52 protein-coding genes, 1 tRNA gene and 1 other annotated feature (2 of these 54 cut by a window edge) are annotated in these 57,671 nt (G+C 58.8%); of the genes, 37 read left to right on the top strand and 16 right to left on the bottom strand.

The genetic code is table 11. From position 1 onward, the window contains the following. Together ACQZ45_RS03690 and ppx are read left to right on the top strand one after the other, a co-directional pair. A protein-coding gene (locus tag ACQZ45_RS03690) for an RNA degradosome polyphosphate kinase (protein ID WP_075807550.1) crosses the window boundary here: on the top strand, positions 1-1,848 show its 3' portion. It extends 351 nt beyond the left edge of the window; 1,848 of the gene's 2,199 nt are visible here — the last part of the coding sequence; its start codon lies beyond the left edge, outside the window; it ends in the stop codon at positions 1,846-1,848. Further along, positions 1,845-3,368 carry an exopolyphosphatase gene (gene ppx / locus ACQZ45_RS03685; protein ID WP_003512464.1) on the top strand — a complete coding sequence of 508 codons (1,524 nt, stop codon included), beginning with the start codon at positions 1,845-1,847 and terminating at the stop codon, positions 3,366-3,368. The genes ACQZ45_RS03690 and ppx overlap by 4 nt, the downstream gene beginning before the upstream one ends. Positions 3,369-3,415: 47 nt before the next feature. Here the strand turns inward: ppx and ACQZ45_RS03680 are convergent, their stop codons facing one another. The 8 genes from ACQZ45_RS03680 to ACQZ45_RS03645 form a co-directional block, all read right to left on the bottom strand. Beyond that, on the bottom strand, positions 3,416-4,048 hold the full coding sequence (locus ACQZ45_RS03680) for a DapH/DapD/GlmU-related protein (protein ID WP_013635872.1): 633 nt from the start codon (positions 4,046-4,048) through the stop codon (positions 3,416-3,418). Positions 4,049-4,237: 189 nt separating this feature from the next. Then, positions 4,238-4,552 carry a hypothetical protein gene (locus ACQZ45_RS03675; protein ID WP_113291457.1) on the bottom strand — a complete coding sequence of 105 codons (315 nt, stop codon included), beginning with the start codon at positions 4,550-4,552 and terminating at the stop codon, positions 4,238-4,240. 176 nt (positions 4,553-4,728) lie between these two features. Beyond that, entirely contained in the window at positions 4,729-5,076 is a 348-nt protein-coding gene (locus ACQZ45_RS03670) for a YunG family protein (protein WP_003512467.1), read from the bottom strand. 159 nt (positions 5,077-5,235) lie between these two features. Next, positions 5,236-6,591 (bottom strand): esterase-like activity of phytase family protein, encoded by a 1,356-nt coding sequence (locus ACQZ45_RS03665; RefSeq protein ID WP_113291458.1) that lies wholly within the window; start codon positions 6,589-6,591, stop codon positions 5,236-5,238. 149 nt (positions 6,592-6,740) lie between these two features. Then, entirely contained in the window at positions 6,741-7,769 is a 1,029-nt protein-coding gene (locus tag ACQZ45_RS03660) for an adenylate/guanylate cyclase domain-containing protein (protein WP_003512469.1), read from the bottom strand. A gap of 185 nt (positions 7,770-7,954) precedes the next feature. Continuing rightward, a complete protein-coding gene (locus ACQZ45_RS03655; protein WP_174049328.1) occupies positions 7,955-8,569 on the bottom strand; it encodes a hypothetical protein in 615 nt (204 codons plus the stop codon). A 137-nt stretch (positions 8,570-8,706) separates the two neighbouring features. After that, positions 8,707-9,867 (bottom strand): ribonuclease D, encoded by a 1,161-nt coding sequence (gene rnd, locus ACQZ45_RS03650; protein WP_003512471.1) that lies wholly within the window; start codon positions 9,865-9,867, stop codon positions 8,707-8,709. 82 nt (positions 9,868-9,949) lie between these two features. Further along, complete coding sequence (locus ACQZ45_RS03645; RefSeq protein WP_448742182.1) at positions 9,950-11,221, bottom strand: MFS transporter; 1,272 nt, start codon at positions 11,219-11,221, stop codon at positions 9,950-9,952. A gap of 180 nt (positions 11,222-11,401) precedes the next feature. Here ACQZ45_RS03645 and aspS point away from each other — a divergent pair, with 180 nt between their 5' ends. From aspS to ACQZ45_RS03630, 3 genes are all read left to right on the top strand, one after another. Continuing rightward, positions 11,402-13,189 (top strand): aspartate--tRNA ligase, encoded by a 1,788-nt coding sequence (gene aspS / locus ACQZ45_RS03640; protein WP_003512477.1) that lies wholly within the window; start codon positions 11,402-11,404, stop codon positions 13,187-13,189. A gap of 256 nt (positions 13,190-13,445) precedes the next feature. After that, a complete protein-coding gene (creD, locus tag ACQZ45_RS03635; protein WP_065658287.1) occupies positions 13,446-14,900 on the top strand; it encodes a cell envelope integrity protein CreD in 1,455 nt (484 codons plus the stop codon). Between the two features lie 76 nt (positions 14,901-14,976). Then, positions 14,977-15,032: a sequence feature (sul1 is cis-regulatory element that is thought to sense ions involved in sulfur or methionine metabolism; They are found in Alphaproteobacteria), on the top strand. Between the two features lie 74 nt (positions 15,033-15,106). After that, complete coding sequence (locus ACQZ45_RS03630) at positions 15,107-16,588, top strand: SulP family inorganic anion transporter (RefSeq protein ID WP_025593031.1); 1,482 nt, start codon at positions 15,107-15,109, stop codon at positions 16,586-16,588. 43 nt (positions 16,589-16,631) lie between these two features. Here ACQZ45_RS03630 and ACQZ45_RS03625 read toward each other — a convergent pair whose 3' ends face one another. After that, a complete protein-coding gene (locus ACQZ45_RS03625) occupies positions 16,632-17,822 on the bottom strand; it encodes a hypothetical protein (protein WP_003512485.1) in 1,191 nt (396 codons plus the stop codon). A 230-nt stretch (positions 17,823-18,052) separates the two neighbouring features. Here ACQZ45_RS03625 and parC point away from each other — a divergent pair, with 230 nt between their 5' ends. After that, positions 18,053-20,305 (top strand): DNA topoisomerase IV subunit A, encoded by a 2,253-nt coding sequence (parC, locus tag ACQZ45_RS03620; protein ID WP_013635880.1) that lies wholly within the window; start codon positions 18,053-18,055, stop codon positions 20,303-20,305. Between the two features lie 53 nt (positions 20,306-20,358). On the opposite strand, the gene ACQZ45_RS03615 is transcribed toward parC, so the two are convergent. From ACQZ45_RS03615 to hemB, 4 genes are all read right to left on the bottom strand, one after another. Further along, positions 20,359-20,604, bottom strand: coding sequence for an AbrB/MazE/SpoVT family DNA-binding domain-containing protein (locus tag ACQZ45_RS03615; protein WP_003512489.1), 246 nt, complete (start codon positions 20,602-20,604; stop codon positions 20,359-20,361). Positions 20,605-20,661: 57 nt separating this feature from the next. After that, positions 20,662-21,423 carry an arginyltransferase gene (locus ACQZ45_RS03610; protein WP_025593035.1) on the bottom strand — a complete coding sequence of 254 codons (762 nt, stop codon included), beginning with the start codon at positions 21,421-21,423 and terminating at the stop codon, positions 20,662-20,664. A 176-nt stretch (positions 21,424-21,599) separates the two neighbouring features. Then, on the bottom strand, positions 21,600-22,058 hold the full coding sequence (locus ACQZ45_RS03605) for an RDD family protein (protein WP_113291460.1): 459 nt from the start codon (positions 22,056-22,058) through the stop codon (positions 21,600-21,602). 115 nt (positions 22,059-22,173) lie between these two features. Next, entirely contained in the window at positions 22,174-23,187 is a 1,014-nt protein-coding gene (gene hemB, locus ACQZ45_RS03600) for a porphobilinogen synthase (RefSeq protein ID WP_003512495.1), read from the bottom strand. Positions 23,188-23,368: 181 nt separating this feature from the next. Here hemB and ACQZ45_RS03595 point away from each other — a divergent pair, with 181 nt between their 5' ends. The 12 genes from ACQZ45_RS03595 (at position 23,369) to ACQZ45_RS03540 (ending at position 35,609) form a co-directional block, all read left to right on the top strand. Next, positions 23,369-23,806: a DUF6163 family protein gene (locus ACQZ45_RS03595; protein ID WP_003512497.1), complete on the top strand. Its 438-nt coding sequence runs from the start codon at positions 23,369-23,371 to the stop codon at positions 23,804-23,806. Between the two features lie 234 nt (positions 23,807-24,040). Beyond that, positions 24,041-24,550: a transcriptional regulator LdtR gene (gene ldtR / locus ACQZ45_RS03590; protein WP_025593036.1), complete on the top strand. Its 510-nt coding sequence runs from the start codon at positions 24,041-24,043 to the stop codon at positions 24,548-24,550. A gap of 375 nt (positions 24,551-24,925) precedes the next feature. Then, complete coding sequence (locus ACQZ45_RS03585) at positions 24,926-26,257, top strand: L,D-transpeptidase family protein (RefSeq protein ID WP_113291461.1); 1,332 nt, start codon at positions 24,926-24,928, stop codon at positions 26,255-26,257. 212 nt (positions 26,258-26,469) lie between these two features. Beyond that, positions 26,470-27,759, top strand: a complete 1,290-nt coding sequence (gene glyA, locus ACQZ45_RS03580; protein WP_448742181.1) for a serine hydroxymethyltransferase — start codon at positions 26,470-26,472, stop codon at positions 27,757-27,759. Positions 27,760-27,771: 12 nt separating this feature from the next. Beyond that, entirely contained in the window at positions 27,772-28,251 is a 480-nt protein-coding gene (gene nrdR / locus ACQZ45_RS03575) for a transcriptional regulator NrdR (protein ID WP_003512508.1), read from the top strand. 2 nt (positions 28,252-28,253) lie between these two features. Continuing rightward, positions 28,254-29,387, top strand: coding sequence for a bifunctional diaminohydroxyphosphoribosylaminopyrimidine deaminase/5-amino-6-(5-phosphoribosylamino)uracil reductase RibD (gene ribD / locus ACQZ45_RS03570; RefSeq protein WP_065688207.1), 1,134 nt, complete (start codon positions 28,254-28,256; stop codon positions 29,385-29,387). Beyond that, positions 29,387-29,998 (top strand): riboflavin synthase, encoded by a 612-nt coding sequence (locus tag ACQZ45_RS03565; RefSeq protein ID WP_003512512.1) that lies wholly within the window; start codon positions 29,387-29,389, stop codon positions 29,996-29,998. The genes ribD and ACQZ45_RS03565 overlap by 1 nt, the downstream gene beginning before the upstream one ends. A gap of 262 nt (positions 29,999-30,260) precedes the next feature. Beyond that, positions 30,261-30,893, top strand: a complete 633-nt coding sequence (locus ACQZ45_RS03560) for a LysE family translocator (RefSeq protein WP_003512513.1) — start codon at positions 30,261-30,263, stop codon at positions 30,891-30,893. Positions 30,894-31,057: 164 nt separating this feature from the next. Then, positions 31,058-31,504, top strand: a complete 447-nt coding sequence (gene ribH, locus ACQZ45_RS03555) for a 6,7-dimethyl-8-ribityllumazine synthase (RefSeq protein ID WP_025593086.1) — start codon at positions 31,058-31,060, stop codon at positions 31,502-31,504. Positions 31,505-31,508: 4 nt separating this feature from the next. Continuing rightward, entirely contained in the window at positions 31,509-32,006 is a 498-nt protein-coding gene (nusB, locus tag ACQZ45_RS03550; protein WP_013635887.1) for a transcription antitermination factor NusB, read from the top strand. Positions 32,007-32,027: 21 nt separating this feature from the next. Next, positions 32,028-33,251, top strand: a complete 1,224-nt coding sequence (locus tag ACQZ45_RS03545) for an MFS transporter (RefSeq protein WP_003512519.1) — start codon at positions 32,028-32,030, stop codon at positions 33,249-33,251. Between the two features lie 219 nt (positions 33,252-33,470). Next, the gene (locus ACQZ45_RS03540) at positions 33,471-35,609 is read left to right on the top strand and encodes a sodium-translocating pyrophosphatase (RefSeq protein ID WP_013635889.1); all 2,139 of its coding nucleotides are present in this window, start codon (positions 33,471-33,473) and stop codon (positions 35,607-35,609) included. A 74-nt stretch (positions 35,610-35,683) separates the two neighbouring features. On the opposite strand, the gene ACQZ45_RS03535 is transcribed toward ACQZ45_RS03540, so the two are convergent. Further along, a complete protein-coding gene (locus ACQZ45_RS03535) occupies positions 35,684-36,214 on the bottom strand; it encodes an outer membrane protein assembly factor BamE (RefSeq protein WP_003512524.1) in 531 nt (176 codons plus the stop codon). A 270-nt stretch (positions 36,215-36,484) separates the two neighbouring features. Here ACQZ45_RS03535 and ACQZ45_RS03530 point away from each other — a divergent pair, with 270 nt between their 5' ends. The 16 genes from ACQZ45_RS03530 to ACQZ45_RS03455 all read left to right on the top strand — a co-directional run bounded on the left by ACQZ45_RS03530 (position 36,485) and on the right by ACQZ45_RS03455 (position 52,357). Further along, a complete protein-coding gene (locus ACQZ45_RS03530) occupies positions 36,485-37,024 on the top strand; it encodes a ubiquinol-cytochrome C chaperone family protein (protein WP_112154955.1) in 540 nt (179 codons plus the stop codon). A gap of 8 nt (positions 37,025-37,032) precedes the next feature. Continuing rightward, positions 37,033-37,596, top strand: coding sequence for a DUF177 domain-containing protein (locus ACQZ45_RS03525; RefSeq protein ID WP_113291463.1), 564 nt, complete (start codon positions 37,033-37,035; stop codon positions 37,594-37,596). A 99-nt stretch (positions 37,597-37,695) separates the two neighbouring features. Continuing rightward, on the top strand, positions 37,696-38,757 hold the full coding sequence (gene plsX, locus ACQZ45_RS03520; RefSeq protein WP_003512528.1) for a phosphate acyltransferase PlsX: 1,062 nt from the start codon (positions 37,696-37,698) through the stop codon (positions 38,755-38,757). A 4-nt stretch (positions 38,758-38,761) separates the two neighbouring features. Beyond that, positions 38,762-39,733 (top strand): beta-ketoacyl-ACP synthase III, encoded by a 972-nt coding sequence (locus ACQZ45_RS03515; RefSeq protein WP_003512529.1) that lies wholly within the window; start codon positions 38,762-38,764, stop codon positions 39,731-39,733. Positions 39,734-39,976: 243 nt separating this feature from the next. Beyond that, positions 39,977-40,315: an integration host factor subunit alpha gene (locus ACQZ45_RS03510; protein WP_448742180.1), complete on the top strand. Its 339-nt coding sequence runs from the start codon at positions 39,977-39,979 to the stop codon at positions 40,313-40,315. A 275-nt stretch (positions 40,316-40,590) separates the two neighbouring features. Continuing rightward, complete coding sequence (locus ACQZ45_RS03505; protein WP_003512531.1) at positions 40,591-41,124, top strand: MerR family transcriptional regulator; 534 nt, start codon at positions 40,591-40,593, stop codon at positions 41,122-41,124. A gap of 116 nt (positions 41,125-41,240) precedes the next feature. Beyond that, complete coding sequence (locus ACQZ45_RS03500; protein WP_113291464.1) at positions 41,241-41,969, top strand: nuclease; 729 nt, start codon at positions 41,241-41,243, stop codon at positions 41,967-41,969. 141 nt (positions 41,970-42,110) lie between these two features. After that, positions 42,111-42,196 (top strand) — tRNA-Leu (locus ACQZ45_RS03495). 247 nt (positions 42,197-42,443) lie between these two features. Then, positions 42,444-44,948 (top strand): heavy metal translocating P-type ATPase, encoded by a 2,505-nt coding sequence (locus tag ACQZ45_RS03490; RefSeq protein WP_162736173.1) that lies wholly within the window; start codon positions 42,444-42,446, stop codon positions 44,946-44,948. Between the two features lie 12 nt (positions 44,949-44,960). Further along, the gene (locus ACQZ45_RS03485) at positions 44,961-45,983 is read left to right on the top strand and encodes a 2Fe-2S iron-sulfur cluster-binding protein (protein WP_113291466.1); all 1,023 of its coding nucleotides are present in this window, start codon (positions 44,961-44,963) and stop codon (positions 45,981-45,983) included. An 11-nt stretch (positions 45,984-45,994) separates the two neighbouring features. Then, positions 45,995-46,483, top strand: coding sequence for a Cu(I)-responsive transcriptional regulator (gene cueR / locus ACQZ45_RS03480; protein ID WP_013635893.1), 489 nt, complete (start codon positions 45,995-45,997; stop codon positions 46,481-46,483). 72 nt (positions 46,484-46,555) lie between these two features. After that, complete coding sequence (locus tag ACQZ45_RS03475) at positions 46,556-47,500, top strand: ABC transporter permease (protein WP_113291467.1); 945 nt, start codon at positions 46,556-46,558, stop codon at positions 47,498-47,500. Then, positions 47,490-48,395, top strand: a complete 906-nt coding sequence (locus ACQZ45_RS03470; RefSeq protein WP_065658047.1) for an ABC transporter permease — start codon at positions 47,490-47,492, stop codon at positions 48,393-48,395. The genes ACQZ45_RS03475 and ACQZ45_RS03470 overlap by 11 nt, the downstream gene beginning before the upstream one ends. 141 nt (positions 48,396-48,536) lie before the next feature. After that, positions 48,537-49,601, top strand: coding sequence for an ABC transporter ATP-binding protein (locus ACQZ45_RS03465; RefSeq protein ID WP_113291468.1), 1,065 nt, complete (start codon positions 48,537-48,539; stop codon positions 49,599-49,601). 12 nt (positions 49,602-49,613) lie between these two features. Further along, positions 49,614-50,624, top strand: coding sequence for an ABC transporter ATP-binding protein (locus ACQZ45_RS03460; RefSeq protein WP_113291469.1), 1,011 nt, complete (start codon positions 49,614-49,616; stop codon positions 50,622-50,624). 239 nt (positions 50,625-50,863) lie between these two features. Next, positions 50,864-52,357: an ABC transporter substrate-binding protein gene (locus tag ACQZ45_RS03455; RefSeq protein WP_003512540.1), complete on the top strand. Its 1,494-nt coding sequence runs from the start codon at positions 50,864-50,866 to the stop codon at positions 52,355-52,357. Between the two features lie 391 nt (positions 52,358-52,748). On the opposite strand, the gene ACQZ45_RS03450 is transcribed toward ACQZ45_RS03455, so the two are convergent. Then, positions 52,749-53,003, bottom strand: a complete 255-nt coding sequence (locus tag ACQZ45_RS03450; protein ID WP_003496638.1) for a heavy-metal-associated domain-containing protein — start codon at positions 53,001-53,003, stop codon at positions 52,749-52,751. Between the two features lie 107 nt (positions 53,004-53,110). After that, positions 53,111-54,568 (bottom strand): TrkH family potassium uptake protein, encoded by a 1,458-nt coding sequence (locus ACQZ45_RS03445; RefSeq protein WP_003512541.1) that lies wholly within the window; start codon positions 54,566-54,568, stop codon positions 53,111-53,113. Between the two features lie 79 nt (positions 54,569-54,647). Here ACQZ45_RS03445 and ilvA point away from each other — a divergent pair, with 79 nt between their 5' ends. The 3 genes from ilvA to ACQZ45_RS03430 form a co-directional block, all read left to right on the top strand. Beyond that, positions 54,648-55,922, top strand: a complete 1,275-nt coding sequence (ilvA, locus tag ACQZ45_RS03440; protein ID WP_029658759.1) for a threonine ammonia-lyase — start codon at positions 54,648-54,650, stop codon at positions 55,920-55,922. 75 nt (positions 55,923-55,997) lie between these two features. Next, the gene (locus ACQZ45_RS03435; RefSeq protein ID WP_003512543.1) at positions 55,998-56,306 is read left to right on the top strand and encodes an HlyU family transcriptional regulator; all 309 of its coding nucleotides are present in this window, start codon (positions 55,998-56,000) and stop codon (positions 56,304-56,306) included. A 117-nt stretch (positions 56,307-56,423) separates the two neighbouring features. Continuing rightward, positions 56,424-57,671 carry the 5' portion of a GGDEF domain-containing protein gene (locus ACQZ45_RS03430; protein ID WP_035251754.1) on the top strand. The gene runs 18 nt beyond the window's last position, so the window shows 1,248 of its 1,266 coding nt (coding positions 1-1,248); it begins with the start codon at positions 56,424-56,426; the stop codon falls past the right edge of the window.

Raw genomic sequence — 57,671 nt, 5'->3', positions numbered from 1 at the left:
CTTGCCGTTCTGCAGCAATATCTCGCCAAGGAAGAAATCTTCATCGTGCGGCCTGCCGCACTTTCCGAAGCGGATCGTACCTGGCTGGGCACCGAGTTCGAGGAACGTATTTTCCCGGTGCTGACGCCGCTGTCCATCGACCCTGCGCACCCGTTCCCCTTCATTCCGAACCTCGGTTTCTCGATGGGCCTGCAGCTCGACAGCGTCAACGGCCGCGAGCCGATGACAGCTCTGTTGCGTCTCCCGACGGCGCTCGACCGCTTCGTTCGTTTGCCGGATGAGAAAAACGCCATCCGCTACATCACGCTTGAAGATGTGGTCGGTCTGTTCATTCACCGTCTTTATCCAGGCTATACAGTCCGTGGATTCGGCACGTTCCGCATCATCCGTGACAGCGATATCGAGGTGGAGGAAGAGGCGGAAGATCTGGTCCGCTTCTTCGAAAGCGCGCTGAAGCGCCGCCGCCGCGGTTCGGTTATCCGCATTGAGACCGACAGCGAAATGCCGCAGTCGCTCCGCCAGTTCGTGGTGCACGAGCTTGGCGTGCCTGATAATCGCGTTGCCGTTCTGCCCGGCTTGCTCGCGCTCAACACCATCTCGGAAATCGTGCGCGCACCGCGCGACGATCTGAAGTTCGAGCCTTACAACGCCCGTTTCCCCGAGCGCGTGCGTGAACATGCTGGCGATTGCCTTGCCGCCATCCGCGAAAAAGACATGGTGGTTCACCACCCCTATGAAAGCTTCGACGTGGTTGTGCAGTTCCTGTTGCAGGCTGCGCGCGACCCCGAAGTGCTCGCCATCAAGCAGACGCTTTACCGCACCTCCAACGACAGCCCGATCGTTCGCGCGCTGATCGACGCTGCGGAAGCCGGCAAATCCGTGACCGCGCTGGTCGAATTGAAGGCGCGTTTCGACGAAGAGGCGAACATCCGCTGGGCGCGCGATCTGGAGCGGGCCGGCGTGCAGGTGGTGTTCGGCTTCATCGAACTCAAGACGCATGCCAAGATGTCGATGGTGGTGCGCCGCGAGGACGGCAAGCTCAGAACCTATTGCCACCTCGGCACCGGCAACTACCACCCGATCACGGCCAAGATCTATACCGACCTGTCCTTCTTCACCTGCAACCCGAAGATCGCCCACGACATGGCGAATATCTTCAACTTCATCACGGGTTACGGCGAACCGGAAGAGGGCATGAAGCTCGCCATTTCGCCCTATACGCTGCGTGCGCGCATCGTGAAGCACATCAACGAAGAGATCGAGCACGCCAAGCGCGGTGCGCCGGCGGCGATCTGGATGAAGATGAACTCGCTGGTCGATCCCGAGATTATCGATACGCTTTACCGCGCCAGTGCGGCTGGCGTGGAGATTGATCTCGTCGTGCGCGGCATTTGCTGCCTGCGCCCACAGGTTGCGGGTCTGTCGGACAATATCCGCGTCAAGTCGATTGTCGGCCGCTTCCTCGAGCACAGCCGAATCTTCTGCTTCGGCAATGGTTTCGGCCTGCCTTCCGACAAGGCGCTGGTCTATATCGGCTCCGCCGACATGATGCCGCGCAACCTTGATCGCCGCGTTGAAACGCTGGTGCCGCTCACCAACCCCACCGTGCACGAGCAGGTTCTTTCACAGATTATGCTGGGCAATCTCATTGACAACCAGCAGAGCTACGAGATACTTGCGGACGGAACGTCGAGGCGCATCGAGGTGCGTAAAGGCGAAGAACCGTTCAACGCGCAGCACTATTTCATGACCAATCCCAGCCTTTCCGGACGTGGTGAAGCCCTGAAATCAAGTGCGCCCAAATTGATTGCCGGGTTGATTTCTTCCCGCAAGAAACAGGCTGAATGACTCGATCAGAAGCACAGGGGCGGCTGACCGGCCTTGCCCCCGTTTCCGTCATAGATATTGGTTCGAACTCCGTTCGTCTCGTCGTATATGAAGGTCTTTCCCGCGCGCCCGCCGTGCTGTTCAACGAAAAGGTCCTTTGCGGTCTCGGCAAGGGACTGGCCCTCACGGGCCGGATGCATGAGGAAGGCGTCAGCCGGGCGTTGATGGCACTTCGTCGCTTCCATGCGCTTTCCGAACAGGCGCAGGCGCAGCAACTCTACGTACTGGCGACAGCGGCAGCGCGTGAAGCGGAAAACGGCCCGGATTTCATCCGTGAAGCCGAAGCCATACTTGGTTGCGAGATCGAGGTGCTGTCCGGCGAAAAGGAAGCGCTTTATTCCGCCTATGGCGTGATTAGCGGTTTCCACGACCCGGATGGCATTGCAGGCGACCTGGGCGGCGGTTCGCTGGAACTCATCGACATCAAGGGCAAGAACTGTGGCGAGGGCATCACCCTGCCGCTCGGCGGCCTTCGGTTGTCGGAGCAATCGGATGGCTCGCTGGAGAAGGCGACGACCATTGCCCGCAAGCACGTCAAATCCTTCGCAAAGCTGCTGGCGGCCGGCGAGGGGCGTACCTTTTATGCCGTGGGCGGCACGTGGCGAAACATCGCCAAGCTGCACATGGAGATCACGGGTTATCCGCTGCACATGATGCAGGGATATGAATTGCCGCTGGCGGAAATGCTGAATTTTCTGGAAGAAGTCATCGTCTCCAGGGACAGCAAGGACCCGGCCTGGCAGGCGGTCTCCAAGAACCGCCGTTCGCTTCTGCCGTTCGGCGCCATCGCCATGCGTGAAGTTCTAAAGGCGATGAAGCCGGCAACGATCGCCTTCTCGGCGCAGGGCGTGCGCGAAGGTTATCTTTATTCGCTGCTGACGGAAGCGGAGCGGGATACCGACCCGCTGCTGGTCACGGCCGACGAGCTTGCCATTCTGCGTGCCCGTTCGCCCGAACATGCGCGCGAACTGGCCGACTGGAGCGGCCGCACCTTTCCGGTCTTCGGCATCGAGGAGACGGAAGAGGAAAGCCGTTACCGGCAGGCGGCCTGCCTTCTGGCCGATATCAGCTGGCGTGCACATCCGGACTATCGCGGCCTCCAGGCGCTCAACATCATCGCCCACTCCTCCTTCGTGGCGATCACCCATCCGGGCCGCGCTTACATTGCGCTTGCCAATTATTACCGCTTCGAAGGGTTGAACGACAACGGCACCACACAGCCGCTCGCCGCCATGGCGGGTGACCGCCTGCTGGAACTAGGCAAGTTGCTCGGCGGCCTGCTGCGCGTCGTTTACCTCTTCTCAGCCTCCATGCCCGGTGTCGTCGATCACCTGAAATTCCGCAAATCCACCAATCCGGATCTGGATCTGGAATTCGTCGTACCACACGCCTATTGCGATTTTGCCGGCGAGCGTCTGGACGGACGCCTGCAGCAACTGGCGAAGCTGACGGGCAAGCGGTTGGCGTTTGTGTTCGAGTAAGGGGCAGACGCCGGCCATTTGGCACCGCAGACAGTTGTGGAGCTATACTAGGACCAGCGCTGACAAAAGGCGTCGATATCGCTTGATTGAAAGTCGGCTAGCCGCGCCATGATCGTCTCGAAGGGCCAGTCCCACCAGGCGATTTTGGCAAGCTTCCCCGCCACGGTTTGCGAAAACCGCTCGCGAATGATCTTCGCGGGAACACCGCCGACGATGGTGTAGGGCGGCACGTCCTTGGTGACGACCGCGCCTGCTGCGAGCACGGCGCCGTCTCCAACCTTCACGCCCGGCAGCACGATGACCCCGTGACCGATCCAGACATCGTGACCGATGACGGCGCGATCCTCCTTGCGGCGATCGAAAAAAGCGTCGTCGCGCACCGCCTCTGTAGCGTAATATTCCGGGCAGTAGCTGAAACGGTGCATGGACGGTCGGTCCATTGGATGGTTCGGTGCGCCAATCCTGACGTCCGCGGCAATAGCGCAGAATTTCCCGATTGTCGCATCACCGACAATACAACGGGGTCCGAGGTAAGAGTAATTCCCGAGTTCGACGTTGTGCAGAGAGGTATCGGCCAAAATTTCGCAGCAGCTACCTATGTTCGAGTCCCTTATGCTTGCCGTCGAATGGATGACTGTCTCTGCGAGCTTGGGGCGATTGAGTTGTGCGGTTGAGTGCATGCCTGTCTCCGGATTTCGGCCTGCGTAACCGGGGACTATGAAGGGCGTATGACGTGAAATTGCGAAGGCAAGCCGATTAGGCCAGATATCCGTTTGAAATGCAGATCGTGTGCGCGCGCTTTGCGTGGAACGAAATCTGGCTTCATACAGCGCGGTCAGCCGCCGGAACCATCCGCGGTCGCAGCTTTTTTACTTCCAGTAATGGTCGGATATGTTTTGGGCATTCTGAATGATGTGACGCGCGACTTCGGGATCTCCGCCCTCGAATGTTTCCAGGTCGGCTCCGCATAACAGCAGGAAAAGCTGCTGGTGTGCGACAGCGGCAAAATAGTCATGAGGCGGTGGCTGTATTTCAGACCCGATTGACTGGAGTTCGTCAGCAGCCTGTTTGCTTGCCTGCTCAAGCGCTGCGAAAATAGTGGACACCATCGCCGATTCTGTCCGTTGCAATATATCCTGAACCTGCCGTTCGGCGGGCGTCAGGACCGGGCAGCTCTCACTCATCGCACAACTCTCCTCTCGGCACGCCTCGTTTACCTGCGGTACTATGCCATGGATTGTGTCTGCTTTGAGAGGAGAAGCTGAAGTTGTGGATTTGAAACCGCAAACGAAAAACACGACAGACCGAAATCGGTTTGTCGCCGAGACAAACCGGTCGCCTCGCTACAAGCCGTTATTATTCAACCGTGCCCCAGCGCCTTCCTGATACAGGCGCTGAGATAGGCATATTGCAGGGGCGTGGCCCTTGCCATCGCCTCCGTGCGGGTGGCGGGCCTGTCCTCGTAACCGACCGGAATATCGAACTGGGTGAAGGTGAAATCCCAGCGGGTGCCGTTGACGATATTGTAGAAATGGTCGGCGCCGCTAACGACGGTTTTGGCGAGGTCGCCACCGAAAATATCCTGCACCACAAGAGCTGTAACGCCGCCTTGCCCCCTGGCTGGGTTTTCTCTCGACCACAGGCTGCTGGTTTCGAGCGACCAGCTTTTCCTCAGGGCGTAATACAGTCGTTCGGCATTGTCCTGCATGACGGGTCTTTCCTGTTTCGGAACCGGGTTCCGGGTCAGGTTGGGTCGGTACAATAACGGAGCGCCTCGCTTCCTTTTTCAGGCCGCAGGAACGCTCCGTTCAGTTGAGATTGCGCCGATGCGCTGACGGTGCCGGAACGAATTCCGGCACCCTTTTCCTCACTTCGCGTCGAGAAGGTCCTTGACTTCCAGCAGGGCGAACTCGTTGTCGTCAGCCTTGTCCAGCGCACGACCGGCCGAGAAGGGCAGGTTGTTGTCGTTGCCGACGATGATATGGGTGGCGTCGACACGGTCGACATTCTCGATGGTCACGAACGGCATGTCGTAGAAACCGTTGCCGCCGCCCTGACGCTTCCTGTTATCAGGATCGGAGATCTTCAGCAGATCGATATAGCCGATCTTGCGCGCCGCCTTGCCGGCATTGGCGTCGTTGAATTCGATCTTGTAGATGCGCTTGACCTTGGAAGGCACGGCAAAGCAGTTTACGTCCGGCTTTTTCGGGTCGGCGCAGGCTTTGTCGGCGGTGCCGGCGCCATTGTCACGCTCGATGACCAGCGCGGTGCTCTCGTCCAGCATGTTGAAATCGCCGATGGCTTCGCCACCTTGCGCCAGCGGGTAGAGCCAGGTGCGGCCTGTCCATTCCTTCTTGGCGGTATCGAGCTCGATGATGCGAAGGGCGGTTGAGCCGTCTTCGGTCTTTTCGACCTGACCTTCGGCGGTGTAGAGCGGGCCTTCGAGAAGGCCGTAAAGCTTCGAGCCGTCCTTGGAGAGCGCCATGCCTTCATAACCACCTGATCGTTTCAGGTTGAAAGCGGGCATTTTCTGCGTGGGGTTGCCGGGCAGTGCCAGGGTCGGATGATCCGGGGACTTCACCTCGATATCGCCGGCCTTGGTGGCGATGACGTCGGTCAGCTTGCCGTCGCGGGTGAATTTCAGGATGTAGGGACCGAACTCTTCGCCCACCCAGAAGCCGTCGGCAACGGGCTGAATGGATTCGACGTCGAAGTCGGCGCCCGTCAGGTAACGTTTGGTCGAACCTTCCATGACGATGGGGAACGGAGCTTTCTTGTCCGGGTCGGAAAGGAACACCGTCTCCAGCGCGTTGACCTTGCCGGCATCCCAGTCGAATTTGATGTGGTGGAGCATCAGCATGGCGTCGCTGGAGTTGAGCTTTGAGCCGAAACCATTGTCGGAAAGGCTCCAGAAGCTGCCGTCCTCCATGGCCTTGATGCCGGAAAAGCCCTGCATGGCCTGGCCGTTGAACGGCATGGAGAGGCCGGTCGGGCGAACGCCATCCTTGCCGGGTACGGCGCCGAGACCCTCGGCGCGCTTGCGGTCGGCCGTCGTGAACTTGGCGGATGTCTTGAGGTATTCCGGCGCATCGGCAGGTGCTGCGATGATGGTGTTGGCGGGCAGAATGGCGTGCGAGACCAGCTTTGCCGGAAACTCCTGCTCTGCATGGGATGCGGTTGCGAGCGCAAGAACGGCGAAAGGTGCGAAAAGAATATGCTTCATGGTGGAGACCCCTCAATGCCTGTTGAAGACAGGACTGAGGCGATAGGGGCGCTACATGACAGGCAGGTGATTGCAGTTTGAAGCTTTGATGAATTTTGATGACGGGCGGCCTCGGAAACGAGGCTACCCGTTTGTTTTCAGGGGTTTTTTCAGGCGGCTGGGGCCTGATATTGGCTGAGCGTACACACGCCGAGCGTCTGCCCGCGTCCCTTGACAGCATGTTCGCCGAGATATTCGCTGCGCACACCTTTGGGTAGCACCAGCTGATGGGCGAGATCGGCAGAAATCAGCACGGGATGGCCGAGCATCTTGCTCAGTGATTCGAGCCGCGAAGTGGTGTTCACCGTGTCGCCAAAATAGGTGATCTTGTGGTGATCGACGCCGATTTCGGCTGTTATGACCGGCCCGCCATGAATCGCAAAGCGAAGGCGCGGCACTTCGCCGAAACGGGCGAGCCACATGTCGCGCTTGTCCTCGATGGTCGCCTGGATATCGAAAACACAGCGCACGCAGGCTGCCCGCCTTATCGCCATGTGATAGGGCCAGGTGATGATGGCCGCGTCGCCGATGTAGTCGTCAATGACGCCGCCATGTCTTCTGACGGGGGCTGCGTAGCTCGCGAAGATTTCGCCCAGAAACTCCTGCGCCTTCAGGTCGCCATGGGTTTCGGCAAACGAAGTGGAGCCGACGAGGTCGATGAAGATGAAGACGCGGTCTTCGCTGACTGGACGGCGATAGCGCCCAAGGATGAGATCGATGAAGATGTCACGGCCCAGCAGTTCGCGCACGCGCATGATGAAAACGATGATGCCGCAGACGATGAGGGTGAAGATCAGTGTCTGCACCTCGGCATGCACCGCCCGTTTCCAAGTGCCGGGAAATATGCCGCTAACCCACAGAATGGTACCGCCAAGCCCGAAGCCACAGAAGACGAGGACGGCATAGATGATGAGGCCGACGGCAATATAGGCCGGTGTCGGCAATGCGCTTACCTGCCGCGACAGACCGGGCAGCACGTAACCACGCTCGAAGGCGAGGATGGGCGCACAGGCGAACAGCGCATAGGTGGCGCCAATGAGCGCGCCGCCGCCATATTCCAGAAACGCGTAGGCCACGCCGCTGCCGGCCACGGCAACGAAGAGCACCACGTAATCCAGAATGGGCAGCAATTTTCTCATGTCGGTTCTTGATCTCGGGGAAGGGAAGCGTCGTGCCCCCGTCAGGCGAAGCTTCTGTTCAGGTCATATGCGACATTAATGTGGAAAATGCGCTGCAAAAAGTGACCATTCGGTAAGGTCACATGAAGGATTGGAAAGGCTGTTGCCCCGTTGCCGCAAAAGGGCTGTGCACCCGGCTCTACTACTTAATAGGATGTTCTGTAATAGACCGTTTCAAGCGGCGATTGCGGGCGGTCGTCCGGCGAGCGGTTCGACCATGTGACGGGGAAGGCGGCAAAGCGCAGCCGGTTGCCGTCTATCCATGCCCGGTCGAACAGGGTTTCTCCCTTGCTGGCAAAGGTGATGGCCGCGCAGGTCCGGCCATCGACATCGAAGGGAATATTCTCTTTCCAGCCAGTCAACCCGCAACCGGTACCCTTCGGGTCACCATTATAATGCTCGACAACCGCGGGGTCGTTGGGTGTCATGGCGATCGAGATGACGGTATGGGCAAAGAGCATGCTGTCGTTGTCCTTCAGGCCACCATCCAGCGTGCCTTCGTAACGCACCTGCACCGTGGGCTGCTGGCAGCTGCTGCGGGCGTAAATCTGTGAGACAGCATGCATGCGGCCACCGCGTATGGTGATGCGCGTGACGATGCCGTGACGGTCGTTCTTGCCGATCTCAAGGCAATCGGTCGTCCATTCGCCCTGAAGATCGACCTTGCCGTCATCGGCGCGCGCTGACGTGGATGAAAGAGTAGGGAAAATGCCTGCGGCCGCGATAGATGCGGCCAACAGCAGAGCACGGGCAGGTTTCATGGAAATACCCTCAAAGCGAGACCATCTGCAAAGAGATGGACCGCGATGCGGGCAAAATTTGGGTTGGCGCAGGTCCGGTAAAAGCAGAAGCGCTTTCGCGTCCGGACAATGCGCAAAATTGCGCGAAGCGCGGGCGATCAGGCCTCGCTCACCGCCACATCAACCGCCTCGACCTTCTTGCCGGCGAAACGCAATGCCACTTCGCCATTGATGAGCTTCAGCGCCACATCGCCAAACAGTTCGCGCCGCCAGCCGGTCAGCGCTGCCACGGTGGCAGCCTCGCCCTCGGAAGCGATCTTGTCCAGATCTTCGCTGTTGGCGATGACCTTTGCTGCGACGCCGTGCTTGTCTGCCGTCAGCTTCAGGAGAACTTTCAACAGCTCCACGGCAGCGCCGGAGCCTTCCGGTGCGTGGCTGTGACGCGGCGCCTTCGGCATTTCCTCTTTCGGAAGTGCCAGCGCCGCATTCACGGTCTCGATGATGGCCGTGCCGGAGGAAGAGCGCTCCCAGCCCTTCGGGATGGTGCGAAGCCGCGACAGCGCCTCGGTGTCCTTCGGCTGCTGCTGTGCGATTTCGAAGATCGCATCGTCCTTTAGCACGCGTGAGCGCGGCACGTTGCGCGACCGCGCCTCACGTTCACGCCATGCGGCGACAAATTTGAGGATGGCGAGTTCAGTCGGCTTGCGCAGGCGCGATTTCAACCGCAGCCAGGCATCGTCGGGATGCATGTCATAGGTTTCGCGCGATTCCAGAATGTCCATCTCTTCGGTCAGCCAAAGCGAGCGGCCTTCACGCTCCAGCTGCGCCTTGAGCGCCAGATAGACATCGCGCAGATGGGTGACGTCGGCCAGCGCATAATCCAGCTGCTTTTCCGTCAGCGGGCGGCGGCTCCAGTCCGTGAAACGTGAGGATTTGTCGATCTGCACATTCTTGATCCTCTGGACCAACTGGTCGTAAGAGATCGAATCGCCGAAACCGCACACCATGGCCGCGACCTGCGTATCGAAGATCGGGTGCGGAATAAGCCCGCCAAGATGATAGATGATTTCGATATCCTGACGCGCCGCATGGAAAACCTTCACGACATCGGGATTGGCCATGAGTTCGAACAGCGGCGTAAGGTCGAGACCCTTGGCGAGCGGGTCGACCAGTACCTCAAGGGTAGGGCTCGCCATCTGCACGAGACAAAGCTCGGGCCAGAAGGTCGTCTCACGCAGAAACTCGGTGTCGATGGTAATGAATTCCGATTTCGCCAGTTCCGTGCAGGCTTCGGCGAGGGCGGCAGTCGTTTCAATCATTGCAAATGGCCACTCGTGAAAATTATCCGTCTTACTTTCCCTTTGCCGGGCGCATGTCAATACAAAGCCCGCTTTTGAAGGCTCAAGGATCGTTTTTCTCAGGTGGTTTTGGCGTCGGCCCGTCGTTTTTGGGTGGTGCAGGGGCGGCCAGCTTCTGAAAATAGGCCGAGGTGCGCAAAAGCGGGCGGAACCCCCAGTTCCGCTCCTCGACGGGTACTCCCTCGCGCACCCGTAGCCGGTATATGGTGTAGGCGATGAAAACGATCTGGATCGCGGCCGTGTAGCTGAACAGCGCTTTGGGACCGAACTGGTCGATCAGGACGGAGGCGAGCAGCGGCCCGACGGTTGCACCCACCGACCAGAAGAACAGCAGCCCGGCAGACACCATCGCATGTTCGCCCTCTTTGGCATGGTCGTTGCCATGGGCGGAACTCAGTGAATAGAGCGGCAGGGCAAAGGCGCCGAACACGAAGACGCCGATGATGTTGCTCCATTCGTCCGAGCCGGCGAACAGGGCGAGAAACAGACCGACAATCACGGAGCACGCCGTGGTGGCGAGAATGATGATGCGGCGGTCGTAACGGTCTGAATAGACGCCGAGCGGATATTGCAAGACCACGCCGCCGATGATGCCCGCACTCATGAAGGTGGCGATGGCGGTTACGGAAAGGCCGATCTGTTCGGCATAGATTGGCCCGATGTTGCGAAACGCCGCCATGCTGAGGCCGACAGCCACGCAGCCGACGACGGCAAGCGGTGAGATGCGCCACACCGCGAAAAGATTGAACGGGATCTGTTTCGGCGGCGCGGGGTTGGATTTGTCGGCAATCGAGATCGGCACCAGCGACAGCGTGAGCGCCATGGCGATCAGCGAAAACACCACAGGCCCGTCAATGCCGGCGACGGGAATGATATATTGGGCGAGCGTCACGGAACCGAGATCGACGAAACGATAGATGGACAGCGTGCGCGCACGGTTGGAATTCGTCACCTGCGCATTGATCCAGCTTTCGATCGCGGCGAAAAGGCAGGCGACCGCAATACCGATGACGAAGCGCATCAACATCCAGAACAAGGGATGAAGGACAAGCGGCATGGCGATCGAGGCGGCCGATGCGACCGCCGCCATGGTGGCGAAGGTGCGGATATGGCCAATCTTGCGCAGAAGGCGCGTCACCGAAATGCAGCCGAGCGCGAATCCGATGCTGTAGGCGGCGCTGATGAGGCCGATGGTGCTGGCCGAAAACCCTTCGGACAGGCCCCGCAGCGCGATATAGGTTCCCTGCAGACCGTTGCCGCCAATCAGAATGCCGGCGGTGACGAGAAGCGGGATAAGAGGTCTGATCTGGCTCATTGCGGGCCGACTCGGTTTGGCGGGCTGAATAAGCACTATCTAAAGCGAAGGTGCGCGAAAGGACAGGCTGAACGCGACATTGTTGTGCTTTGCCTTGACAAATCGGGCTGGTCATGCGCTTTTCCGGCAAATTTCGACAGTGCCGCCCATCTGGCCCACGACACGCTCCAGGATATTAAAATGCATCGTTACCGCAGCCACACCTGTGCCGCTCTCCGCAAGTCCGACGTCGGCGAAACCGTTCGCCTTTCCGGTTGGGTTCATCGCGTGCGAGATCATGGCGGCGTTCTCTTCATCGACCTTCGCGACCACTACGGCATTACCCAGGTCGTGGCTGATCCCGATAGCCCGGCCTTCAAGGTTGCCGAGACGGTGCGCGGTGAATGGGTGATCCGTATTGACGGTCTCGTCAAGGCGCGGTCCGAAGACACCATCAACAAGGGCATGGCCACTGGCGAGATCGAGCTTTATGCGCAGGAGATCGAGGTTCTGGGCGTTGCCAAGGAACTGCCGCTGCCCGTCTTCGGTGAGCCTGAATATCCCGAAGATGTTCGCCTGAAGTATCGCTTCCTCGACCTGCGCCGCGAAACCCTGCACAAGAACATCGTCAAGCGCACGCAGATCATCTCCTCCATGCGCAAGGGTATGGGCGATCTGGGCTTTGCCGAATATACGACGCCGATCCTCACCGCATCCTCGCCGGAAGGCGCGCGCGACTTCCTCGTTCCCTCGCGCATCCACGAAGGCCAGTTCTTCGCGCTGCCGCAGGCCCCTCAGCAGTACAAGCAGCTTCTGATGGTGGCCGGTTTCGACCGCTACTTCCAGATCGCTCCATGCTTCCGCGATGAAGACCCGCGTGCAGACCGTCTGCCGGGCGAATTCTACCAGCTCGACGTCGAAATGAGCTTCGTGACCCAGGAAGACGTCTGGACCACGATGGAGCCGATGATGACGGCCGTTTTCGAACAGTTTGCCGAAGGCAAGCCGGTGACGAAAGAATGGCCGCGCATTCCCTATGACGAATCGATCCGTAAATACGGCTCCGACAAGCCGGACCTGCGCAACCCGATTGTCATGGAAGCCGTGACCGAACATTTCGATGGCTCGGGCTTCAAGGTTTTCGCCAACATGATCGCCTCCAACCCCAAGGTGCAGGTCTGGGCTATCCCGGCCAAGACCGGTGGTTCGCGTGCATTCTGCGATCGCATGAACGCCTGGGCGCAGAGCCAGGGCCAGCCGGGCCTCGGCTATATCTTCTGGAAGGAAGAAGAAGGCAAGGTTGCCGGCTCCGGTCCGCTTGCCAAGAACATCGGCGAGGAACGCACCGAGGCGCTGCGCCAGCAGCTTGGCCTTGAGGCGGGCGACGCCTGCTTCTTCGTCGCGGGCGATCCCGCCAAGTTCTACAAGTTTGCCGGCGAGGCGCGCACCCGTGCCGCCGACGAGCTGAATCTGATTGACCGCGACCGTTTCGAAATGTGCTGGATCGTCGATTTCCCCTTCTTCGAATACAACGACGAAGAAAAGAAGATTGATTTCGCCCACAACCCCTTCTCCATGCCGCAGGGTGGAATGGAAGCGCTGGAAGGGCAGGATCCGCTCTCCATCAAGGCTTTCCAGTATGACGCGGTCTGCAACGGCTTCGAAATCGCCTCCGGCTCCATCCGTAACCAGTCGCCCGAGCTGATGGTCAAGGCTTTTGAAAAGGTCGGACTGTCGCAGAGCGACGTGGAAGAGCGCTTCGGCGGTCTCTACCGCGCCTTCCAGTACGGTGCGCCTCCGCATGGCGGTTGCGCCTTCGGTATCGACCGTGTGGTCATGCTTCTGGTTGGTGCGAAGAACCTGCGCGAAATCACGCTGTTCCCGATGAACCAGCAGGCGCAGGACCTGCTGATGAACGCGCCGTCGCCGGCAACGCCGACCCAGCTTCGCGAGCTGGCGCTGCGCGTGGTTCCGTCCAAGAAGGACTGATCTCAACCGCCACGGGTTTTGAACAAAAGGGCTGGCGGCGACGCCGGCCCTTTCTGTTTCTGCAACGAACGTGGGAAAGTCACAATTTTACCGCGAGTTTAACGGAATTCCGAACGTAATCAGCCGGAATCCGATCCCAGTATAGTTTTGCGCTCATTCTGGGGACGCAAAGACTATCAGGGATTTTAAACTTGGGACAGCGCCGGCCGAACTTCGCTTGGGGTTGCGGCGCGATCATATTTATAAGGATTTCAGAATGGCACATGAATCGGAAAAAGACCTCGCCCCGGCCGGTGGGCAGATGCCGCCAGCCCCGCCTCGCAACGGCTTCGCCGTCAGCCTGCGCTCACCGGGCGCCAAGTTTCTGATGATCGGTTTCATATCGATGGTTCTGCTCGTACCGCTGCTTCTCGTCTGGGCGCTGACGGAAGAGCGCGCCTCGCGGGCCGAGGATGTTTCGGGCCGTATCGCCAGCGGCTGGGGTGGCGATCAGGTGGTGAACGGCCCTTATCTCGCCGTGCCTTTCGACGTGGAAAGACGCCGCGAGGTGAACGGCCAGAGCATCGTTGATCGCACGACCGAATGGGCGCTGGTCATGCCGGAAACGCTTGATGTCACGGCCGATCTGAAGACCGAGGAGAAGCGGCTGTCGATCTACAGCCTGCCGGTCTATAATGGCGACCTTGTCCTCAAAGGCCGGTTCGGTGCCGGCATCCTTCAGGATCTCGCCCGCTTCTCCGGCACGCCCCGCCTCGACAGCGCCATTCTCGTTCTCAGCATACAGGATATGACCGGCATTCGCTCGAGCGCCGGTGTCAGGATCGATGGCGGTTCCGTATTGCCGTTCGATCCCGGCATGCGTGATATCTCTGTCATAGCGCCCCGCACGGGTGCGCAGGACATGTCCATCAGGTCCGATGCCGGCGTGCACAGATCGATCGAAAGAGGCCTTGTCGAGAAAGGCTTCGATTTCGATATAGCCTTCTCCCTGAATGGTTCCGGCAGCTTTGCCGTCGCGCCCGCCGGCCAGACCACCAGTTTGGCGGCCAAGGCCAACTGGCCGCATCCCGGCTTTGAAGGCCTGTTCCTGCCGGAGGAAAAGACCGTCACAGCCTCGGATTTCACGGCCAACTGGACAATCCCCTATCTCGCAAGGGGCATAGACCGCGTGGTCGAGAGTTCGCGCCTGCCGCTGACCGACAGCCTGATGAGGATCAACCTCGTCGAGCCCGTGAAATTCTACCAGATCATCGCCCGGACACTCAAATATTCGATAGGCTTCATCTCTCTGGTGTTCCTGGCCGTCTTCATCGTCGAACTGAGGGGCGGCAGCAACGTGCACTGGATCCAGTACGTGCTGACGGGGCTGGCGCTGATCGTTTTCTACGTGTTGCTGCTCGCACTTGCGGAACATACGGGCTTCACCATCGCCTATGCTGCGGCGTCGCTTCTGACAGCGCTCCTGATCTCCTCCTATCTCGGAAGCGCAACCCGTAGCCGCAAGAACGGGGTAGCCCTGTTTACGGTTCTGGCGGTGGCTTATGGGGTCATGTATCTGGTTCTGAATGAGGATGAATATGCGCTGCTGGCCGGCGCGTTGATATCTTTCATCGCCATTGCTGCCACCATGTTCGCAACCCGCAGGGTCGACTGGTCGGGAACCGGCCCAACCCAGCACAACACCAATATTGGTCGCAGCGAAGCGTCGTAAGGCGCATCGCCAGCATCGAAAGGCGGGCAGACAACTTGCTGCCCGCTTTTTTGCCGTCTATAGGTGGAGCATTCACCACGGACCCGGTGAAATTCCGGGTGGCTCTTCTGGCCGCCGATCCGCCAGACAACGCAAAGCACCGACATTCTTTTTCAATCTACCGGACATGCTTCCGGCCGGTGCGTCATACTTTGCGAAAAAATCAAATGAACAGATTTCAGACTTACAGACGTGAGTGGTTTTCCAATATTCGCGGCGATGTGCTTTCCGGCATCGTCGTCGCACTTGCGCTCATTCCCGAAGCAATCGGCTTTTCCGTCATCGCCGGCGTCGATCCGAAGGTGGGGTTGTTCGCTTCTTTCGCCATTGCCTGCGTCTGCGCCTTCACCGGTGGCCGTCCGGGCATGATTTCCGCGGCAACCGCCGCCACAGCCGTCCTGATGGTGACGCTGGTGAAGGAACACGGCCTGCAATATCTCTTTGCTGCGACCATCCTCATGGGTGTGCTGCAGATCGCTGCGGGCTTTGCAAGGCTCGGGCGGGTGATGCGCTTCGTCTCTCGCTCAGTCATGACCGGCTTCGTCAATGCACTGGCGATCCTGATCTTCATGGCGCAATTGCCCGAGCTGATAGGCGTGCCTATCGCAACCTACGTCATGATCGCGGCTGGTCTTGCGATCATCTATCTCTTCCCGCTGGTCACTAAAATCATCCCGTCGCCGCTGGTCGCCATCGTCGTTTTGACCTGCGTGGCGGTGTTTTTCGGCATGGATATCCGCACCGTCGGCAATCTCGGCGAGCTGCCCTCGACGCTGCCGGTCTTCGCCCTGCCACAGGTGCCGCTGACTTTCGAAACGCTGCAGATCATCTTTCCGTATTCCGCAGCGCTGGCTGCCGTCGGTCTCCTGGAATCCCTGCTGACGGCACAGATCGTTGACGACATGACAGATACCGGCAGCAACAAGAGCCGGGAATGCATCGGGCAGGGGACAGGCAACATAGCCTCCGCGCTGATCGGCGGGATGGGCGGCTGCGCCATGATCGGCCAGTCGGTCATCAACGTCAGATCCGGCGGCAGGGGCAGGCTCTCCACTTTTGTGGCGGGCGCCTTCCTGCTGTTCCTCATTCTGGTGCTGGATGATCTTGTCCGCATCATTCCAATGGCCGCTCTTGTGGCTGTCATGATCATGGTTTCGATCGGCACCTTCTCGTGGCGTTCGATTCTCGATCTCAGCCGCAATCCACCGTCTTCCAGCATCGTCATGCTGGTAACGGTCGGGACCGTGCTGGCGACCCATGATCTCGCAAAAGGCGTGCTCGCAGGTGTGCTTCTCTCCGGCGTGTTTTTCGCTGGGAAGGTTTCAAAACTCTTCCACGTTCGTCCAGAGCTTGTCGCGGATGGTCGGCACCGCATCTACCGCGTCGATGGGCAGATTTTCTTCGCCTCGACGGAAGGCTTCATTGCCGCCTTCGATTTTGCCGAAGACGTGGAAACGGTCACCATCGACGTCACACAGGCGCATCTGTGGGACATTTCGGCTGTCGGTGCGCTGGACAAGGTCGTGCTGAAATTCCGCAAGACCGGCAAGACGGTCGAGGTGATCGGCGTCAACGAAGCGAGCGCCCATATGATCGACCGTTTCGCCCTGCACGACAAGCAGGATGGAGCGACAGCCTCAATCCACTGACCGGAAGTAAAAAGCCCCGGCGTAACCGGGGCTTTTTGTTGTGCTATTCGTTTGCCGTCACCGTCACGCCGAGCATTGTCGGCAGGGTGTTCGGCGCGCCCATGGCGGCGCCCATGATCATCGGGAAGGGAACCGGCTTTTCCGGTTCGGCCGAGATAGAGAAGCTCTTCGGATTGTCGATGTAGGCGTTGATCGCAGCCGACACCATGTTCTGCAATTCCGGAACGTTGAGCGAAGCCATCATGATGGGCGCCATGCCCTTGATGGTCTGGGAAAGCTGATCGCTGGTCATACCCTGCTGGCTTGCAGCGTAGTCGATGGCGCGCTTGGTGATGCTGGCATCTTCGAAGCTGATTTCGGCATTAACGAAGGAAAGCTGCTGCATCAGGCCGAGCATGGCAAGGCCCGCTGCCTGTTCGGCCTGTTCCTTGTTCGGATTTGCAGCCTGCGCCTTCACCGTCTCCTGCATCGATTTGATGAAGGCGAGTGTGTAACCGGAGAAACCGAACGACATGTTGAGACGGCCGACCTTGTCGAGGTCGATGGCATATTCCTCGACGTCTACGGTGCCGGAGGCAACTTCCCAGCTTCCGCTCATGGTCATGTTGCCGGAAAGGGCCTGCAGATTGAGCTTTTCAATTGCGTCTTTCGTGGCCGGATCGTTGACTTCGCTGAGATCGGCTTTGAAGCCGGATGCGTCGAGATCGAAGCCGATCGAGGCCTTGTCGTCGCTGACGGACATCGTTGCGCTGCTTTCCTCGAGCGAGAAAGCCTGCTTGCCATCGATGGAGACGGAAATCGGACCGCTATGCGCCTCGTCGTAGAACATCAGCGCATCAATCGTGCCCGTCGTCGCATCGGCAGGGATGGTGAGACCCGACATGTAGATGTCGTTGGCCTTGATCTCCACGTTTTCCTGCTTGTAATCGACATTGTCGAAACGCGCGTTCTTGATCTTGTAGCCGCCGTTGTTTTCCTCGACGCCTTCAAGGGTGACGTTGCCGACCGGAATTTTTTTGGCCGGATCGGCAGCCGCATTAAAGGTCACGCCGTTCAGCGTCACCGTGTCGCCGTTGACGGCGACGGATCCGGCGGCAATTTCACCGCCCTGCGCGGCGTAGGCGGCATTGATCTTTTTCAGAACGTCGTTGCCATCCAGTGCGAATGCCGGTGCGGAAAGCGCGAGAAGCGCGGCACTTGCGAAAAGAATCTGCCGGGTGGATTTCAGTCTCATAGTGTTTCTTCCCTCAATGTGCGGATGTGCACCGTGTTCTAAATGTGAATGGTGACATTTATATTCGCGATTATTCAAAGGTCTACAGGATTTAGATCGATTCGTATGACGGCGGCATTGCGGCATTCGCAACGCAGTTAATAAAAATCCTCACAAAAGGCGTCGTTTCGTCCACAGCCGAGACCCCCGAATTCCTTGCCGGGAATCGGCATTTCCGCTAGTCAAGCACCATGGGAAAAAATCTTGTACCTCCGTCAGGCGGAGACGATAACATTCATCCGGTCGATTTGAAGGCGGCGCTTGAAGAGCGCTACCTCGCTTACGCCTTGTCCACGATCATGCATCGTGCGCTGCCGGATGTGCGCGATGGACTGAAGCCGGTTCACCGCCGCATCATCCACGCCATGAGCGAAATGGGCATCCGCCCCAACTCGGCTTTCAAGAAATGCGCCCGCATCGTCGGTGACGTTATCGGTAAGTTCCATCCGCATGGCGACCAGTCGGTCTACGATGCGCTGGTCCGTCTCGCGCAGGATTTCTCGCAGCGTTATCCGATCGTGGACGGGCAGGGCAATTTCGGCAATATCGATGGCGACGGCGCCGCCGCCTATCGTTATACCGAAGCACGCATGACCGATGTGGCAGCGCTGCTGCTCGAAGGCATCGGCGAGGACGCGGTTGACTTCCGTGCTACCTATAATGAGGAAGATGAGGAGCCGGTCGTCCTCCCGGGCGCGTTCCCCAATCTGCTTGCCAACGGTGCCTCCGGCATCGCCGTCGGCATGGCGACGTCCATCCCGCCGCACAACGCCCATGAACTGTGCGACGCAGCTCTGCATCTCATCAAGCATCCGGATGCCACGGTTGAAAAGCTGGTGGAATTCATTCCCGGCCCCGACCTGCCGACCGGCGGCGTGATCATCGAAAGCCGCGAGAACATTCTCGAAGCCTATAAGACCGGGCGCGGTGGTTTCCGCGTGCGCGCCAAATGGGAAACGGAAGACCTCGGACGTGGCGGCTATCAGATCGTCATCACCGAAATCCCGTTCCAGGTGCAGAAATCGCGGCTGATCGAAAAGATCGCCGAGCTGCTGCTCGCCCGCAAACTGCCGCTGCTTGAGGATGTCCGCGACGAATCAGCCGAAGACGTGCGTATCGTGCTGGTTCCGAAAAACCGCACCGTCGACGCGACGCTGCTGATGGAATCGCTGTTCCGTCTGTCCGACCTTGAAAGCCGCCTGCCGCTCAACATGAACGTACTGTCGCTTGGCAGGGTGCCGAAGGTCATGGCGCTGAACGAGGTTCTGAGCGAATGGCTGGCACACCGCAAGGACGTGCTGGTCCGCCGTTCCCGCCATCGTCTTGCGGCCATCGATCGCAGGCTCGAGATTTTGGGCGGCCTGCTGGTCGCCTATCTCAATCTCGATGAGGTGATCCGTATCATCCGCGAGGAGGACGAGCCGAAACAGGTGATGATGGCCAAGTGGTCGCTCACCGATAATCAGGCCGAAGCCATCCTTAACATGCGTCTGCGCAATCTGCGCAAGCTTGAGGAATTCGAAATCCGCAAGGAGTTCGACGAACTCAGCAGCGAGAAGGCTGAAATCGAGGGTCTGCTCGCCTCCGATGAAAAGCAATGGCAGACCGTCGCCTGGGAAATCGGCGAGGTCAAAAAGAAATATGCCAAGGCAACCGAGATCGGCCGTCGCCGCACGCAGTTTGCGGATGCGCCGGATGCCGACATCGAGGCCATCCAGCAGGCGATGATCGAAAAGGAACCGGTCACCATCGTCATCTCGCAGAAGGGATGGATCAGGGCGCTGAAGGGGCATATGTCCGATACGTCGGCTCTGACCTTCAAGGAGGGCGATGGCCCGAAGCTCGCCTTCCCGGCGCAGACGACCGACAAGTTGCTGCTGCTGACCACCGGCGGCAAGGCCTACACGCTCGGCGCCGACAAGCTGCCGGGCGGTCGCGGCCATGGCGAGCCGATCCGCATCATGGTCGATATGGAGAACGATCAGGACATCCTGACGGCCTTCGTTCACGATCCGTCGCGCAAGCTTCTGCTCGTCTCGACTGGCGGCAACGGCTTCATCGTGGCCGAAAGCGAAATGGTCGCAAATACCCGCAAGGGCAAGCAGATCATGAATGTCGCCATGCCTGACGAAGCCAAGCTCGCCGTACCTGTTACTGGCGACCATGTCGCCGTCGTTGGCGAAAACCGCAAGCTTCTGGCCTTCCCGCTGTCGCAGGTGCCGGAAATGTCACGCGGCAAGGGCGTGCGCCTGCAACGCTACAAGGACGGCGGCGTGGTTGATGTGAAATGTTTCGCGCTCGCAGACGGCTTGAGCTGGTCCGACACGGCCGGGCGCCTCTTCACCAAGGTCGGTGAGGAATTGCGCGAATGGCTGGCAGACCGCGCCACCGTTGGCCGCACCGTACCGAAGGGCTTTCCGCGTAGCGGGAAATTTGGCGGGTAACAGCTGAAAGACGTCCCGAGCGATTACTCGGGACGTCTTTGATGGTCGCTGTTTCAGGACTTGGCGAGCGTTCTTAGCGCAACGTGGTATTTGCGCATCGCAATCCGCGCGTGTTCGAGCTGCCGATTAAAATCATCCGTCAGTTCTTCATCAAGACCACCGGCAGCACGCAATTCAAGCATGTTGCCGTATACACTTAGATCAAGAACGTCGCCTGTCTTCCATCCAAGCCGTTCAAGCATATCCTTTGGTATAACAATACCAGCGGCTTCGCCAATCTCGCAAATCGTTGCTTTCATTTGAAGTACTCCAAAGTTTAAATGGAGTTTAGCATACGGTTTTGACTGTTTGGCGAACTATTCTTCTACCGTAGGCTTATAAACCTCCCACCCGCGCGGTGTCAGATGCTCCTGCGGGTGGTAGCGCGTCTTGTAGCCCATCTTTTCAGAACCATCGACCCAGTAGCCAAGATAGACGTGCGGCAGGCCGAGCGCGCGTGTGCGGGTGATGTGATCCATGATCATGAAAGTGCCGAGCGAGCGCTTTTCTAGATCGGGGTTGAAGAAGGAATAGACCATCGACAGCCCGTCGCTCATCACATCGCTCAGCGCTACGGCGAGAAGTTCACCTCGTTTGCTGGAATCGATGCCGGAGCCGGGCTCTCGCACACGGTATTCGATGATGCGGGTGTTGACGTGCGTGTCTTCGATCATGATCGCATAGTCGAGCGCCGACATGTCGGACATGCCGCCTGACTGGTGCCGATGGTCGAGATAGCGGCGAAACAGTGAGAACTGTTCGGTGGATGGCTCAGCGGCATGAACGGTAGCGACGACATCCTTGTTGATGGAGAGAACGCGCCGCATCGATTTCGTCGGCTGGAACTGTTCGGCAAGGATGCGCACGGAAACGCAAGCTCGACAGGTTTCGCACGCCGGACGATAGGCGATGTTCTGTGAACGCCTGAAGCCGCCCTGGGTCAGAAGGTCGTTCATTTCCGACGCACGCGGGCCGACCAGATGCGTGAAAACCTTCCGCTCCATCTGGTTCGGCAAGTAGGGGCAGGTGGCCGGTGCCGTAAGATAGAATTGGGGAGAGGGCGTCGCCTGCGTGTTCATCGAACCGTGATCGCCTCCTGCGTCTGTTGTGAAAGCGCGCCGCGATTTCACGGGGTGCGGCGACGCTTCAAGCGACATGCATAATGTCACAGAATGGCAAAATGACGGAAAACGTCAACTGCACCATGCGGTATTTGCCTGATATGGAAGCCACGTTTTCGTGGCTTTCCCTTATATCAGTAGGTTCTGACCATGATGGTGCCGAGCAGGAAGTCATGAACGAGGCGCGAGCGCTCCGTAAACAGGCCTGCAAGCAGGATAAGCGGCGTCAAAACCGAGTTGATGATCCAGAAAAGCGCAATGTGCACGGTGGCCAGAAGGAAATCGATTCGCCGTCCGTCCATGCGCGCCATCGCGATGCCCATCGCCCGCATGCCGGGTGAGGCCTGCGACGGGCCGCTGAGCGTTACGCCGAAATAAAGGACCGCGACGATGACGAACAAGGCCGGATAGAGGAAGAAGCCGAGACCCAGCGTAATCACGCCGAGAAAGAAGACGATCACGGCGGCTGGAATGCACAGCAGGAGAACGATCGCGTAATCGATCAGAAAAGCGAAGATGCGTCGGCTCAGTACGCCGCTATAGGCGCGCCAGTCGTCCGGTGCGACATAGGTAGGGTTCTGGTCGAGGTTCATCGGTCGTTTTCTCCTGAGAAGACATGACAGCTCGAAACGCGCTTTTCGTCAGGCAGCATTCCGTGTCAGCAAACAATATGGGAAGAAAACGACCGAATACAATAAGCGTCGGCTGTCAGCCCTTCGCGAGTTTGCGCGCGGCTTCCACTGCGAAATAGCTCAGAATGCCATCGCAGCCTGCACGCTTGAAACAGAGAAGCGTTTCCATCATCACGCGCTCCCCGTCGATCCAGCCATGCATGGCCGCTGCCTTGATCTGGGTATATTCACCGGACACCTGATAGGCGAATGTGGGCAGCCCGAAATTCTCTTTCAGCCGCCAACAGATGTCGAGATAGGGCAAGCCCGGTTTGACCATCAGCATGTCAGCACCTTCTTCCACGTCGAGCGCTGCGTCGCGGATTGCCTCCATGCCGTTGGCGGGGCTGATGTAATAGCTGTTCTTGTCCCCTTTCAGCAGTCCGGCCGTCGAAATGGCCTCGCGATACGGACCGTAATAGCCGGAGGAGAATTTCGTGGCATAGGCCATGATGCCGACGTTCTGGTGCCCGGCCGCATCCAGGCCGCGGCGGATGGCGCCGATGCGGCCATCCATCATCTCGGACGGAGAAATAATGTCCGAACCGGCATCGGCCTGAAGGATTGCAGCACGAACGACCTGATCCACGGTCTCGTCATTGACGATTTCATCGCCGCGCAGAATGCCGTCATGCCCATGGCTGGTGAAGGGATCGAGCGCAACATCGGTGATCATGCCGATATTCGGAACCGCTTTTTTGACCGCGATGGTCGCCTGATTGATGAGGTTGTTGGCCTCGAGCGCATTCGAGCCGGTCTCGTCGCGCAAGTCCATCTCGATATTCGGGAAGGTCGCAATCGCCGGAATGCCGAGATCGGCGGCTTCCTTCGCCGCTTCGACCAGCTTGTCGACGCTCATGCGGTTTACGCCGGGCATCGCCGGTATGGGATCGAGGATATTGCTGCCCGGTACAATGAAGACCGGCCAGATGAGATCATCGACGGTCAGGCGGCTTTCCTGAACCAGACGGCGAGTCCAGTCGGCCTTGCGATTGCGGCGCATGCGGCGATGGCCGGTGATCGCGTCGACCAGATGCGTTTTGTCCTGCATGTAAGAATGTCCTTCGTATCCCACCCAAGTCAGGAAAGCTGCATAACACGAAGCAAGCGCCATGCGAATGCGACAATGTTTCCCCCTGGACTTCCCCGGTGGGCGAGGGTGCTTTGACAAGGCAAGCCGCCGAATTCAATATGGGCTGGTCGCCCGCCCGTCGAAACCGTATCTTCCGGCCATGGAACCTGATTCTCAACCTCTGCCGAAACGTCCGCTGACGGAAATCCTCTTTCTGGTCTTCATGAGGCTGGTCGCGGTTTCCTGTTTCTGGTTCGGCCTGCAATATTGGGCGATGCTGACGGGATATTCTCTCGGCGGGCATGGGCGGTTCGATATGCTTAACCTGCCATGGCGAGTGGCGGGTAGTGCGCTTGCGGTGATTTTCCCGGTCGCGGCGCTCGGTCTCTGGCTCGGCGCCTCCTGGGGGGCAGTCATGTGGGTCTTGGGTGCCGGCACCCAGATCGCCATGTATAAGGTGTGGCCATATATCTTCGGCGCCAACACGCTTGTACCCGTCATGCACGGTCTCGTGGCAACCATTTATATACTATTCCTGGTCGCTTTTTGGCTCGATCAGCGCCAGAATGAAGAGCGCGCAAGAATTGATTTACCATAAGAATAAAGCAATTCAGCCTGGTTTTCGGTCGAATTTTATTGCTAAGTCTTTGATTTGTAATGCATGGTGATAAGCCAGTCCCGCTTCGCCACAAGTTTGACCCACTTGGGAAAATGCAGGTAAGCATTTGTTAATCGTAGCTTTTAAGTAGAATTTTATGCGCATTGATTAGGTTCTCACTCAAGGCGGGAGACAAACAAACACACCGCCAAACAAAACAGTGAGGCAGTCATGATCAATAGCAAAGCAAAGCCGCAGGCCGTTGTTGCCGACGCACATGAAGATACCATCCGTTCGCTCTACATGGAGTCGCTGCACCTGGTGGAACGTCTCCACCGCCGCCTCCTCGATGTCATCAAGGACGAGTTCGATCGTCAGGGTCGCGATGATGTCAACGCCGTTCAGGCGCTCCTGCTGTTCAACATCGGCAATTCCGAACTGACGGCCGGCGAGCTTCGTTCGCGTGGTTATTACCTCGGATCGAACGTCTCCTACAACGTCAAGAAGCTCGTAGACCTCGGTCTCATCAACCACCAGCGCTCGCGTGTCGACCGCCGCTCGGTCCGCATCAGCCTGACTGAAAAAGGCCAGGAAATCGCCGAAACGGTTGCTCACCTCTACGAGCGCCACGTCGGCTCGATCGAAAAGGTCGGCGGCATCGGCACCGGCGAGTTCTCCGAAATGAACAAGCTGCTGCAGCGCCTCGATCGCTTTTGGAACGACTCGATCGCTTATCGCCTCTAATTCCGCGGCGGTTTCACTGTTAGAGTCGGGGGCATCGGTTTGCCTCCGGCTTGCGGATTCGTGTTCGAGGCGCCGTTCACCTGGGCGTGTCAAGCCCGGTCTACTAGGTGCGTTTTCGCCCTGTTTTGCAGGCATACACAGCTTCGTGAGAAAAGGCCCGTGACACGAATTGGCCATATTGATATGGGACCCGCAAAGGTGAAGGAGCCGGCGGTTTCTCCTGCTGTCGTGGCAAGTCCCGACTGTTCTGCCAGACAATAGCGCCCAGACCATGGGTATTGAGCATTACCGGCCGGCAGACACGTTGTACGTGTTTGTTAATCATATTGATTTAGGCATTGTTGAGAATGCCGAAGAGAGTGGCTGGTAGGTAGAATGACAAAAAAATCCGTTTCCGAATCCGTATCGCGCCGTGCGCTTCTGCGCTCGGCTGTTTCCGTTGGTGTTGCCGCGCTTGCCGCGCCGGCCCTGGCGCAGAATGCGCTCAACGATCTCATGGGCTCGTCGCGCCGCGGCAACTGGGATGACCAGTTCGACGCGAATTCGTCGCGTTCCGCCGTTGGCGTCGTTTCCAACAACCCGGTTCTCGGACGGGAAGCGCCTGTCTACATGCAGCAGGCGATCATGCAATATCAGCAGATCGTGCAGAATGGCGGCTGGCCGGACGTGCCCGTCACCCAGCAGCGTCTCCAGATCGGCGTTTCCGATCCTTCCGTTCAGGCGCTTCGCCAGCGACTGATGGTTTCCGGCGACCTGCCGCGCGAAGCTGGCATTTCCAGCGCCTTCGACTCTTACGTCGATGGTGCGTTGAAGCGCTTCCAGGCCCGCCACGGCCTTCCCGCCGATGGTGTCAGCGGCGAATATACGACCAAGGCGCTCAATGTTGCGGCCCAGATCCGTCTGGCCCAGTTGCAGACCAACCTCGTGCGCATTCAGTCCATGTCCGGCGATCTCGGCCAGCGTCACCTGATGGTGAACATTCCGGCCGCTGCCATCGAAGCGGTTGAGAATGAGCGCGTCGTCCTGCGCAACACCGCCGTCGTCGGTCGCGCCAGCCGCCCGACGCACGTCATCAATTCCAAGATTTACGAAGTCATCCTCAACCCTTACTGGACAGCGCCGCGCTCGATCGTCGAAAAGGACATCGTGCCGCTGATGCAGAAGGACCCGACCTATCTGGAGCGGAACAACATCCGCCTCATCGACGGCAAGGGACAGGAAGTTTCGCCGACGGCGGTCGACTGGTTTGCGCCAAAGGCACCGAACCTGATGTTCCGCCAGGACCCCGGCAAGATCAACGCCATGTCCTCGACGAAGATCAACTTCCACAATCCGAACAACGAATATATGCACGACACGCCGCAGCAGGGTCTGTTCAACAAGCTGATGCGGTTCGAATCGTCCGGCTGCGTGCGCGTACAGAACGTGCGCGACCTCACAAGCTGGCTGCTGCGCGACACGCCCGGCTGGTCGCGTCAGGAAATGGAACGCGTCATCGCCACCCGCGTCAACACACCGATCAAGCTGGCGCAGGAAGTGCCTGTCTATTTCGTCTACATCACCGCATGGTCGGCGAAGGACGGCGTGGTGCAGTTCCGCGACGACATCTATGAAAAGGACGGCAACGCCGAATTGGCGCTCAACACCACCACCGGCATCGAACAGCCGGCTGGACCTGTCGACGACGACCTGTTGCCGCGCAACTGATCCGGCGCTGCCATCAGGTTTTTATATTTAAGTGAAAGGCCGCACCCCGTCGGGTGCGGCTTTTTTTTCATTTTCGCTGCTGGTTTTGAAAAAACAGCTGCCGTTTTTTGTCGCAACGTCGCAGTTTGACGGGCAAATCTCGCTGCCCGTATTGCTCTTGTTCGGGCAGGGCGCTAAGACGCCATCGCATTACTGTTTCAGGAGCCTTCACCATGTCGAACACAGATGCTTTCTTCTCCCGTCCGCTTGCCGAAGTCGATCCGGATATTTTCGGCGCGATCGAGAAGGAACTGGGTCGCCAGCGCCACGAGATCGAACTGATCGCCTCGGAAAACATCGTTTCCCGCGCTGTGCTTGAAGCGCAGGGTTCGATCATGACCAACAAATATGCCGAAGGTTATCCGGGCAAGCGTTATTACGGCGGCTGCCAGTTCGTAGACATTGCTGAAGAGCTTGCCATCGAGCGCGCCAAGAAGCTGTTCGGCGTCAACTTCGCCAACGTCCAGCCAAATTCCGGTTCGCAGATGAACCAGGCCGTGTTCCTCGCGCTGCTCCAGCCGGGCGACACCTTCATGGGTCTCGACCTGAACTCCGGAGGCCATCTGACGCACGGTTCGCCGGTCAACATGTCCGGCAAGTGGTTCAACGTCGTGTCTTACGGCGTGCGCGAAGGCGACAACCTGCTCGACATGGACGAGGTGGAGCGCAAGGCCAAGGAAACCCGGCCGAAGCTCATCCTTGCCGGCGGCACCGCCTATTCCCGTATCTGGGACTGGAAGCGCTTCCGCGAGATCGCCGATGAAGTCGGCGCCTATCTGATGGTCGATATGGCCCACATCGCTGGTCTCGTCGCCGGTGGCCAGCATCCGTCGCCGTTCCCGCATTGCCACGTTGCCACCACGACAACGCACAAGTCGTTGCGCGGCCCGCGTGGCGGCATGATCCTCACCAATGACGAGGATCAGGCCAAGAAGTTCAACTCCGCCGTTTTCCCCGGCCTGCAGGGCGGCCCGCTGATGCACGTCATCGCCGCAAAGGCAGTTGCCTTCGGTGAAGCTTTGCAGCCGGAATTCAAGGATTACGCCGCACAGGTCGTCAAGAACGCCAAGGCGCTTGCCGAAACGCTGATCGAAGGTGGTCTTGATGTCGTCTCCGGCGGCACCGACAACCACCTGATGCTGGTTGACCTTCGCAAGAAGAACGCCACCGGCAAGCGTGCTGAAGCAGCTCTCGGTCGCGCCTACGTCACCTGCAACAAGAACGGCATTCCTTTCGATCCGGAAAAGCCTTTCGTCACCTCGGGTGTGCGTCTCGGCACGCCGGCCGGCACGACGCGCGGTTTCAAGGAAGCGGAATTCCGCGAAATCGGCAAGCTGATCGTCGACGTTCTCGATGGTCTGAAGGTCGCCAATTCGGATGAGGGCAACGCTGCCGTTGAAGCTGCGGTGCGCGAAAAGGTCGTCGGCCTGACTGACCGTTTCCCGATGTATCCGTACATGTAAGGACGTAAAGAGATGCGCTGCCCATTTTGCGGTTCCGAAGACACACAGGTCAAGGACTCGCGTCCGGCGGAGGATAACACCTCCATCCGCCGGCGGCGCATCTGCCCCGATTGCGGCGGCCGCTTCACGACCTATGAGCGCGTGCAACTGCGCGAGCTGATGGTCATCAAGAAAAGCGGCCGCAAGCTGCCCTTCGACCGGGAAAAGCTGGTGCGATCCTTCGAGATCGCGCTACGCAAACGCCCGGTTGACCGGGACCGGATCGAGCGGGCCGTCTCGGGCATTGCTCGCCGTCTGGAAAGTTCCGGCGAGACGGAAATCCCCTCGGAAGAAATCGGCCTCCAGGTGCTTGAAGCGCTGAAGAGCCTCGATGACGTGGCCTTCGTACGCTACGCCTCGGTCTATCGCGATTTCAGTCATGCCGAGGATTTCGAGAACGTGATTGCCGAAATCAACGCCAAGATCGCCCGAGATACAGACGCCGGAGCATAGACGTGACGAGCCGCGCCGATGACGAAAAATTCATGGCCCGGGCAATCGAGGTTTCCCTGCGCCATCAGGGTCAAACCCAGACCAATCCCTCCGTCGGTTGCGTTCTCGTAAAGGACGGAAAAATCATCGCCGAAGCGGTGACCGCCATTGGCGGCCGCCCCCATGCTGAACGCCAGGCGCTGGAAATCGCCGGAGAAGCAGCGCGCGGCGCAACAGCCTATGTCACCCTTGAACCCTGCTCGCACTGGGGCAAGACGCCGCCCTGCGCCAATGCGCTGGTCGAATACGGCGTCGCCCGTGTCGTTGTGGCGGTTGACGACCCGGACGAGCGTGTTTCCGGTCGTGGTTACTCCATCCTGCGGGAGGCGGGCATTGTCGTGGAAACCGGCCTGCTGCGCGAACAAGGCAAGAGAGCGCTTGCGGGTTACCTCACACGCCAGGTGAAAAAACGCCCGCATGTGATTCTGAAGCTTGCCATTTCTGCCGATGGCATGATCGGCAGACAAGGGGAGGGGCAGTTAGCGATCACCGGTCCGCAGGCCAGGCACGCCGTGCATGAACTGAGAGCGCGCTGCGATTGCATCCTCGTGGGCATCCGCACCGCGATAGCGGACGATCCGGAACTGACCGTTCGAATTGCAGGTCTCGAAGATCGTTCTCCGGTCCGAATCGTGCTTGATCGCAAGTTTGAACTACCGTTGACGTCTAAGCTGGTGGGAAGTGCACGCGAGGTGCCGGTAATCGTCGCGGCGTTATCCCCCTCTGACCTGCCGGGTATCTTGCCCTCAAGGGGGGAGGTGCCCGGCAGGGCAGAGGGGGGTAGCCACGACCGCCGCCAACAACTGATCGACGCAGGCGTCGAAATCCTTGAAGCACCAACCCTCGAGAACCTCCTTCACATTCTCGCTGAACGCGGCATGTCGGAACTTCTGGTCGAAGGCGGCGCTTTTGCCGCAAAATCGTTCCTTGAAGCCGATCTCGTGGACCGTATCATGCTGTTTGAAAGCCCGGTCGTGGTTGGTGAAGGCGGGATTGAAACGCCGCTCAGCCGTGCCGATATTCCGGGCGATTATGTTTTGGTCAGCGAAACCGCCTACGGGCCGGATCGCTGCTTCGATTATGAAAGGCCGCTTTGATGTTTACCGGAATTGTCACCGATGTTGGAACCGTGTCCGAGCTTGAAGCTCTGGCGGAAGGCATTCGTCTGCGGGTGGCGACCAATTACGATCCCAAGACCATCGATATGGGCGCATCGATCTCCCATGGCGGCGTCTGCCTGACGGTGACCAAACTGCCCGAAGACGGCAGCAACGAGCGCTGGTACGAGGTCGAAGCCTGGGAAGAGGCATTGCGCCTGACGACGATTGCGGGCTGGCAGAAGGGCACGCATGTCAATCTGGAGCGCGCCCTGAAGATTGGCGACGAGCTTGGCGGTCACATCGTTTCCGGCCATGTCGATGGCAAGGCGGAGATTCTGTCTGTCGAGCCGGAAGGTGAGGCGGTCCGTATCCGCCTGCGCGCGCCCGACCATCTGGCGAAATTCGTGGCGCCCAAGGGTTCCATTGCACTCGATGGCACTTCTCTGACCGTCAATGCGGTCGACGGAACGGATTTCGACGTGCTCCTGATCCGCCATACGCTCACAGTCACCACATGGGGTGAGCGCCAACCGGGTGATTTCGTCAATTTCGAAGTCGACACCATGGCGCGATATGCCGCAAGGCTTGCGGAGTTCCCCTCGGCGTAACACCGTTCGGCATCTATTGTGCTGAAATACACTCCCGGCCTTGAGCCGGTATCCAGCCAGCCCAAATCCTTGGGCTGAAAAGACTCTTGCCGTCGCGCAGACGCGCGTTGACTGGATTACCTCTCAAGGCCAGAATGCCGGATAGACTTTACAGTCCTCCGCCATCGCGACAGATCAGTTGTTGTCCCGCACTCCGCTTTCGATTGACGCGCAAACACTATAAAGACGTCTTTAGGCCCAAACGGGGTAGGGGGATTACGACATGCCGTCTTTCGAACTGCTGACAGCCTTTTTCATCACCACCGCCCTGTTTGCCTATATTCCCGGCCCGGCCATGCTTTATGCGGCGGCGCAGACCATGGCGCGCGGCCGTTTTGCCGGGCTGATGGCGGTGCTTGGCATCCATGTCGGCTGCTATTTCCATATCGTCGCCTCTGCGGCGGGGCTTTCGGTGCTGTTCCAGGCGGTGCCGTGGCTTTATCTGGCCGTGAAGCTGTGTGGCGCGCTGTATCTCATCTGGCTCGGCTTCTCGATGCTGCGCAGCAAGCTTGAAGGTGAGACCGTCAATCTGACCATCGAACCGAAATCGGCAAGGCGTGCCTTCATCGACAGCATCATCGTCGACGTGCTCAATCCGAAGACGGCGCTGTTCTTTCTGGCGTTTCTGCCGCAATTCGTTGATCCGGCGGCGGCCTTTCCGATCTGGCTGCAATTGCTGATCCTCGGTATTGCCGTCAATTTCATCTTTTCCTCCGCCGATCTCGTTGGCGTGCTTCTGGCGGGCGCGATGGTCGGGCGGCTCAAGCGCTCCAGCAGGGTGCAGGTGCTTGCCCGTCGCACTGCGGGAACGGTGCTGATGGGGCTTGGCGTGCATCTGGCTTTCCAGAAAACCTGATTTTCGTAAGCCTCGCCGGATAAGGCGAAAACCTGCGCAATTGTCTGGTAAACGGGGCCTCTTGCGCGGGTGACACATGAAATTACTTGCCAAAAACGGCCAGCCGTGGTTTGACCGCCGCAAAAGCCGGTATGATCCGGCCCGAACCTTTTCAGGAAAATCCCATGTCCAAACCCCATCTTCTTATCGTGGAAGCACGCTTTTACGACGATATGGCAGACGCTCTTCTCGAAGGCGCGAAGTTCGCGCTGGATGAGGCTGGCGCAACCTATGACGTCATCACCGTTCCCGGCGCACTCGAAATCCCCGCTGCCATTGCCATGGCGCTGGATGGCGGCGACAACGAAGGCACTGAATATGATGGTTTCGTAGCGCTCGGCATGGTCATTCGTGGCGAGACCTACCACTTCGACATCGTTTCCAACGAATCCTCCCGCGCCCTGATGGATCTCGCCGTCAGCGAATCGCTGGCCATCGGCAACGGCATCCTCACCGTCGAAAACGACGATCAGGCATGGGCACGTGTTCGCCGTTCTGACAAGGATAAGGGCGGTTTTGCGGCCCGCGCCGCGCTGACGATGATCGAGCTCAAGAAAAAACTGGGTGGCTGAACGCATGTCGGATGTTGAAAATGGCGGCGAACCGCGCCAGCCTTCGGTAAAGCCCGCCAACCAGCGTGGCGCTGCGCGCCTCGCGGCCGTGCAGGCACTTTATCAGATGGATGTCGGCGGCACCGGCGTGATGGAAGTCGTGGCGGAATACGAGGCACATCGTCTCGGTCAGGAAGTCGATGGCGATACCTATCTGAAGGCCGATCCTTCCTGGTTCCGTTCCATCGTGTCCGGCGTCGTCCGCGATCAGACGAAGATCGACCCACTGGTGCGCTCCGCACTTCTGGAAGACTGGCCGCTGTCGCGTCTTGATGCCACCGTTCGCGCTATCTTGCGTGCCGGCGCTTTCGAGATTCTGGAGCGCAAGGACGTTCCGGTCGCCGTCATCGTTACGGAATATGTCGAAATCGCCCGTGCTTTCTTCGAGCATGACGAGCCGAAGCTGGTGAACGCGGTTCTGGACCGCATTGCCAAGCAGGTACGCGGCGAGGCAAAACGCTGAAATACGTTAGGTGAGGAAGATATGAGCGCCGTTTCCGTCCCCGGACTTGAAGTTCAACTGGACGAGGCGAAGCGCAACGTCTTCCTCCTGACCGCCGCACAGGCGATCATGGGCTCGGCAGCACCTATGAGCTTCTCGGTTGGCGCGCTTGCCGGTTACCAGTTGCTCGGGGCTGACAAGTCGCTGGCAACGGCGCCGCTTACCGGTTTCAACATCGGCGTGGCGCTGGGCGCCATCTGCGTTGCCGCAGCATCGCGTTTTCTCGGCCGCAAGGCGGGCTTCATGGTCGGCGCGCTGATGTGCTCCGTCGGCGGCGGCATTGCTGCCGTGGCACTCTTCCGCTCCGACTTCTGGCTATTTGCGATCGGCCTGCTGCTGATCGGCATTTCCGGCGGCTTCACGCAGAAAATCCGCTTCGCTGCTGCCGACGCGTCCCCCTCATTTTACAAGCCGAAAGCCATTTCCTGGATATTGGCGGGTGGCATCGTCTCGGCGATCATCGGGCCGCAGCTTGCCATTTTCGGCAAGGATGTCTTCGCACCGGTCACCTTCGCCGGTGCTTTCATCGCGCTGGTGCCGCTCGGCATCATCGCGATTGCCATTCTGGCATTCCTGAAATTGCCGGACCCGAAGGCCGCCTCTATCCACGCGCAGGCGGCACGGCCTTTGTCGGAAATCGTGCGCACGCACCGGTTTGTCACCGGCATGGTCTGCGGCATCGGTTCCTATGCGTTGATGACCTTCATGATGACCGGCGCGCCGCTCGCCATGGTGGTCGGCTGCGGGTTTCCCACCGAACTTGCGACGCTCGGCATCCAGTGGCACGTTCTCGCCATGTTCGGCCCAAGTTTCTTCACCGGTATGTTGATTGCGCGATTCGGCGCGGAAAAAATCGTTGCAGCCGGTCTCGTCGTGCTGATGGCCTGCGCCATCGTCGCCCATATGGGCATCGAATTATGGAACTTCTGGGCGGCGCTCATTCTCCTCGGTCTCGGCTGGAACTTCGGCTTCATCGGCGCTACCGCCATCATCACCTCCAGCTACCGCCCGCATGAGGCAGACAAGGTACAGGGCTTTCACGATATCGTGCTGTTCGGCACGGTAGCGCTGTCGTCGTTCTCTTCCGGCAAGGTGTTTACAGCCTGGGGCTGGTCGGTCATGAACCTCGTTATCTGGCCGGTTGCGGGGCTATGCCTCGTGCTGGTGGCGTCGCTGTTGCTGACCCCGCGCAGAAACGCCGCGTAAGATCGCCTTCGATCTCTACCCCTTTCATGTTTCAGGCAAATTTGTGGGCTTGACGCCACGCCTGTCGCCAACGCAATCTTGCCGCGCAGGTCATTTTTCCTTGGGAGGGGAATAATGGCCACGACAGGACAGGCCGCGCATTTGATCGCCCCTGTCCTTGCACATGGTTCGCCACGCCGGGGAGGGAGTGAGACCCGGCCTTTTGGGAGGTAAGTGCGCATGACCGTAATACCCATAGTGATTTTATGTGGGGTCCTGTCCGTGGTTTACGCGGCATGGACGACCAGGAGCGTTCTCGCTGCCGATCAGGGCAACGAGCGTATGCGTGAAATAGCAGGTTTTATCCGTGAAGGTGCGCAGGCTTATCTCACCCGTCAATATCTCACCATCGCCATCGTCGGATTGATCGTCGCCGTTCTCGCCTGGTATCTGCTGTCGGCTCTTGCGGCCATCGGGTTTATCATCGGCGCCGTGCTTTCGGGTGCTGCCGGTTTCATCGGCATGCATGTCTCCGTCCGTGCCAATCTGCGCACCGCACAAGCCGCATCCCACAGCCTTGCCGCCGGTCTCGACATCGCGTTCAAGTCAGGCGCCATCACCGGCATGCTGGTGGCTGGCCTCGCGCTGCTTGGCGTTTCCATCTATTATTTCATCCTCACCTCGGTGCTCGGCCATGCGCCCGGATCGCGTGAGGTGATTGACGCGCTGGTGTCGCTCGGTTTCGGCGCTTCGCTTATCTCCATCTTCGCCCGTCTCGGCGGTGGCATCTTCACCAAGGGTGCAGATGTCGGCGGCGATCTCGTCGGCAAGGTCGAAGCAGGCATTCCCGAGGACGACCCCCGCAACCCTGCAACCATTGCAGATAATGTCGGCGACAATGTCGGCGATTGCGCCGGAATGGCGGCCGACCTTTTCGAGACCTATGCCGTCTCGGTGGTGGCAACCATGGTGCTTGCGGCGATCTTCTTTGCCGGAACGCCGATACTGGAAAGCGCGATGGTCTATCCGCTGGCCATTTGCGGCGCCTGCATCCTGACCTCGATTGCCGGCACCTTCTTCGTCAAGCTCGGCACCAACAACTCCATCATGGGCGCTCTCTATAAAGGGCTGATTGCCACCGGCGTCTTCTCGATTGCGGGGCTTGCCGTGGCAACTTACGCGACCGTGGGCTGGGGTACCATCGGCACGGTTGCCGGAATGGAGATTACCGGCACAAACCTCTTCCTGTGCGGGCTGGTCGGCCTTGTGGTAACAGCGCTTATCGTCGTCATCACCGAATATTATACCGGCACCAACAAACGCCCGGTCAATTCCATCGCGCAGGCTTCGGTCACGGGCCACGGCACCAACGTCATCCAGGGTCTTGCAGTCTCGCTGGAATCGACGGCGCTGCCGGCGCTTGTCATCGTCGGCGGCATCATCGGCACCTACCAGCTCGGTGGCCTTTTCGGTACCGGCATCGCGGTCACCGCCATGCTTGGTCTGGCGGGCATGATCGTGGCGCTCGACGCCTTCGGTCCGGTGACTGACAATGCCGGCGGCATTGCTGAAATGGCCGGTCTCGACCCGGATGTGCGTAAGGCGACCGACGCGCTGGATGCCGTCGGCAACACTACCAAGGCCGTCACGAAGGGCTATGCCATCGGTTCTGCCGGTCTCGGCGCGCTGGTGCTGTTTGCCGCCTATTCCAACGACCTGTCCTATTTCGCTGCCAATGGCGATACCTATCCTTACTTCAAGGATATCGGCGAAATATCCTTCAGCCTTGCCAATCCTTACGTCGTTGCCGGTCTGCTGTTCGGCGGCCTCATTCCGTATCTCTTTGGCGGCATCGCCATGACGGCGGTGGGCAAGGCGGCAAGCTCGATCGTTGAGGAAGTTCGCCGCCAGTTCCGCGAAAAGCCTGGCATCATGGCAGGAACGGAAAAACCGGACTACGGCAAGGCGGTCGATCTTTTGACCAAGGCGGCGATCAAAGAAATGATCATTCCGTCGCTGCTGCCGGTTCTGGCGCCGCTCGTCGTTTATTTCGGCGTGCTGCTTATCTCAGGTTCCAAGGCCTCTGCCTTTGCCGCACTCGGTGCATCGCTGCTTGGCGTCATCATCAACGGGCTGTTCGTGGCGATTTCCATGACCTCCGGTGGTGGTGCGTGGGATAACGCCAAGAAAAGCTTCGAGGATGGCTTCATCGACAAGGACGGCGTGCGCCACGTCAAGGGTTCGGACGCCCACAAGGCGTCGGTTACGGGCGATACGGTGGGCGATCCCTACAAGGATACCGCCGGTCCGGCTGTCAACCCGGCTATCAAGATCACCAATATCGTGGCGCTGCTGCTATTGGCGGTTCTTGCCCACTGAAGGCTTAGGTTCCGACGAATGAAAAAGGCCCGGGGAGCGATCCCCGGGCCTTTGATTTTGCCGTTCTTCTAAGATCAGGGGGTGTTGCCGCCCTGGCCAAGAATGCTCTTGGCGATGTTGGCGCCCGAGGTGCCGCCGGACAGCAGCTGCTGCAGGAAGGTGAGATCCTTGCCGCCTGTCGGGGTGGTACGCGAAATCGTGTCGAAGACCTTGCCGTCCTGCAGCGCGTAATTGGCCTTACGCTCGATTACGCCGTCCTTGTTGAAATAGATCGCGAGAATGTTCTGTTCGACCAACGTCGGCTTCATGAAAGCGGCGCGGCGCACACGCTTCTGCGAGATGTAATAGAAAACCTCGTTGCCGAACGTCGCCGTGGTGGAGGGCGTGCCCATGGTCAGCAGAACCTGCTCGCGGCTGGAACCTTCCGGGATCAGCTGAAGCGACTGCTCGTCCATGACGTAGCCGTTGTGGAACACATCGGTGGTGCTGGTGCAGGCGGAAAGCAGGGTGGACGCGACGACGATTGCGATGGCGGTCTTGCCCAGAATTTTGCCGTGACTTGCGGATTTCTGCTTGCTCAACTGCTTTTCCCCGACTGCGATCATGAATGGCACCTTCCGGCATTGCGTGGTGCACAGTGTCTGTGCACATGATTGTGTCAATCCGGGGACGGAAAATCCCGATCACCCCCCAAATTCAACGCTTTCACGGCCTTTGGAAACTCTTCCGGTCTCTTAGACTGTTTCAGCCGAAAGACGAACGTGACCGCGACAGCATTGCAATTCGTGGATGCTTCGGTAAACCAGCTTTGGCGATCATGCAACAAGTGCGATAGGCGGGTGAGCGAATTCACCAGCCCCGTTCGGAAAAAAACGATGATATTCGGGCTGTTCAGACAGAAAAACAACAACCGCGCCATAGTAGACCGGCAATATGCGATCTTGACGGCTGCGGCCCGCACGCCCGCTTTTTATCTTGATCTCGGCGTTCCAGACACGGTGATGGGCCGCTTCGAGATGCTGTCGATCGTCATGATTCTCTATTTCCGCCGCACCAAATCCTCCGGTGTGAGCGGGCAGGAAATCGCGCAGGAGATCGTCGACGCCTTTTTTCAGGATATCGACCATTCCATCCGTGAGCTCGGCATTGGCGACCAGGGCGTGCCGAAGCGCATGAAGAAATTTGCCGGCATGTTCTACGGGCGGCTCGAATCCTATGCGGCGGCGCTGGATGCATCCGACCCTGTTGCCCTTGCCGCAGCGCTCCGGCGCAATATATACCCCCAGACAGATGAGAAGGCACCGGAACTGGACGGGCTTGCGGGCTGGATGATGGAGGCGTCTTCCAACCTTTCCGCAGGCTCCGAAGAAACGATAGCAACCGGAAGCCTGAAGCTGCCTTTGCCTGGACTATGAGGTTTACGATGAACGCGCGACACGCCGCAAATGACGATCTGCCTTTTTCCTACCCCGTAAAGGTAGGCCATATTTCCGCCAATCCGGTGAGGATTGGTCTTGAAGCCAATGCCGAGGAACTGAAGGCGCTGGCGAAATTCTGGGATGTGGTTTCCGTCGAATATCTGAAGGCGGAACTGCAGGTTACCCGCTGGAAGAGGGATGGCGTGAAGATCAAGGGCGAGGTGCATGCGGCCGTGACCCAGTCCTGCGTCGTGACGCTGGCGCCGGTTTCCAGCAAGATCGACGAGAGCGTCGAGCATATTTTCGTGCCGGAAGGATCGAAGCTGGCGCGGATGGTCACCAATGAGGAAGGGGAGATCGTACTCGACCCCAATGGCCCTGACATTCCCGACCAGTTCACCGGCGACAGCATTGATGTTGGCGCGACTGTTGCGGAATTCGCAGCCCTTGCGATCGATCCCTATCCGCGCAAATCGGATATCGAATTTACCGATACGACCGAAAATGAGCCTGAAGAAGAAAAGCGTCCGTCGCCTTTCGCCGTGTTGAAAGACTGGAAAAAAGACTGAATGCGCCGCCGGGCTGAAATAATTTTATTGTAACACAGGCCGGAACAGGTATTTTCGCGCAAAATCCGCTTGAGTGGCGGCAAAAAGGATAAGGGACGAGTGATCAGAATAGCGATTGACGTCATGGGTGGCGATTTCGGCCCTGATGTTGCCATACCCGGTGCCGCCAAGGCGCTTGAACGGCACAACGATGTGACTTTTCTGCTCTACGGGCAGAAAAGCAAGTGCGACCCCATTCTGGCACAATATCCCGCACTTCGGGAAAAATCGGTCTTTCACGATTGTGAAATCTCGGTCGCCATGGACGAAAAGCCAAGTCAGGCGCTTCGTCGTGGCCGCTATGTCTCCAGCATGTGGCGCGCCATCGAGGCCGTGAAGCTCGGTGAAGCGGACGTCGTCGTATCTGCCGGCAATACCGGCGCGCTGATGGCCATGGCCAAATTCTGTTTGCGCACCATGGCGCGGGTGGAACGCCCGGCCATCGCCGGCATATGGCCGACGCTGAAAGGCGAAAGCATCGTACTCGATGTTGGCGCGACGATTGGCGCCGATTCCCAGCAATTGCTCGATTTTGCCCTGATGGGCGGCGCCATGGCGCGTGCGCTTTTCGATATCGACCGTCCGACCGTCGGTTTGCTGAATGTCGGTGTCGAGGAGGTGAAGGGTCAGGAAGAGGTCCGTGAAGCCGGACGGCTGATCCGCGAGGCCGATCTAGGCACCATCGATTACCGCGGTTTCGTCGAGGGTGACGACATTGGCAAGGGCACGGTGGATGTGGTGGTGACCGAAGGTTTCACCGGCAACATTGCGCTCAAAGCAGCCGAAGGCACGGCGCGCCAGATCACCACGCTTCTGCGTGAGGCGATCTCCCGCAGCTTCTTTGCCAAGATCGGTTATATTCTCGCGAAAAGCGCTTTCGATGTGCTGCGAGAAAAAATGGACCCGCGCAAGGTCAATGGCGGCGTGTTTCTCGGCCTGAACGGCATTGTCATCAAAAGCCATGGCGGCACGGATGCCATCGGTTTTGCCTCCGCGGTCGATGTCGGCTACGACATGGTCCATAACGGTCTTACGGCAAAAATTGAAAACGATCTGAAGATTTACCACGCAAGACGGCTTCCGCCCCCGGCGCCCGAAGCTCTCGTGGCTGACGAGGAATAAGGGAATGATCCGCTCTATCGTACGTGGTTTCGGGGCAGCGCTTCCGAAGCGTGTCATGACCAATAGTGAAATCGAAGGGGTCGTAGAGACTTCCGATGAATGGATCGTGCAGCGCACGGGCATTCGTCAGCGCTACATAGCGGGAGAAGGCGAGACCACCGCTTCGCTCGGCGAGGCTGCGGCGCGTGCGGCGCTCGACAATGCCGGCCTGACGCCCGATGATATCGACCTCATCATTCTGGCAACTTCGACACCGGACAATACATTTCCGGCAACGGCGGTAAACATCCAGAACCGTCTCGGCATGACCCACGGTTTCGCCTTCGACATGCAGGCCGTCTGCTCCGGCTTCGTCTATGCCGTTGCCACCGCCGATCTTTACATTCGCGGCGGCATGGCCAAGCGCGTGCTGGTGATCGGCGCCGAAACATTCTCGCGCATTCTCGACTGGAAGGACCGCACCACCTGCGTTCTGTTCGGTGATGGTGCAGGCGCACTCGTAATCGAGGCAGGCGAAGGCGAGGGTACTTCCAGCGATCGTGGCATCCTCACCTCGCAGCTGCGCTCCGACGGTTCGCACAAGGACAAGCTTTACGTCGATGGCGGACCTTCCACGACCGGCACGGTCGGCCATCTGCGCATGGAAGGCCGGGAAGTGTTCAAGCACGCTGTCGGCATGATCACCGACGTCATCGAACAGGCTTTCGAGGCGACAGGCACGACGGCTGATGATCTCGACTGGCTCGTCCCGCATCAGGCCAACAAGCGCATCATCGACGGATCGGCAAAAAAGCTCAATATCGATCCGGAAAAAGTCGTCATCACCGTCGATAAGCACGGCAATACGTCGGCCGCATCCATTCCGCTGGCGCTTGCCGTTGCGGCCAGTGACGGACGCATCAAGAAAGGCGATCTGGTCATGCTGGAAGCCATGGGCGGCGGTTTCACCTGGGGCGCAGTGCTGCTGCGCTGGTAACGGAAAATTTTAGCGTTTACCGGGGCGCTGGCACAAAATCGGTTGTGATTTTTGCGGCAGTACCCCGTTCAAACGCGCTGAAGCGACCCCCGCGTGCGGCAAAACCGCGTCAGTCGCTCTAAGCCATTGCACTGATTGCCGAAAGCCTCAAATGAATCTGGAACAATCCCTTGACCGGTCGCCACAAGGGAAATAATCTCGGCGGCTCCTAGAGAAAAATTCAGACACGGTTTGTGGGGAAAAATGGCCGGGAAGACAGTGACACGCGCAGATCTTGCAGAATCTGTGTTTCGTAAAATCGGGCTGTCCCGCACCGAATCCGCCGAACTGGTCGAAACGATCATCGACGAGATTTGTAATGCGATCACGCGCGGCGAGGTCGTCAAGCTCTCGTCCTTCGCGACATTTCAGATCAGGGAAAAGAACGAGCGTATCGGCCGCAACCCGAAAACGGGTGAGGAAGTTCCGATTTCGCCACGCCGCGTCATGACCTTCAAGGCGTCAAACGTGCTGAAACAGCGAATCCTGAAGGCGCATACGGCTCGCAAGACCAAGCAAAAGGGTCAGAAAGCCGGGGCGTAAGCCGGCTGTAACACGGGTTTTTTGCCGCATGGCAAGCCTTTATCCCCATTCTTCTTGTGAACATGCTTGAATTTCGACGTGCAAGCCGTTGAAATCTGGTCGACTCACATCATAATCAATTTTAGATAAATGGTATCTTGCCGCCACGGGCATCGGTGCGAGGATCGGGTTCGATTTTTCGCAATACATGATGCACGGTATCGGCTGGTGAAAAGCGTTCTTGTTCAGTGTCCGGCTGGGTGCATGGCGCTCAAGGTCCGGATGGGAGTGGAAGTTTGGACAAAAGCCCCGACGCGTTTCGGACGATCAGTGAAGTGGCGGATGAGCTGAACCTGCCGCAGCACGTGCTGCGTTTCTGGGAAACGCGCTTTCCGCAGATCAAGCCGATGAAACGGGGTGGGGGCCGCCGTTATTACCGCCCTGATGATATCGATCTCCTCAAGGGCATTCGTCATCTTCTTTACGACCACGGCTACACCATCAAAGGCGTGCAGAAACTTCTGAAAACCAACGGAAACCGTTTCGTGGCGGCAATCGCGTCGGGCGATCTTGCTACCATGGAAGCCATCATGGCAGCGAGCGGCGAAAAGGAAGTTGCCGAACCGCGCGTGCTGGATCCGGACGGAGACGAGGTCGTCGGCCGCCCGAAAGCCAAGCCGAGCGGCCGATTTTTCGGCTTCGGTGGCGGTAACAGCGATACCGAGATATCGGTCGGCAAATCTGGCATCGGCAAGGATGACCAAGCGCTGTTGCAGGAGGCGCTGTTCGATCTTCTCGAATGCAAGCGGCTGCTTGATCAGGTTCGCTGATCGTTTTTCCACAACTCTGTTCGAGCATTTTCAGGAAAAGCGAAGGCGCTCTGGAATGCCAACCTTTCAGAAACTCTCTTGACCGATAATGCGGCTCCGTAAAAAGGAGTCTGATCGTGAGCAATCGAAAACCGACAACGCGACGCCGTACGGCGAAGAAATCGGCCGGCGGCAGCGTTTGGCCCTGGGTGCTGATGCTGGGCGTCGTGGCTGGTGGCATTCAGGCTTACGAACATCGCGACAGTCTTATGCCGCAGCGGCATGTCGCGAAGGCAACATCCACCACGACAAATTCCCCCAAGATCGCCGTAGCCGCCAAACGCGAGACGGCCGCACCGGAGAAGATGGCGGCCATCCGCCCCGCATCGCCGGTTTCACCGATCAATGGTCCGGTGCCGCCCCGCTCGATTGCCATGCCGCCTGCGGCACAGCAGAGCCAGGTTGCCGCTATCCTGCCGGAAACACGCCCTTCGGTCGAAAAAGTCTCGCTGGGAGAAAAAAGCGGCGCCTTTGCCTTTTGTGGTCGCTCAGGTCTCACCAATTGCGTGGCCGATGGCAATACCTTCTGGATGAAGGGCGTGAAAATGCAGCTCGCCGGCATCGAGGTCCCGCAGATCGACCGGGCGCGATGCATGGAAGAGCGTCAGCGCGGTTTCATTGCCAAGGTGCGGTTGCGGGATATGCTGAATGCCGGCGCATTCGATGTGGCGTCGTCGGCAACAGCCGGCGGGCAAGCCATGGAACGCAAACGGATTTCACGTTCGGGCGTATCCTTTGCCGATCAACTCGTGCGGGAAGGCCTGGCTCATCCGGTCTCGGCAAAAAATCAGTCCTGGTGTGGCTAAGGCCCGGTTGACCGAAACGGTGCAGCCTGTGTAGATGTGGCGCTGTCGGTGCTTGGGGTCAGGGTCTCGTTCGATCCTGCGCCTGAGGAATGCCAAGGCAATTTTGTAGCGCCGGGGCCTGTTGGCACGCGGTGCGACAATGCGGACGTGGCGAAATCGGTAGACGCAGCAGACTTAAAATCTGCCGACCATTGGTCTTGCGGGTTCAAGTCCCGCCGTCCGCACCATTTCCATCTCCAATTAAAAGATTTCTCTGCCGTTTTCCTGCGACATGCGGGCATTCAGGATGGATTCTGCGCCGGGATAGTCGATATCCGGGCAATCGATTGCATCATGATGCATGAGTCAGCCTAAAAAATGGGCTTGTTCACGCTCGCGGCATTTCTCCGTGAAAATCATCCAAAAGAGCCTATTGACCTTGCCACGATGGGAAGCCCTATCTTTTTTTTGTAAAGAGAAAAAGAGGTCATGCGCATGTCACAAATCCAGATACAGGCGAACCATTCGATAGCCATCGAGGGAATGACATGTGCCTCCTGCGTCGGTCGTGTCGAGAAGGCTATTGCCAAGGTGCCGGGGGTCGTCAAGGCTTCGGTCAATCTTGCGACGGAGCGCGCCGATATTGCTTTTTCAGGAGCGCCCAACGTTTCGGCCGTTGTCGATGCCGTGCGAAATGCAGGCTATAGCGTCGACGAGAAAACCATCGAACTCGATATCGAAGGCATGACTTGCGCGTCCTGCGTCGGCCGTGTCGAAAAGGCGCTGAAGGCCGTTTCCGGTGTCTCCGACGCGAGTGTCAATCTCGCAACGGAGCGCGCCACCGTGCGTGTCGCCGGCAATGCCGTCTCTGCCGCCAGGCTGGCCGAAGCAATCAGCCAAGCCGGTTACAAGGCAAACGAGATCGTCGCCGACAAGGCCAAGGGTGACGAGCCGGACCGGCGCGAAGCCGAATTGCGCGGTTTGAAAATCAGCCTGGCCACCGCTGTTGCCCTGACGCTGCCGGTCTTCATTCTGGAGATGGGCTCGCATCTGGTGCCCGCCATCCATGATTTCGTGATGGAAACCGTCGGCATGCGGGAAAGCTGGTATCTGCAATTCGCGCTGACCACGCTTGTCCTCTTCGGGCCGGGCCTGCGGTTCTTCAAAAAAGGCATCCCCGCACTTCTGCGGCTGGCGCCGGATATGAATTCGCTGGTGGTGCTGGGCACTTCCGCCGCCTGGGGGTTCTCGGTCGTCGCCACTTTCGTGCCCGAGATCCTGCCGAGAGGCACGGCCAATGTCTATTATGAGGCCGCAGCGGTGATCGTCACGCTTATCCTGCTCGGCCGTTTCCTCGAGGCGCGCGCCAAGGGCCGCACCAGCGAGGCGATAAAGCGGCTCGTCGGCCTGCAGGCCAAGTCGGCCCGTGTGATGCGCAATGGTGAAACCATCGATGTGCCACTTCAGGATGTTGCGACTGGCGATGTCATCGTCGTCCGTCCCGGCGAGAAAGTGCCAGTCGATGGTCTGGTGCTTGATGGTTCTTCCTATGTCGACGAATCGATGATCACAGGCGAACCGGTGCCGGTGACCAAGACGGCTGGGTCCGAAGTCGTGGGCGGTACGGTCAACAGAAACGGCTCCTTCACGTTCCGCGCCACGAAGGTCGGTGCCGACACGCTGATCGCGCAGATCATCCGCATGGTCGAGGAAGCGCAGGCCGACAAACTGCCGATACAGGCGCTGGTGGACAAGGTGACCAACTGGTTCGTGCCTGCAGTCATGCTCGCTGCACTCGTCACCTTCATCGTCTGGTTCATTCTCGGACCGGACCCGGCCTTGACCTTTGCGCTGGTTAACGCCGTCGCTGTCCTCATCATCGCTTGCCCCTGCGCCATGGGCCTTGCCACCCCGACCTCGATCATGGTCGGAACCGGCCGTGCAGCCGAAATGGGCGTGCTGTTCCGGCGCGGCGATGCTCTCCAGACTTTGCGTGACGCCGATGTCATCGCCGTCGACAAGACCGGCACGCTGACGCTCGGCAAGCCGACACTGGTGCATTTCACCACGACAGAAGGCTTCGATCAGGATGAGGTGTTGCGCCTTGTCGCCTCGCTTGAAAGCCGTTCCGAACATCCCATAGCCGAAGCGATCGTCGAGGCGGCAAAACATGGTGGCCTGACGCTTGCCGACGCGGCCGGCTTTGAGGCGACCCCCGGTTTCGGCGTTGCGGCAACGGTTGACGGCCGCAAGGTCGAGGCGGGCGCCGACCGCTTCATGGTGAAGCTCGGTTACGACATTGCGAAGTTCGCCAACGATGCCGACCGGCTCGGCAGGGAAGGGCAGTCGCCGCTTTATGCCGCTGTCGATGGCCGGCTGGCCGCCATTATCGCTGTTGCCGATCCGATCAAGCCGACGACCCCGGAGGCGATAGCAGCGCTGCATGCGCTTGGTCTCAAGGTCACGATGATAACAGGCGATAACCGCCGCACGGCCGAAGCCATTGCCCGCCGTCTTGGTATCGACGAAGTGGTGGCGGAAGTACTGCCTGACGGCAAGGTCGAGGCCGTTAAAAGACTTGCGGCCGATGGCCGGCGGGTGGCCTTCGTCGGTGATGGCATCAACGATGCGCCGGCCCTTGCGGCGGCCGATGTCGGTCTCGCAATCGGCACGGGTACGGATGTCGCCATAGAAAGCGCCGATGTGGTGTTGATGTCTGGCGATTTGCGCGGTGTCGCGAATGCCATTGCGTTGTCCAAGGCGACGATCCGCAACATCCGCCAGAACCTGTTCTGGGCCTTTGCCTATAATGCCGCACTCGTTCCCGTGGCGGCCGGAATATTGTATCCTGCCAACGGTGTCCTGCTGTCGCCTGTTCTTGCTGCCGGAGCCATGGCGCTTTCCAGCGTGTTTGTCTTGACCAACGCGCTGCGTCTCAAAAGCTTCCGCCCGCCGCTGCTGGACAGATCGTCCGGCATGCAACTCGCAGCGGCAGAATAGGGGGCGGATGTGATGACGCCTGGAAACACAGTCTATTTGCCACGTATCGGACGCAGCATTGTGGCAGCGCAGGGCGAGACCGTCCTTCAGGCCGCCCTTGCCGCCGGAATTTCCTATCCGCACGGCTGTCGCATGGGCCGGTGCGGGGCGTGCAAATCGCACCTCGTCTCGGGCGAGATCGACCTTCTCAAGCATACGCCCTTTTCGTTGACTGAAGAGGAAAAGGCGGAAGGACTGACACTCGCCTGCCGCGCCGTGCCGTTGAGCGACGTGACGATCGGCTGGCTCGACGGTGAGGATGAGTTTGCCGATATTCCGGCCGGCCGCTTTGATGGCGTCATCGCGGAAGCGGTGGATGCGACGCATGATATCAAGCTCATTCGCATCAGGCTCGACGATCGCGAACTGTTTACCTTCAAGGCCGGCCAATATGTGCGCCTGCTTTATCCGGACTGTTCGCCGCGTGACTATTCCATTGCCAGCCGCATCGATGAGGACCTGATCGAATTCCATATCCGGCATGTCCCCGGCGGCGTCACGAGTGGCCATATTTTCGCGAACGCCAAGGCGGGTGACCCTGTCGTGCTGGTCGGTCCCTTCGGGGCTTCGTATTTGCGGGAAAAGCATTGCGGACCGATCCTCGGCATTGCCGGCGGTTCGGGGCTGGCGCCGGTGAAGGCGGTGGTAGAGGCAGCGCTTGCCACTGATCGGACCACGGGCCGGCAACGCCCGATCCATGTCTATTTCGGCGCCCGCGCTGAGCGTGACCTCTATATGGTCGACCGTTTCGAAGAACTTGCCGTAAGCCACGGCAATCTGAGCTTCGTTCCGGTTCTCTCGAATGAAGACCATGCGCAGATGCGGCGCGGTTATGTCGGTTCCGCCGTGGCGGACGACTTCGACGATCTCGATGGCTGGAAAGCCTATCTGGCCGGACCGCCGGCGATGATCGAGGCAACGGTGCCGCAGCTCCTGGCAAGGGGCATCCGCACCGCCGACATTCATGCAGACGTGTTTTTCACCCCGGAAAGATAGGAGCAGGATCGATGAACATTGGTACAGCCGCCACCGCATCCGGTGTTTCCGCAAAGATGATCCGCCACTACGAGACGATCGGGCTGATCAAATCCGCAAACCGCACGGAATCCGGTTATCGGGTCTATACGACCAACGATCTGGAGACGCTGCGTTTCATCCGCCGCGGCCGCGACCTCGGTTTCTCGATCGAAAAGATCAGGCAGCTCATGACCCTGTGGCGCGATCCCGGCGGTGCATCCTGCGACGTCAAGCGCATCGTCATGGAACATGTCGTAGATCTCGAGGCCAAGATGCATGCTCTTCGGGAGATGGCCGACACGCTGCGAAATATCGCGACCTATTGCCCTGACAATGGTGAGCCGGATTGCCCGATCATTCAGGATCTTGCCCAATCTGAAGATCCCGATTTTACGCCGGTGGCGATCCTACCCAAGCGTTCCGGCATGCTGAAAGGCACGTCCGGTGTGGTGACGGATTTGCCGCGCCTCATGAAATAAACCGCATTTCCCCGGCGGGGACCGATCATCAATTGCAGTGCAATGGCCATTTTCGGCGAAGGAGAACAGGCAATGTGGATACAGATAATACAACGCTTCCTTATTCTGTGCCTTATGCTGATGATCGTCTCCGTCATCGCGTTTCTTTTGCCCTACATGGCCGGTGGCGATCCTGCTCGCACCATTCTGTTTTCGCGCATGCGCGATACGGCGCTCGATCCGCATGCAGTCGAGGCCCTTCGGTTAAGCCTCGGGCTCGACCGGCCGCTTTACGTCCAATATTTCGCATGGCTGTCGGGGGCGCTGGGCGGTGATCTGGGCTTTTCCTTCACCAGCAGCCAGCCCGTGGCGGGTGAGCTTTTGCGCTCTCTCGGCGTGTCCGTGACATTGGCACTGACGGCGCTGGCGATTGCGGTCGCCGTCGCCCTGCCGCTCGGCACGTTGGCGGCGATGCGCCCGGGTGGCCGGCTGGACAATTTCGCAACGCTGATGATCCAGACCTTCGTTGCCACGCCGGAATACTGGTTTGCGCCGATGTCGGCGCTCGTCTTTGCGCTTTATCTCGGCTGGTTGCCGTCCGCGGGCTGGGATAGCTGGCGCTCGCTGGTGCTTCCCGCTTTGACGTTGACGCTGCGCCCACTGGCCTATTTCACGCAGGTGACGCGCGCCGCCATGGCTGAGGTTCTGCGCGCGCCTTACATCACGGCGGCCCGCAGCCGCGGTCTCGGCATGCATGGCACGGTCATGCGCCACGGCATTCGCAACGGTTCGCTTCCGATCGTCACCTTCTTTGCCCTGTGGCTTGCGGGCCTGCTTGGCGGATCGGTGGTCGTGGAGGTGATATTCGCCATCCCCGGAATGGGCCGGCTTCTTTACGACGCCGTGGTCAATCGGGACATCCCCATGCTGCAGGGCGGTTTCATCTGCATCGTCGCCCTTTCCATCATGATCAATACCCTGGCCGATGGCCTCTATGTCCTGATCAATCCAGCAATGCGAGGTCAACATGACCATTAGTCACTTCCCGAGCGCGCCGGTAGCCGCCATGCCAATGACCTTGCCCAAGCGCCCGTCGACACTTTTCCGGTTCACGGATTTCATCCGCCGGCGGCACTGGACGTTCTACGCGGGTTCGGCGATTTTTCTCGTCATCATCCTGCTGCTCGTCATCGCGCCGTGGATTTCGCCCTATAATCCCGCGCAGCAAAGCCTTCGCCTGCGGTTGAATGCGCCAAGCGCTGCCTACTGGCTGGGCACTGACCATCTCGGGCGTGATGTCTTGAGCCGGCTGCTGATCGGCGGACGCTTCACGGTCACGATTGCCGCCATCACCGTCATTCTGTCGGTCGCCATCGGAACATTCATCGGCATCATCAGCGGTCGCAGCCGCGGCGTTCTCGATGAAGTCCTGATGCGGGTGGTGGATCTGCTCATCGCCATCCCTGACGTGGTGATCGCCATTTTCCTCGTCGCCATCTTCGGCCCGGGATATGGAACGTTGATCGCGTCGCTGACGATCGTCGGCTGGACACCTTTTGCACGACTGGCACGCGGGCTGACGCTTTCGATCAATTCCCGAGAATATATGCGCGCCGCCGAGGTGCTTGGATGCACACGCCGCTTCATTATTTTCCGGCATGTCATTCCCAACACGATCTGGCCGATCGCAGCCGTTGCCTTCCTGCGCTTCGGCCACAAGCTGATCACGGTGGGCGGACTGTCGTTTCTCGGCCTCGGCGTGCAGCCGCCTGCCGCAGACTGGGCGCTGATGTTGGCCGATGCGCAGGCCTATGCGGAACGTATGCCCATTCTCGTGATCGCACCGGGTCTGGCGATTTTCCTGTCGGCGTTGAGCGTGACATGGATCGGCCACGGCCTGAACATGGATACCAGGAAACCGAACGGCCATTGACGCCTGCGGTTAGAGCAATGACCGGCGCCCGCGCAGATCAAACATACACAGGGCACGATAGCCCTAAGGAGGGTATTATCGTCTGAAGCCGCTTGAAAATACGCCCATGCCTCCGATGCAATAATAATAAGGGGAACTCTTATGAATATCGAAGGACACACGCATGCCAATACGGCCATCGCCCCGGAGCGGACACCGCTTCTGGAAATCGAGGATTTGCACGTTTCGGTGCCGTCTGGAAAGGGCCGCAAGTTTGTTATCTCCGGTCTGACGCTCTCCGTCGATGCCGGAGAGGTCGTTGCACTGGTCGGCGAATCCGGATCCGGCAAGAGCATGACGGCTCTGTCGCTGATGCGGCTGTTGCCGCACGGCGCGGAAATCAACTCCGGCCGCATTTCTTTTGCCGGGCGCGACATTCTCGCTCTCTCGCCCTCCGAGCTTGATGCGTTGCGCGGCGCCGATATCGGAATGCTTTTTCAGCAACCGCAGGCAATGCTCGATCCGACCAGCCGGGTGAGGACGCAGGTCGCCGAGCCACTGTGGGTCCACCGCAAGATGAGTCGGCATGCGGCACTGGGCCGGGTTGTCGGCATGCTCTCGGATGTTGGAATTCCCGATCCGTCGGCGCGGGCGCAATGCTTCGCACATGAACTCTCCGGCGGCATGGCGCAGCGCGTCATGATTGCTGCGGCACTCTCCGGCAATCCGCAACTGCTGATCGCCGATGAACCGACGACGGCACTCGATGTCACCGTCCAGGCACAAATATTGCGCCTGCTCGACGATGAGCGTCGGAAGCGGCGGCTCGCCACGCTGCTCATCACCCATGACCTCTCGGTCGTTGCCGCTTTCGCGGACCGGATTGCGGTGATGTATGCTGGTCGCATTGTCGAGGAAGGGCCGACGCAGGCAATCCTCAAGGCGCCGCAACATCCCTATACCAAGGCGCTCATCAGCTGCTCGCTTCTGACGACCGACAGCGAGGGGCAGCTGCTGACGATCCCCGGCTCCAGCTCGCAGGCCCATGACATGTCCTGCGGTTGCCGTTTCCATCCCCGCTGCGCGCTTGCCCAGTCGGCCGGCATGGGCGGCCGTTGCATGGCAACGGAGCCGGATCTGAATGCCTTGCCGGAAGGTCGCAAGGCGCGGTGCTGGGCGGTCGACGACGACCATGCCGGCAGCCATGCCAGTCACACAGTCTGCTGAAGGAGGGTTGCGATGCTATCGACAGTCAAAACACCGAACCAGCCTCAGGAGGATGGCAAGATCAAGCCCTATGTGGTCGCAAACAACCTGTGCAAATATTATCCGATATCGGGTTTCGGCAATCGCGTGGTCAAATCCGTGGACGATGTTTCCCTCACGATCGGCGAGGGCGAGGTTCTTGGTCTCGTTGGCGAATCCGGCTGCGGCAAAAGCACTGTCGCCGGGCTGATAACGCGGTTGACCAACGCGACGAAAGGCGAGGTCAGCATCGGAGACCACGATATTCTGCACATGCAGGGCGAGACGCTGCGGCGCATGCGCCGTGTCGTGCAACTGGTGTTCCAGGATCCCTATTCCGCGCTCGACCCGCGCATGCGCATAGGGCAAAGCATGGAAGCGCCGCTTGCCCAGCACGGCATCGGTACGCGCGAAGAACGCATCGCGCGCGTGTTCAAGATGCTGGAGGAGGTCGGCCTCGATGCCTCCTATTATGACCGTTATCCGAGCCAGTGCTCCGGCGGGCAGTTGCAACGCGTGGTCATAGGACGCGCGCTTCTTCTCAATCCAAGTTTCCTTGTGTGCGACGAACCGACATCGGCGCTCGACGCCTCCATGCGCACGCAGATCCTGAACCTGCTGATGGACATGAAGCGTCGTCATGGTTTGACGGTGCTGATGATTTCCCATGACCTGCGCGTGGTGCGTTATCTCTGCGACCGTATCGCGGTGATGTATCTCGGGCGGATCATTGAAATCGCCGACCGGGATGAGCTTTTCCGGGCGCCTAAGCATCCCTATACGAAGGCTCTTATTGCCTCGTCGATGCTTGATGAAACCGGATTATATGCGCCGGAAATGCTTCTGGATGGTGATCTGCCAAGCCCGCTCAATCCTCCAAGTGGCTGCAAGTTTCACACCCGCTGCAAATATGCGACGCAGATTTGCAGCGAACAGGAACCGGTTCTGGAAGACGTTGCCGGGGAGCATTTCGCTCGTTGCCATCACTGGCGCGAATGGGGCTGAGGAGCAGCGCAGTTACAGTCTTCTGGTTCTGTAAAAACAGATGAATTGTGCGTTTGTGAATTAATATCGGAATTAAATTCCGAGTATAAAAACATAAAATGAATTATATTCAGGCGGATGCTCGTGGAGCGTCCGAAGGATATTCTTATGTCTTTCGAGATCTATTTTATGAAGATCTTAAATCTCGTGAGACGACTGAATTTTGAGCATTGTCATCAAAAATAAAAGGGGAATATTCAATGATAAAGCACGTACTTTTGGCGACAAGCGCCATTGTGGTCTCTTTTGGAACGCAAGCGGCAACGGCCGGAACGATCACCTATGACGATTATACCGGCGTCAAGACCGGCTGGCAGATGGCTTCCGACGATGCCTATCTCGGTTCGCGCGCAGGGTGTTTCGAAAGCATGGTCCGCGTCGGCTATGACACCGCACTGGAGCCGGGCTTGGCCGAATCCTGGACACAAACCTCACCGAAGGTTTGGGAGTTCAAGTTGCGCAAGGGCGTGAAGTTCCAGAACGGCGAGCCGCTTAATGCAAAAGCCGCGGTCAATGCGCTCACCAATCTTCTGAAAGCGCCCGTTCCGGCCCGGGCCTTTTCGCCTAAGCTGGTCGCTGCCGTCGAGGTTGGTGGCGACGATATCGTGAAGATCACGACCATCGAGCCATCGGTGCTGCTGCCGGCGCAAATGGCAAGCCCGGCGACTTCGATCCTCGCGCCATCCGCCTATAAGGACGGCAAGGTCGATCCGATCGGAACCTGCACCGGACCGTTCAAGATCACCAAGGTCGATGCCAGCCAATATATGGAACTGACGGCGAACCATGACTATTGGAACGGTATGCCGAAGCTCTCGGGCGGCCGTGTGAACTTTATTCCGGATGCCGATACCCGCGCCACCCAGATAAGAAGCGGTGAAGTGCAGATTTCGCGCGTGATTCCACCTTGGGCGGTAAAGACCATTGTAGCCACGAAGGGTGTCAAGGTTGCGCCAATTACCGTGCCCCGGATTACGGAAATGCTGCTCAATAATTCGAAGCCGCCGTTCAAGGACATCAAGGTTCGGCAGGCGATCCGGGCCGCCATCGACACCGCCGGTATTGCCGACAGCATCTATGAAGGCATGGTAAAGCCCGCAACGATGCCCTTCGCACCGGGAGAGCCGTGGGTGCCGCAAAACGTCACGCCCGCTTATGACGTAGAGAAGGCAAAGGCTCTGCTGAAAGAGGCGGGCATTGCCCCCGGCAGCCTCAAGCTGACACTTCTGGCCTATACTGAAAGAACCGAACTCAAGGATGTTGCCGCCGTTATTCAGGCCCAATTGCAGGAAATCGGCATCAAGGTCGATGTTCGCGTTGCTGATTACACTGCGATCGAGCCCGATCTCCTGTCCGGCAATTTCGACATGGTCCTTCTGTCACGCGGTTATGCCACCGATGTTGCAGAACCGATCGGGTTCCTCAACGCCGACTATACCTGCGGAGGCGGCTACAACATCTCGCATTATTGCAGTGAGGAGACGGACAAGCTGATCAAATCTGCCTATATGGCGGCTGAGCCGGCAAAACGTTACGCCATCTATGCCGAGGCGGCGAAGCGGATTTACGACGAAGCCGTCACCGTCTACCTCGTCCATGAGACCGCTTTCGATGCCTATTCGGACAAGGTCGAAAACTTCAAGCCGCATCCGATCAACTACTTTATCATGACCAAGGATCTGGCAGTGAAATAGGCCAATGTGACATTGCTGACGAGATATGGCCCGGCTCGAAAGAGCCGGGTTTTGCCTGTTGACAGGCCATCGCCCACACTCAACGTCATCCTCGTCCTGAGGATCTTTCCACCTATCGTAAAATCAATAGGTATCAGATGCCCGGACAGGCCCGAGCATGATGAAGGACAGGTTTTCAGACCTTGTCAGCCGTTGAAAATATGAATTTCAGGAACCGGGAAAACCTCCACTGTCATCCCCGGTCGAAAGGGAGAGTCACTTGCCGCGGGAGGTATGGAGAAGGACGAACGTTGGTATCGTCCAGCGGCTGTCACGCAAGCTCGGCGTGAAGCGGGGGCAGGCAGGTCGATCCGGCGGCAGGGATGAAGGCCGCCGCCGGCATCTCGTCAAATCAGGCGCGCGCTTCTGGCGTATAGCCTGCAGCGGTGATGATTTCAGCAATACGTGCCGCGTCGGAGACGCCGCCAACCACAACCGTGCGGCTTGCCGGATCAGCATGAACGGCGGCGCCGGGGACGGTCTTTTCGATTGCGCCCTTGATCACACCGGCGCAGTGACCGCAGGTCATGTCTTCAACGTGGAAAGAAAGGTCGGCATCAACAGGTGCGGCAGCGGTTTCGGGGTGATGCTGGTGGGCGGTGCACATAGGCGGTTCTCCTTGGGTTGGAACTCGTAACAGCAGGAGCCTGGACTATTCCAACGTGGGAAGGTCAAGCGCTTTATTAAGGCAGCCAAAATAAGCGCACCGGCATTTTAGTTGCGCCAGAAAATCGGCATCAGCAGCACGAGAACGGTGAGGATTTCAAGACGTCCAAGCAGCATCAGGACAGACAGGAGATAGAGCGCCGGATCACTGATCGTGGAGAAATTGCCGACAGGCCCGATGATCGGGCCGATGCCAGGGCCGACATTGGCAAGTGCGGTCGCAACGCCCGAGGTCGCAGTCAGGAAATCGTAACCCATCAGGCTCATGGCAAGGCTGCCGGCGATCCAGAGCGCGATGAAACAGCTGACGAAAAGGAAGATCGTCCGGATCGTGTCGGGATCGACCACCTGCTGCCCGTAACGGACCGAATAAACCGCGTTCGGATAGATCAGCTTTTTGAGGCCCGCCCGAACGACATTGAACATGATCAGAAAACGATAGGCCTTGATACCACCCGCCGTCGAGCCGGAGCAGCCGCCCATGAAGGTTGCGAAAAATGCAACGACGACAACGAACGGACCCCACAGCGTGTAGTCGTCGCTCGCAAAGCCACCGGTCGAGAGGATTGATGTCATGTTGAAGAAGGAGTGGCTGAGCGCAGTATCCAGCGGCACGCCGTTTCTAAGGTGGTGATAAACGCCGACAGCGATGGAAATCGCGCAGAGATAGCCAAGGAAGACGGCTATCTGCGGGTCGCGCAGCGTCTCCAGCCTGCGGCGCACCGCAAGCAGGATCATCACCGAGAAGGGCAGGCTGCCGAAGATCAGGAAGATGGTGGCAATCCAAAGCAGCGCCGTGTTGTTGAAATAGGCAAACGAGGCGTCGTGGGTGGAAAAACCGCCGGTCGCAACCGTCGACATGGCATGGTTGAGGGCATCGAAATGCGACATGCCGGCAAAATCGAAAGCCACCGTGCAGGCGATGGTCATGATGATGTAGATCGCCACGAAAGCGCGGGTGAAGCTTGCCAGCCGCGCGAAGGGCCGGTCATTGCCGGTGTCGGATGATTCCATGCGGAAGAAGGTCATGCCGCCAACGCGCAAGAGCGGCAGGATGAAGAGGCCAAGCGCGACAATACCGATGCCGCCGAGCCAACAGAGCAACGACCGCCACAGAAGAATGCCCTGCGGCGCATTATCGAGGCCGGATATCGCGGTCGATCCCGTCGTCGTGATGGCCGAGACCGATTCGAAAAGGGCCTGACCGGGCGTCAGGTCAAGCTCGGACAGATAGAGCGGAACCGCTCCGACAATGGAAAATACAAGCCAGAGCACGTTGACGAGCAGGAAGCCGAAACGTTTGTTGAAGGACGCGATCGGTGCGCGCGTGGCCAGCGCACAGGCAAGTGCAAAGCCGCCGCACATGAAGCCTGAAAGCGCAAACACCGTCCAGTCGTCATTGCCGTAATAAAGGTCCGTCAGCGCGGGCAGGAACATGGCCGTCGCGAGATAGAGCCCGAAGATGGACGCCACATATATGACCGAGCGCAGAAGATTGCTGTTCAAGAAATGAAACCCAGGGTTCGTGGCAGCGTGAAATGAGTCTTTGTCTCTGACGCCTTCCTATGGCATAGCGGGTGCCATTATGAATTTCAATGGATTGACAATCGTGGACAAGCAGCTTGTGGAGGCAGCGCGGCGGGAAGTGCGGGAGATATTCCCGGAAACGCCGTTGCAGTTGAATGAACATCTCAGCCGTCGGTATGGCGCGTCGATTTGGCTGAAGCGTGAGGATCTGTCTCCGGTTCGTTCCTACAAGATTAGAGGCGCATTCAACTTTCTCCGCAAGGCTGTTGCGAAGGCTGGCAAGGACAAGGTTTTCGTCTGTGCTTCGGCCGGCAACCATGCGCAGGGCTTTGCTTTCGCCTGCCGCCATTTCGGCGTTCACGGTGTTGTTTTCATGCCGGTGACCACGCCGCAGCAGAAGATCGACAAGACCCGTATCTTCGGTGGTGAATTCATCAGCATCCGTCTGGTGGGCGATATTTTCGACCAATGTTACGCCGCCGCGCGCAAATACGTCGAAGACAATGACGCCTACATGGTGCCGCCCTTCGACCATCAGGATATCATCGAAGGCCAGGCGACGGTTGCTGCCGAAATCATGGACCAGCTTCCCGAAGGCACCAAACCGGATATGGTTGTCATGCCGGTTGGCGGCGGCGGGCTTTCGGCAGGCCTTACCGGCTTTCTGGCGGGCACCGTTGAAAAGGGCAACTTCGTGTTCTGCGAGCCGGAAGGCGCGCCGAGCCTGAAAAGGAGCCTCGAGCGCGGCGAAGCGGTAACGCTCCCCAAGGTCGACAATTTCGTCGACGGCGCCGCCGTTGCCCGCATCGGCGATCTCAACTTCCAGGCGCTGAAGGATTTTCCGGCCGAGCAGGTTTTGCTCATCCCCGAAAACGCCATCTGCGTGACCATCATCGAGATGCTGAACCTCGAAGGCGTGGTGCTGGAGCCAGCGGGTGCGCTGTCCATTGCCGCGCTGGAGAAGCTCGGCCGCGAGAAACTGGAAGGCAAGACGGTTATCGTCGTCGTCTCCGGCGGCAATTTCGATTTCGAGCGCCTGCCTGACGTCAAGGAACGCGCCATGCGTTACACCGGCGTGAAGAAATACTTCATTCTGCGCCTGCCGCAGCGCCCCGGCGCGCTGCGCGATTTCCTCAATCTGCTTGGCCCGGACGACGATATCGCCCGTTTCGAGTATCTGAAGAAATCGGCCCGCAATTTCGGTTCGATCCTGATCGGCATCGAAACCAACGCTCAGGAAAACTTCGCAGGGCTTCTTGAACGTTTCGAGGCTGCGGGCCTCGGCTATGAGGATATTACCGAAAACGAGATCCTGTCGAACCTGATCATCTGATCGGGATAAGAGCGACGGGAAGGGCGGAGCATATCCGCCCTTCGAAATGCGAGACAGATTAAGGGAGTGAAAGCCATGGCATCGTTTTTTTCCAAAATCCTTTCGGCCTTCGGCTCCGGCCAGTCCGCGGATGCGCCGCAGAAGGCAGCGCAGTCGGAACCGCATGTGCATGGAGACTATCTGATCTATGCGACGCCGCTGAAGGAAGGCGGCCAGTTCCGTTTGGCGGGCCGCATCGAGAAAAAGGACGGCGAGGAAACGTTCGTGCATGAATTCGTGCGCGCCGATGTCTTCACCAGCATGGACGATGCGGTTGAGTTCACCATCCGTAAGGCAAAGCTGATCATCGACCAGAACGGTGCATCGCTTTTCCCAGGAAAATGATGGCGGTTTCTTCTGCTGGACATTAAGATTCCGTTGGTTGCTTCGGCCTATCGTCTTCAGAGGGCATGAAGTCGCGCCGATGAACCGGCGCGATGTGGATCGATAGGGCGTATGCCGATGCAATGGGCAAATCTGGCCCTCTTCGTGGCGGAAGCCATCGTCTATTTTTCGGTAATGACGGCATTCCTTCATTACCGGCATATTCTCGGCATCGGTGTTTTTCTCACCGCGCTGGGCGTCATGCATTTCCTGGAAACCTACCTGGCGGCGGTCTTTTACGTCGAGCTGCCATTTGGCGTGGTATCACCCGGCTCCTCGATCCTTTTTGCCGGCAAACTGATGATGATCCTCATGCTCTATATGCGCGAGGATGCGGCAGTCGTCCGCCAGCCGATCTACGGCCTGTTTCTCGGCAATATACTCACCATCATCATGGTGCAGATCATCCGCTTCCATCCGACGGTGGCAATTGTCCCCGGACAGTCGGTAGATACCGGATTTCTGGATGAGATGGGCGTGCTGATGGTCTGGGGAACCAGCCTGCTTTATATCGACGCCATCGCCATCATCCTGTTTTACGAAAAGCTGGGACGCTATTTGCAGCGCCATATTGTCCTGCGCTTTGCAATCTGTGGCGTGGTGATTTTGAGCCTGGATCAGGCAGGCTTTTACGCGGCGTTGCGATATATGCTGAACGCGCCGGTCGATGTCTTTTACGATGGCTGGAAAGCGAAGATGGTGGCCGTTGCCATCTATGCTCTGCTCTTTGCCATTTATCTGAAGTTGACGGCGGCGAAAGGCCGCTTCCTGACGCGCCGCAGCGTTGCCGATGTCTTCAACGACCTCACCTTCAGGGAACGCTACGAGGAGCTTTTGTCCCGGTCTGGCCGCGACATGCTGACCGGTGTGTCTGACCGCGCCCGCATGGAACTCGATGCGCCGTCCGTCGTCGTGGAATGTCTGGAAAAGAAACGTCCCGTCAGCGTGCTGATCGTCGATATCGATCACTTCAAGACCGTCAACGATACCTTTGGGCATTTGCAGGGCGATGAGATGTTGCGGGAATTCGCCGCCGTTCTGAAACGCATCGTGCAACCGCACGGCCATCTCTACCGGTTCGGCGGCGAGGAGTTCGTGGCCCTGTTGCCGACGATGACCCATGAGGGGGCACTTGCCTTTTCAGCAGGTCTGCGGACGGCGATATTGAAGGATCTGCAACGGCCAGACGGTTCGCCGCTGACTGTCAGCATCGGCGTCGCCACGGCTTTCGAGGACGGGCAGCTTTTCCGCGCGCTGCTATCGGAAGCCGATGCGCGGCTCTATGCGGCAAAAAATAACGGCCGCGATCAGGTGCACGGCCGTTAC

The organism is Agrobacterium sp. 16-2014-1-2a (assembly GCF_053522705.1).
This window is presented reverse-complemented; position numbering and strand designations above follow the sequence as displayed.

What these genes read in the sequence shown, in the direction of transcription:
- ACQZ45_RS03610 (WP_025593035.1), bottom strand. Translation starts at nt 21,423, where the DNA reads ATGAACACGCAGGCGACGCCCTCTCCCCAATTCTATCTTACGGCACCG.
- ACQZ45_RS03680 (WP_013635872.1), bottom strand. Translation starts at nt 4,048, where the DNA reads ATGCACTCAACCGCACAACTCAATCGCCCCAAGCTCGCAGAGACAGTC.
- creD (WP_065658287.1), top strand. Translation starts at nt 13,446, where the DNA reads ATGGCACATGAATCGGAAAAAGACCTCGCCCCGGCCGGTGGGCAGATG.
- ACQZ45_RS03465 (WP_113291468.1), top strand. Translation starts at nt 48,537, where the DNA reads ATGAATATCGAAGGACACACGCATGCCAATACGGCCATCGCCCCGGAG.
- ACQZ45_RS03455 (WP_003512540.1), top strand. Translation starts at nt 50,864, where the DNA reads ATGATAAAGCACGTACTTTTGGCGACAAGCGCCATTGTGGTCTCTTTT.
- aspS (WP_003512477.1), top strand. Translation starts at nt 11,402, where the DNA reads ATGCATCGTTACCGCAGCCACACCTGTGCCGCTCTCCGCAAGTCCGAC.
- nrdR (WP_003512508.1), top strand. Translation starts at nt 27,772, where the DNA reads ATGCGCTGCCCATTTTGCGGTTCCGAAGACACACAGGTCAAGGACTCG.
- ACQZ45_RS03535 (WP_003512524.1), bottom strand. Translation starts at nt 36,214, where the DNA reads ATGATCGCAGTCGGGGAAAAGCAGTTGAGCAAGCAGAAATCCGCAAGT.
- glyA (WP_448742181.1), top strand. Translation starts at nt 26,470, where the DNA reads ATGTCGAACACAGATGCTTTCTTCTCCCGTCCGCTTGCCGAAGTCGAT.
- ACQZ45_RS03510 (WP_448742180.1), top strand. Translation starts at nt 39,977, where the DNA reads ATGGCCGGGAAGACAGTGACACGCGCAGATCTTGCAGAATCTGTGTTT.
- ACQZ45_RS03435 (WP_003512543.1), top strand. Translation starts at nt 55,998, where the DNA reads ATGGCATCGTTTTTTTCCAAAATCCTTTCGGCCTTCGGCTCCGGCCAG.
- ACQZ45_RS03560 (WP_003512513.1), top strand. Translation starts at nt 30,261, where the DNA reads ATGCCGTCTTTCGAACTGCTGACAGCCTTTTTCATCACCACCGCCCTG.
- ACQZ45_RS03515 (WP_003512529.1), top strand. Translation starts at nt 38,762, where the DNA reads ATGATCCGCTCTATCGTACGTGGTTTCGGGGCAGCGCTTCCGAAGCGT.
- rnd (WP_003512471.1), bottom strand. Translation starts at nt 9,867, where the DNA reads ATGATTGAAACGACTGCCGCCCTCGCCGAAGCCTGCACGGAACTGGCG.
- ilvA (WP_029658759.1), top strand. Translation starts at nt 54,648, where the DNA reads ATGAATTTCAATGGATTGACAATCGTGGACAAGCAGCTTGTGGAGGCA.
- ACQZ45_RS03545 (WP_003512519.1), top strand. Translation starts at nt 32,028, where the DNA reads ATGAGCGCCGTTTCCGTCCCCGGACTTGAAGTTCAACTGGACGAGGCG.
- ACQZ45_RS03660 (WP_003512469.1), bottom strand. Translation starts at nt 7,769, where the DNA reads ATGAGAAAATTGCTGCCCATTCTGGATTACGTGGTGCTCTTCGTTGCC.
- ACQZ45_RS03490 (WP_162736173.1), top strand. Translation starts at nt 42,444, where the DNA reads ATGTCACAAATCCAGATACAGGCGAACCATTCGATAGCCATCGAGGGA.
- ACQZ45_RS03475 (WP_113291467.1), top strand. Translation starts at nt 46,556, where the DNA reads ATGTGGATACAGATAATACAACGCTTCCTTATTCTGTGCCTTATGCTG.
- ACQZ45_RS03625 (WP_003512485.1), bottom strand. Translation starts at nt 17,822, where the DNA reads ATGAGACTGAAATCCACCCGGCAGATTCTTTTCGCAAGTGCCGCGCTT.
- ACQZ45_RS03665 (WP_113291458.1), bottom strand. Translation starts at nt 6,591, where the DNA reads ATGAAGCATATTCTTTTCGCACCTTTCGCCGTTCTTGCGCTCGCAACC.
- ACQZ45_RS03605 (WP_113291460.1), bottom strand. Translation starts at nt 22,058, where the DNA reads ATGAACCTCGACCAGAACCCTACCTATGTCGCACCGGACGACTGGCGC.
- ACQZ45_RS03595 (WP_003512497.1), top strand. Translation starts at nt 23,369, where the DNA reads ATGGAACCTGATTCTCAACCTCTGCCGAAACGTCCGCTGACGGAAATC.
- ppx (WP_003512464.1), top strand. Translation starts at nt 1,845, where the DNA reads ATGACTCGATCAGAAGCACAGGGGCGGCTGACCGGCCTTGCCCCCGTT.
- ACQZ45_RS03530 (WP_112154955.1), top strand. Translation starts at nt 36,485, where the DNA reads ATGATATTCGGGCTGTTCAGACAGAAAAACAACAACCGCGCCATAGTA.
- ACQZ45_RS03645 (WP_448742182.1), bottom strand. Translation starts at nt 11,221, where the DNA reads ATGAGCCAGATCAGACCTCTTATCCCGCTTCTCGTCACCGCCGGCATT.
- parC (WP_013635880.1), top strand. Translation starts at nt 18,053, where the DNA reads ATGGGAAAAAATCTTGTACCTCCGTCAGGCGGAGACGATAACATTCAT.
- ribH (WP_025593086.1), top strand. Translation starts at nt 31,058, where the DNA reads ATGTCCAAACCCCATCTTCTTATCGTGGAAGCACGCTTTTACGACGAT.
- ACQZ45_RS03470 (WP_065658047.1), top strand. Translation starts at nt 47,490, where the DNA reads ATGACCATTAGTCACTTCCCGAGCGCGCCGGTAGCCGCCATGCCAATG.
- ACQZ45_RS03525 (WP_113291463.1), top strand. Translation starts at nt 37,033, where the DNA reads ATGAACGCGCGACACGCCGCAAATGACGATCTGCCTTTTTCCTACCCC.
- ACQZ45_RS03540 (WP_013635889.1), top strand. Translation starts at nt 33,471, where the DNA reads ATGACCGTAATACCCATAGTGATTTTATGTGGGGTCCTGTCCGTGGTT.
- nusB (WP_013635887.1), top strand. Translation starts at nt 31,509, where the DNA reads ATGTCGGATGTTGAAAATGGCGGCGAACCGCGCCAGCCTTCGGTAAAG.
- ACQZ45_RS03670 (WP_003512467.1), bottom strand. Translation starts at nt 5,076, where the DNA reads ATGCAGGACAATGCCGAACGACTGTATTACGCCCTGAGGAAAAGCTGG.
- ACQZ45_RS03615 (WP_003512489.1), bottom strand. Translation starts at nt 20,604, where the DNA reads ATGAAAGCAACGATTTGCGAGATTGGCGAAGCCGCTGGTATTGTTATA.
- ACQZ45_RS03630 (WP_025593031.1), top strand. Translation starts at nt 15,107, where the DNA reads ATGAACAGATTTCAGACTTACAGACGTGAGTGGTTTTCCAATATTCGC.
- ACQZ45_RS03485 (WP_113291466.1), top strand. Translation starts at nt 44,961, where the DNA reads ATGACGCCTGGAAACACAGTCTATTTGCCACGTATCGGACGCAGCATT.
- ACQZ45_RS03450 (WP_003496638.1), bottom strand. Translation starts at nt 53,003, where the DNA reads ATGTGCACCGCCCACCAGCATCACCCCGAAACCGCTGCCGCACCTGTT.
- ACQZ45_RS03565 (WP_003512512.1), top strand. Translation starts at nt 29,387, where the DNA reads ATGTTTACCGGAATTGTCACCGATGTTGGAACCGTGTCCGAGCTTGAA.
- ACQZ45_RS03585 (WP_113291461.1), top strand. Translation starts at nt 24,926, where the DNA reads ATGACAAAAAAATCCGTTTCCGAATCCGTATCGCGCCGTGCGCTTCTG.
- cueR (WP_013635893.1), top strand. Translation starts at nt 45,995, where the DNA reads ATGAACATTGGTACAGCCGCCACCGCATCCGGTGTTTCCGCAAAGATG.
- ACQZ45_RS03460 (WP_113291469.1), top strand. Translation starts at nt 49,614, where the DNA reads ATGCTATCGACAGTCAAAACACCGAACCAGCCTCAGGAGGATGGCAAG.
- ACQZ45_RS03655 (WP_174049328.1), bottom strand. Translation starts at nt 8,569, where the DNA reads ATGAAACCTGCCCGTGCTCTGCTGTTGGCCGCATCTATCGCGGCCGCA.
- hemB (WP_003512495.1), bottom strand. Translation starts at nt 23,187, where the DNA reads ATGCAGGACAAAACGCATCTGGTCGACGCGATCACCGGCCATCGCCGC.
- ACQZ45_RS03675 (WP_113291457.1), bottom strand. Translation starts at nt 4,552, where the DNA reads ATGAGTGAGAGCTGCCCGGTCCTGACGCCCGCCGAACGGCAGGTTCAG.